This window comes from Streptomyces populi (genome assembly GCF_002911015.1).
Lineage (GTDB): Bacteria > Actinomycetota > Actinomycetes > Streptomycetales > Streptomycetaceae > Streptomyces > Streptomyces populi.
Genome location: NZ_KZ626916.1, coordinates 1 through 40461 on the forward strand (window position 1 = coordinate 1; position 40461 = coordinate 40461).

Below are 40461 nucleotides of genomic sequence, written 5' to 3' on the forward strand. Positions count from 1 at the left end.
GCCGGTACATCGATGCCCGTCGCCACCGACGCCCACATCCCTGTCCGACGGCGACGGGCTGATGCACCGGCACGGCCCCGCCCCACGACGCACCGGCACCGCACCCGCGAACCGCCAGAGGCGAGCACCCTCAGTCCGTGACCTCGATCTCGTACCGGTTCGTCTCGACACCCGCCGCCGTGACCACCTGCACCTCCACCCGCCCCGGCTCCACATCCACCGGCACCGGCACCGTCAGCACCGCGTCCGTGGGATTGCCGAACCCCCCGGACACCGGCACCAACGGCACGTGCACGTGCACCGCCCCTATCCGGACGACCATCCGCGACAGCCGGTCCGCGGTCTGCGCGCCGGGCGGCACGAACCCGGCACCCCGGATCTCGATGTCGTCCCCGGTGCGGATCGGCGCGTCCAGGTCGCCCGCCTCACGGGACCGGACCACGGAGAGGATCACCGGCCGCCCGCCCTCGGCGTACTTCCCGGCGAGATAGGTCGCGGCCGACACCAGCACCAGCAGGGCCAGTCCCCACGGAAGATCGGGCAACTGCGACGGCCGCCGCGCCAGCCGCACCGCCGCGAAGACCAGGGCGACCCCGCTGATCACGACGTACTGGATGTCGGCGAAGCTCCCCCGCCCGGCGTCGTCGGTCAGCAGGTCCGCGGCGCGCGGCCGGTGCGCGCGGACCTTCTGCAGCCGCTGCCCCAGCACCCTCAGCCCGACCACCCGCCGCACCAGCACCGCGACCCCGCAGACCACGGCGACGACGGTCACGACACCGGCGGCCCGGGCGAGTTCGAACCCGGCGACGATTTCGTCCCGGCGGCCGGGCGCCGAGGCCGCCGCCAGCTGTCCCACCAGCACGAGCACCGCGTACACCGTGAGCAGCACCCAGCCGGCGGCCACCGCGCGCGAGGTGGAGAGCCGGTTGTCCTCACCGATGACCGGCGCGAGAGCCCCGCCCCGCGCCCGGTGCAGCCAGGCCGCCCCGGTCAGGAGTCCGGCCGACACGACCGCGGCGAGCAGCCCCGCCGTCCGCGCCGCCGTCCAGCCGGCCCCGATCGCGGTGAGCGCCTGCACGAGCAGGAGGACGACGACGCCGGTCCAGACGGTGTACGCGGTGTAGCGCCACAGCCGGCCCAGCCACGCCTCGCCCTCCAGACGGCCCCGTTCGGCGACGGCGTCCGCGGCCTGGGTGAGTTCGTCGGACACCCACTGCCGGGACGCGGAGGCGGAGTGCGCGACACCGGCGGGCAGTCCCTGTCCGGACGCCAGCGCGTCGCGCTTGGCGAGGAACGCGGCGACAGCCCGCCGGTGCCCCGCACGCGCCCCGTGCGGGCAGTCCCCGCACGTACAGCCGCCCTCGTGCCCGCCCGGCTCCCCGCCGACGCCTCCGCCCGGCCCGCCACCCGGACCACCGCTCCGTCCGGTGACCACCCCGGCCCCCGGCACGGCACGGTGTCCCGCACCATGTCCCGCCCCCTGCACAGCCACGCCCGCTGCCGCCTTCCCGCGCCAGAAAAACTCCGTAAAAGTGGAATGTCACGAAAATCCGGCTGCCGCGCCCCCACGCGACGGCCCTCCTGTGACGACAGCGAATTGTGCCGTACGAAGCGCCGCGCGCACGCCCCAGGTCGGTCCGGCGCGGGGAGAACGGGCGCCCCCTCGCCGGCCCGGCCGACCTGATCCGCCGGACGGACAGGCTCTAGGGCCTGTCCGACCATTCCCGTCTGCCGGGCGACGGCCCGAATGGTCGGACAGGCCCTAGTCGAGGAGATCCGGTTCGCTGCGGGTGATGTCCCGCCACAGCGGCTGGTAGTTGATCCACGCCACCAGGTCTCCGCCGAGCTGTTCGCGCGTGGCGACCGCCTGCTTGTGGCCGATGAGGACGGGCCGGCCCGCGGCCTTCGCGGTGAGCTGGACCTGGCTGGACCGTTCCATGGACAGGAACCACCAGGCCGCCGCGTCCACCGAGTCCCCGACGGTCAGCAGCCCGTGGTTGCGCAGCACCAGCGCCTTGCGGCTGCCCAGCGCGGACGCGATCCTGCGCCCCTCCTCGGCGTCGACGGCGACTCCGGTGTAGGCGTCGTAGAGCGCGTGGTCTTCGTAGAACGCGCAGCTCTCCTGGGTGATCGGATCGAGCAGGTCGCCGAGGGCGGCGAGGGCGCGGCCGTGCACGGAGTGGCAGTGGGCGACGGCGACGACGTCGGGGCGGGCCGCGTGGACCTGGGAGTGCACGGTGAACGCCGCCTGGTTCACGTGGTAGCGGCCCTCGATCACCTGGCCGTCCCGGTTGGCCATGACCAGATCGCTCACGGTGACGTGCTTGAACGGCATGCCGAAGGGATTGACCCAGAAGCAGTCGCTGTACTCCGGGTCGCGTGCCGTGATGTGCCCGGAGACGCCGTCCTCGAAGCCGAGCCGTCCGAACAGCCGCAGCGCGCCGGCCAGCCGCTCCTTGCGGTGCCGTCGTTCGTCGTCCGTCGACTCGTGCATCGGCGGCATGGCGAAGCGGAGCTGGTCGGTGGGGCGGGGCAGCGGCGGAGTGGGCCCGTGCATCTGTCCTCCAGCACTGGCGTGTTCGGTACGAGCGGAAGTTACCCGGGGTCAGCGCAGGAGAACAGGGGTGTTCGGGGGGAGAAAAAATCAGGACGGACGAGGGACACAGGGAAAACTCGACAGAAGATGTCGGGTATGGGCGCCAGACTCGGGCCATGAACTGGGCAGCCCTCTCCACGGCCGAACCGGACCTGGCCGACACCGTCGAACAGCGCTTCGGCGCCTTCACCCACCACGTCCTCGCGACCCTCCGCAAGGACGGCTCGCCCCGCACCTCCGGCATCGAGGTGCGCTTCCTGGACGGCGAGCTGTGGCTCGGCATGATGCCGGGCTCCCTCAAGGCGCTCGACCTGCGCCGGGACCCGCGCTTCGCGCTCCAGGCGAACCCGGGGGCCGGTACGGACATGGGCGGCGGCGACGTGCGGATCAGCGGGCGGGCCGTCGAGGTGGGCGACGGAGTCCCCGCCAAGGCCGCGTACGTGAAAGAGGTGGAACCGCCGGAGCCGTTCCACCTCTTCCGCACCGAGCTGACGGAGGTCACACGGACCTACGTGGAGGACGACACGTATCTGGTCGTCCAGGTCTGGAAGCCCGGCGTGCCGGTGCGCACGCTCAAGCGGACCTGAGGCGGGAGCGCCGCCCCCGCCGGCGGGAGGACTACTCCCACTCGATGGTGCCCGGGGGCTTGCTCGTCACGTCGAGCACGACGCGGTTGACGTCGGCGACCTCGTTCGTGATGCGGGTCGAGATCTTCGCCAGCGTCTCGTACGGCAGCCGCGACCAGTCGGCCGTCATGGCGTCCTCGCTGGACACCGGACGGAGCACGATCGGGTGACCGTAGGTGCGGCCGTCGCCCTGGACGCCCACGCTGCGCACGTCGGCGAGCAGGACGACCGGGCACTGCCAGATCTCACGGTCGAGACCGGCGGCGGTGAGCTCCTCACGGGCGATCGCGTCGGCCTGGCGGAGCAGGTCCAGACGCTCCTTGGTCACCTCACCGACGATGCGGATGCCGAGGCCGGGACCGGGGAACGGCTGGCGCTGGACGATCTCCTCGGGCAGGCCGAGCTCCTGGCCGACCATCCGGACCTCGTCCTTGAACAGCTTGCGCAGCGGCTCGACGAGCTCGAACTCCAGGTCCTCCGGGAGACCGCCCACGTTGTGGTGGGACTTGATGTTCGCGGTGCCGGTGCCGCCGCCGGACTCGACCACGTCCGGGTAGAGCGTGCCCTGGACCAGGAACGCGACGTCCTCGCCCTCGGCGGCCTCGGCGATGATCTCCGCCTGGGCCTGCTCGAAGACGCGGATGAACTCGCGTCCGATGATCTTCCGCTTCTCCTCGGGGTCCGAGACGCCCTTGAGCGCGGTGAGGAAGCGCTCCTCCGCGTCCACGACCTTGAGCTGCACGCCGGTCGCGGCGACGAAGTCCTTCTCGACCTGCTCGGTCTCGCCCTGGCGCATCAGACCGTGGTCGACGTACACACAGGTGAGCTGGGAGCCGATGGCCTTCTGGACGAGGGCCGCGGCGACCGCCGAGTCCACTCCGCCGGACAGGCCGCAGATCGCGCGCTTGGTGCCGACCTGCTCGCGGATCAGGGCGACCTGCTCGTCGATGACGTTGCCGGTGGTCCAGGACGGGGTGAGACCCGCGCCGCGGTACAGGAAGTGCTCCAGGACCTGCTGGCCGTGCGTGGAGTGCATGACCTCGGGGTGGTACTGGACGCCGTAGAGCTTCTTCTCGTCGTTCTCGAAGGCGGCGACCGGGACGACGTCCGTGGAGGCCGTGACGGTGAAGCCCTCGGGGGCGGCGGAGCAGGCGTCGCCGTGCGACATCCACACGGGCTGCTCGTCCGGGGTGCCCTCGAACAGGGTGGAGCCGGACTTCGAGACGTGCAGCGGGGTGCGGCCGTACTCGCGGGCGCCGGTGTTGTCGACCGTGCCGCCGAGGGCCGTGGCCATCAGCTGGAAGCCGTAGCACATGCCGAAGACGGGGACGCCCGCCTCGAAGATCTCGCGGTCCAGGCGCGGAGCGCCCTCCGCGTAGACCGACGAGGGGCCGCCGGAGAGGATGATCGCGGCGGGGTTCTTGGCGAGCATCTCCTGGACCGGCATGGTGCTCGGCACGATCTCGCTGTAGACCCGGGCCTCACGGACGCGACGGGCGATGAGCTGGGCGTACTGCGCACCGAAGTCGACGACCAGGACGGTGTCGGGGGCGGCGGGGGACGCTTCTGGCACGGTCTGCCTTCCGGCGGTGAGCAAAAGGGTGTGTACGGCCGATTCTACCGGGGGCCGCGGCGGGCCCGGCCCCCGCGGGGTTTCCGGCCCCCGGTCTCACCATCCGAACCGGCTTGGCCGGCGCCGCCGCGGGCGTGCATACTGCCGTCATGCTCACGCAGACGACCTTCCTGTTTACCTATGGCAACCGGCCCACCGGCTGCCATGGTCGTGCTGCTTGAGCAACTGACAAGCGACTTCCCAGGCGCCCCGGGCCGACAAGGCCCGGGGCGCCTGCCGTTTCCGGGCCCTGCCGCCCCGGGGCACCCCTTCCAGCGAGGAGCCCCACCATGGCCGACGTACTCGACAAGACCGGCGCCCGCACCGACGAGGCCGCCGGTGTCATCGCCGGCGCCCGTGAGCGCATCGACGCCCTCGACGACCGGATCATCGGTCTCGTGCAAGAACGGATGGCCGTCTCGGCCGTGATCCAGGAGGCGCGGATCACCTCCGGCGGCCGCCGGGTGAACCTCTCCAGGGAGATGGAGGTCCTCGGCCACTACCGGGACGCGCTCGGCAAGCCGGGCACCGCGCTGGCGATGACGCTGCTCGAACTGTGCCGCGGCCGCATCTGAGCGGCGCACCCCCGCACCCCGGGCAGCCACGCCGTCGGCACCCCGCACCCCCGGCGCACCCGACGCACGCACGTACGCATTCCCTGTCACCCGTACGGCGCGCATCCCGGGCGGCGCGGGCTTCGTTTCTTCAGGTGTCCGTGTCAGCCAGGGGCGGGCCCGAAAGAACCACGCGTGGCTTCACTGGAGCGATGAGACGCACGGATCGTGCCGTGCGTCGTGGGACCTCGCTCCAGGCCGTGCGACCGGACGGCAGGGGACAGCAGCCCGGTCGCTGCAAGAGAACGGTCGGCCCCGGGGACGCCCGGGGCCGTCCGACGGAACTCGTCCGGGCCGTCGTCGCGGGCGCGCCCTCGTGTGCCGCCGTGTGCGAACCGGCGGCCGCTCCCGTCGACCGGCGGCGCTTCCCCCGACGCCGCTTCGAGGCACCGGCGCGCCCTGACGTCGGTGCTGCCGGGCGAAGGGCCCCGCGGACACGCGTCCCGCGGGGCCCTTCGCCGTACCCGGAACGCCTGCGCCAGGGTAAGGACGCCGTCAGGTGCGGGACAGCGTGCCGCAGTCTCCCGTGGGCGAGTCCCGAAGGTCACGGCTGCGGTCGTACGGGTCGGTGGTCGGGCCGGTCGGCGGCGCGCCGGTGGGTGCGGTCGAGTCGAACAGCGGGTGCAGGAAACCGTCGTGGACGTAGCAGGCGGAGTTGCCGATCTCCTGGTCGTAGCGACGGATCATCACCCTGCCCGGCGTGACCCGGAATTTCCTCGGGTTCAGGAAGTCGATGTCGAGAACACGGCGCACGATGGTGCGCGTCACCTCGTCCGTGTTCCCCTTCGCCGAGGAGACCGGGTAGACGAAGGTGTAGTCGGCGTGGATGGCGACGGCCCCGTCCTTGCCGGCCTCGAACGTGATCCGGCCGCGCGTCTTGACCACGTTCCCGACCAGGCGCACCTCGCGCGGGTCGAAGCGGCTGAACAGGGTGAGCGGGTCGTGCTTCTCGTCCGGCGCGCGCAGCTTGCGGTCGATGTCGTCGATCATGTGGGGCTGCTTGGGATCGAGGACGGCGATGGCCGCCGCGGGGCGCTCGCCGCGCAGGGTCGCCGGGTCGAGGTTGGCCCCGACGAGCAGGTTCTTGGTCCCGCGCAGCGCGGTGGCCACCTGTTCCTTCGTGAGGGAACCGACCGCGGTGGCCTTCGGGACGACGATCGCGTCGGTGCCGTCGCCCCAGCGCTCGGCGGGCGATCCGGCGAACGGCCGCTCCCTGGTGGGCTTCCGGGAGGCCTGGGCGGAGGGTGGCGTGGTCGGGGCGGCGGTCTCGGCAGGAAGTTCGGGACCGGCCGACGCGGGCCCGCCCGAGCCGTCGAAGAGGCCGCCGGGCAGCAGGGACGGCTTCATCGCGACGACGGCCACGGCGACGGCGAGCGGGATTCCGAGGACCGCCCACAGCTTGCGGCGCCGGGCGGCGCGCTCGTTCGCCTCACGCCGGGCGGGATTCGTCCGCCAGCCCTCGGGCTGCGCGGCCGACCGCGCCTCCTTCTTCCGGAAGCCCCGGCGGGCGGCCCGCTCGGCCTCCAACTCGTCCTGGAGGCGCAGCCGTTCCGTCACCATGCGCGCCCGGGCGGAGGGCTCCTTCGGCGCCGTGGAGCGGATGTCGCGTTCGCTGTCGCGCGCGAAGCGTTCCCACACATCGTCAGGAACCGTCGGCTCGTTGGTTTCCTCAGGCTGCTGATCAGACACGAGGACCATTTCTAAGCGTCTCGAACGGGCGTGCGCAAGCCACACCTCCGTGTGACCCAGCACACATAAGAATTATGTGAAGTACGGGACAACCATTCCCAGCCTTCGCCGGTCTCCTCTGCAGAACCAACGGCCACAACCGCGTTCACGCACGGGGGCCGCACACAAACGCCATAATCGCGCCGCGCATGCACGGCGCACTGGATATCCGAGGTCTTCATGAAGCTTCGCCGTGCCATGGCCACTGCGGCCGCGACGGCTGTCATAGCCCCGCTCGCGTTGCTGTCGGTCGCGCCGGCCGCGTTCGCGGAAGAAGAAAGCCCGTCCCCGAGTGCGAGCGTGTCCGAGTCCGCAACCGAGTCGGCCTCGCCGAGCCCGACCGAGTCGGCCCCCGAGCCGTCCGGCTCGGAGTCGGCTCCCGAGCCGAGCACCTCCGCCTCCGCCTCCACCTCCGCGTCCGCCCCGGCCCCGAGCGGCTCCGCCTCGGAGTCGGCGCCCGCGCCGAGCACCTCCGCGTCGGCGTCGGAGTCCCCCGACCCCGAGCCCTCCGAGTGCTCGGACTCCAAGGTCGACGTCTCCATCACGGGCCTGCCCGGCAAGATCGCGGCGGGCAGCGGCTGGCACAAGTTCTCCCTGAACGTCGCGAACAACTCCGAATCCACCCTGAGCGACCTCGGCTACTTCGCCGGCGCCTCCTCCGACGAGGCCGGCGAGAACCTCTTCGAGAGCAAGAAGGTCCAGCTCCAGGCGTACAACGAGGTCGACAAGGCCTGGGAGAACGTCGACGAGGACGGGGCCGCGGTCGGCTTCGTCGGCTACACCGACGAGCTCAAGCCCGGCTACGAGGTCGACATCCCGCTGCGCATCAACGTGCACTCCAACGCCCCGGTCGGCGCCGGCTTCTCCCTCGGCGCCAGCATCTACGGCGACGCCGACGCGGAGTGCTTCGGCTACGGCGAGGTCGCCTACAAGTTCCAGATCGTCAAGGCCGGCACGGACACCGACGGCACCAAGCCGCAGGAAGGCGGCAAGGTCCCGGTCTCGGACAAGCCCGCCGACAAGAGCAACACCCCGCAGGTCAACGGCAGCCTCGCCGAGACGGGCTCCAGCTCCGCCCTGCCGATGATCGGCCTCGCCGGCGGCATCGCCGTCGTCGCCGGCGCCGGTGCGCTGGTCGTCGTCCGTCGCCGCAAGTCCGGCGCGAGCGCGTAACACCGCGGCACCGCACGGCTGACGCGGACGTCGGCCCCGTACGAAGAGAAGGACCTGCGCTCGGAGGGGGGCGCAGGTCCTTCTTTTCGTCGTACCGGACTTCGCAGCACCGGACATCGCCGCAATGGGCTTCTCCGTACGGGACTTCGCCGCCCGGAGCGGATCCCGGGCTACGGCTTCGGCGGCACCGCGGGCATGCCCAGGAACGGCAGCCGCAGCGCGCCGAAGGCGTCCGCGGGGACGGCGGGGCTGTGCGGCTCCACCGCCTTCAGACGCTCGTACGAGGCTCCGGGCGCCGGACGCGGATCGGCCTCGCCCTTGTTGGGCCAGAACGACATGGCCCGTTCGGCCTGCGCGGTGATGGTGAGCGACGGGTTGACGCCGAGGTTCGCGGAGACGGCGGCGCCGTCGACGACGGAGATGCCCGGGTGGCCGTAGAGCCGGTGGTACGGGTCGATGACGCCCTCCTCGGCACCGGCGCCGATCGGACAGCCGCCGAGGAAGTGCGCGGTGAGCGGGGTGCCCATCAGCTCTCCGACGTTGCTGCCCGGGAAGCCGTTGATCTCCTCGGCGAGGGCGGAGGCGGCCCGTGAAGCGGCCTCGATCTGCTTGGGGTTGGGCGCGCCGTGCCCCTGCCGTGCCGTCAACAGCCCCTTGCCCGCGCCCTTGGGCTTGAGGTAGGTCGTCAGGGAGTTGTCGAGCGACTGCATCACCAGCCCGATGATGGTGCGTTCGGACCAGCGGCGGTTGGAGAGCGACCGGAGCACGAGCAGCGGGTGCCGGGCCGCGTTGACGAGCCACCCCGCCACCCTCGACGAGCCCTCCGCGTAGGGGACCTGGAGGATGGACATGCCGCCCATCGCGTTGGAGCCCTTGCCGTAGCGGACGGGTTCGATGTGGGTGTCCTCGTCCGGGTGGATCGAGGAGGTGATGGCCACCCCGCGGGTGAAGTCGGCCTTCGTGCCGTGCGCCTTGCGGTAGCGGCGGTCGTCGGTCTGCGCGCCCACCAGCGCCTCGGAGTTGGTGCGGGTCAGCTCGCCCAGCCGCTTCGACAGGTACGGCAGCTGACCGCCGGCCTTCATGCGGTGCAGCAGCGTCTGGGTGCCGTAGGTGCCGGCCGCGAGGACGACCCGGTGCGCGGTGAACGTCCGCCCCTCGCCCTTGCGCCGGTCGTCCGTCGGGAGGGTCTGGACGGCGTAGCCGCCGCGTGAGTCGTCGGTGACGGACACGACGGTCGTCATGGGGTGGACGACCGCGCCCGCCTTCTCGGCGAGGTGGAGGTAGTTCTCGTTGAGGGTGTTCTTGGCTCCGTGACGGCAGCCGGTCATGCACTCGCCGCACTCGGTGCAGGCCTTGCGCGAGGGCCCGACGCCCCCGAAGTACGGGTCGGCGACCTCCGCACCGGGCTTGGCGCCGGACGAGCCGTCCGCGTCCCGCCCGTCGCCGAAGAAGACGCCGACGGGCGCCATGTGGAAGGTGTCGCCCACGCCCATCCGTTCCGCGGCGGCCTTGAGGTGCACGTCCGACGGGGTCATGGTCGGGTTGAGCCGCACGCCCAGCATGCGCTTGGCCTGGTCGTAGTACGGCTTCAGCTCCTCCTCCCAGTCGGTGATGTCCTTCCACTGCGGGTCCTCGAAGAACGGCTTCGGCGGTACGTAGAGGGTGTTGGCGTAGTTGAGCGAACCGCCCCCCACGCCCGCCCCCGCGAGCACCATCACGTTGCCCAGCAGATGGATGCGCTGGATGCCGTACATGCCGAGCCGCGGCGCCCAGAGGTAGTTCTTGATGTCCCAGGAGTTCTTGGGGAGCGTGTCGCGGGTGAAGCGCCGGCCGGCTTCGAGGACGCCTACGCGGTACCCCTTCTCCGTCAGCCGCAGGGCGGTGACGGAACCGCCGAAGCCGGAGCCGACGACGACCACGTCGTAGTCGTACGTCTCCTCGTCCGGCTGTTCCTGGACAGAGCTCTCCTGTGACACGTGCCGCTCTCCTCGTCGAGACCGTTGAGAACCGTTGGTTGAGGACCGTTGTGGGATCCGTCGGGGACCGGCGGGCTACCGCAGCCGGAGCGCCTTCATGACCTTCAGGCTCCGGCTCATGAACGCCGCGTACTTCTCGTCGTCCATGCCGAGGGACGGCGCCATCGGCAGCAGCCTCTGGTGGGCGACGGTCTGCGCCTCGGTGTACTTGAGGATGCCCTCGGAGCCGTGTCGGCGGCCGAGGCCGGAGTCCTTCATGCCGCCCATCGGCGACTGGACGCTGCCGTACGCGGGCGCGTACCCCTCGTTGACGTTCACCGTGCCGGTCCGCAGCCGGGCCGCGAGCGCGCGACCGCGCCGGCCGTCCTTCGTCCAGACGGAGGAGTTGAGGCCGTACGCGGTGGAGTTGGCGCGCTCGACGACCTCGTCCTCGGTCTTGAAGCGATAGACGGAGACGACCGGCCCGAAGGTCTCCTCGGCGCAGACGGCCATCGGGGCCTCCACTCCGTCGAGGATGGTGGGCTCGTAGAAGTACGGGCCGACGTCGGGCCGGGCGACACCGCCGGCGACGACCCTGGCCCCCTTGGCGACGGCTTCCTCGACGTGCCGCGTCACGGTCTCCAGCTGGCGCTCCCCGACCAGCGAGCCCATGTCCGCCCCGTACGCGAGGGAGGTGCCGAGCCGCAGGGCCCTGGTCTTGGCGGCGAACCGCTCCGTGAAGGCGTCGGCTATCGACTCGTGGACGTACAGCCGCTCGATGGAGATGCAGAGCTGTCCGGCGGAGGAGAAGCAGGCGCGGACGGCACCGGCGGCCGCCTTCTCGAGGTCGGCGTCCTCCAGGACCACCATGGCGTTCTTGCCGCCGAGTTCGAGGGAGACGCCGACCAGACGGGCGGCCGCGCCCTGGGCGACCTCACGGCCGGTCCGGGTCGAGCCCGTGAAGGAGACGTAGTCGGCGTGCCGGACGACCTCGGGTCCGACGACCGGGCCGTCGCCGATGACGACCTGGAAGACCTCGGCGGGCAGTCCGGCCTCGATCAGCAGGTCGCGCGCCCACAGGGCGGTCAGGCAGGTCTCGGTGTCGGGCTTCATGACGACCGCGTTGCCCGCGACGAAGGCCGGCAGGGCGTCGCCGACCGACAGCTCCAGCGGGTAGTTCCAGGGCGCGATCTGCCCGACGACACCGCGCGGGTGCCGCAGTTCGGTGACCTTGGTGAGGGTGGGCATCGCACCCGCGTGGCGCTTGGGGCGCAGGTAGGAGGGGGCCTTGAGCCCGTAGTGCCGCGCGGCGACCAGGACGGCCTGGACCTCCTCGTGGGCGTGCAGCCGGGTCTTGCCGGTCTCCAGCTGGACGAGGTCCAGGACCTCGGCCTGACGGGCGAGCACGAGGTCGTGGAAGCGCAGCAGGACGGCGGCGCGGCGCCGGACCGGGGTGGCCGCCCAGGCACCCTGGGCGGCGCGGGCCCGCTCGAAGGCCTTCTCGACGTCCTCCGGGGTCGACTCGGGCACGTCGGCGAGCTTCTCGCCGGTGAACGGCGTGTGGTTGACGGTCCGCCCGGAACCGGCCACTCCCCTGGTGAGCTGCGCGACGAGCTCGGGGGTGACCACGTCGGCGGCGGTACGGGCGCCGGCCGGGGCGGGAGCGAGGGGGTTGGTGCCGAGGGCGACGGGGGTGGCGGCCGCTCCGGCGGCGGGCTCGTCCGCGTCGGCCGGATCCGCGGTGCCGGGCGTCTCGTCGACGGTGGCGGGCGTCTCTCCGGCACCCGCCGCACCGGTCGCGGTGTCCGTGGTGCCCGCGGCGTCCGTGGCGTCCGTGGCGTCCGTGGCGTCCGTGGTGGCGGACGTCGGGTCCGCGTCGGTCGCGGCGGCCACGCCGACCGCCGTGTCGGTGCCGGCCGCCTCGTCGGCGCCGGTGCTTTCCGTGGCCTGCTCCGCGGCCTGCGAGTCCGTCATGAGCCGCAGGGTATGCCTCCTCGCCCCCTTTGGGTACCCGTCGGTAATGGCCTTTCACGGAGTACTCACACACTGCCAGTGATCACTGGCAGTAAATGCGCTGATCAGGGCGTTGTCGGCGCGACGATCATCAATGAATCGTTTCTCCGGTGCCGCTCGGACCACCCGGCACGAGGGCCCGGGCCACGGGCCTCCGTCGTCTCCCGTGCGCGCGGCCCCTCCGTCACGAGACCCTGAACGTCACGAGACCCTGAACGTGTCCACCGCGACGTCGAAGTACTCCTTCGCCTCCGTCACCCGGCCCACCGGCGCGGAGACCCAGACGTCGTACATCCGGCCGCCCTCCTCCCAGCACAGGTCGTAGGTGTGCCGGGGACCCTCCGCCTTGCTGAAGCCGTTCCAGGTGAACTCCCAGAGGGCGGCGGTGTGTCCGTCGTGCACCGTCCGGGCGACCGCGCCGTCGCGGTAGCCGGGGTTGTTGGCCGGCCCGGAGGCGTCCGCGCGCCGCATCACGCCCAGCGGACCGCCCGGCGCGGGATCGGCCACCTTGATACCGATGCGGAAGGTGTCCCCCGACGACATGTAGAAGATCCGCTCCCCCTGCGGATCGCGGGTGAAGCCGTCGGGCACGGCGAGCGAGAAGCCGTTCGCGTCGGAGGCGATGCGGTAGCCCGAGGGCGCGGTGCGGGCGGACGGCGTCCGGCGGCCGGTCACCGTGACGGTGGGACCGGCCTCGGTGGGCGGGGTCGACCGCGGGCCGGACGCCGGGGATCCGGTAGAGGAGGTGGAGGAGGTGCCCGGGGTGCGGGGCGTGCCCGGCGCGCTCGACGAGGCGGGCCTGCCGTCCCCTCCGCCGCCCATCAGCAGCGCGGCCGCGGACACTCCCGCACCGGCCATCGCGGCGACCAGCGCGGCGGTCACGAGGAGGCTGCGCGTGGACTGCCGGGGCGGGGCGTCGGCCACGGCGCCGGAGCCCGGCGACGGCTCGGGCGCGGGCCTGCGCAGGGACACATGGGGGATGTCCCGCCGCGTCGGCGTGTACGGGACCAGCAGCCGCGGGGTGCGGCCGGTGTCCCGGAAGGCGCGCAGCATCCGCTCCGCCTCCGCCGCGTCGAGCCGCCGCTCCGGGTCGCGCTCCAGCAGCCCTCGTACGACGGGCAGGAGCGGTGCGGCCTGGGCCGGCGGACGGATCTCGTCGACGACGACCGCGTGCAGGATCCCGCCGAGCGAGTCGCGCCGGAAGGGCGACGCCCCGCTCAGCACCGTGCACAGCAGCGCGCCGAGCGACCACAGGTCGGACTCGGGGCCGGTCCGCGCCCCGGCCATCCGCTCGGGCGCGGTGTACTCGGGCGAGCCGACGAACGAGCCGGTCTCGGTGAGTGTCGTCGCGCCCGCGACCTGGGCGATCCCGAAGTCGGTGAGCACGATGCGGTCGGTGCCCGCCTCGACGAGGACGTTGGCGGGCTTGAGGTCGCGGTGCAGGACGCCCGCCTCGTGGGCGCGGCGCAGTGCGCCGAGCAGGTCGATGCCGATGCGGGCGGCCTCGCGCGCGTCGACCGGTCCGTTCTCGGAGATCCGTTCGGCGAGCGAGCCGCCGTCGATCAACTCCATGACGATGTAAGGGCGTTCGTCGTCCTCGACGACGTCGTGGACGACGATGATGTGCGGGTGGTGCAGTTGCGCGACGGCCCGCGCCTCACGCAGGGTGCGGTCGCGCTGGAGCCGGGACTCCTCGGCCGAGAGCGAGTCGTCGACGGCCAGCTCCTTCACCGCGACCTTGCGGCCGAGCAGTTGGTCGGTGGCACGCCAGACGACGCCCATGCCGCCCCGGCCGATTCTGGTCTCCAGCCGGTACCGGCCCGCGATCACGCGGGCGTTCTCCCCCTCGGTCCCCATGCGTCCCATCATGCCGCACCGGACGCACGCCCTCCGTGACGGTGACCGGCCAAGCACGCGGCCGCCCCGGGACGGCCGACGGCCCGCTCCGGGCGGCTCGGACCCGGATCAGTCTTCCTGGAAGCTCCGCAGGATCCGGTCGAACTGCTCCTTGGTGGCGGTCCATTCGTCGGCCGGCGAGGACTCGTAGACGGCGTACTCGGTGCCGTCGCTCTTCATGTACCCGACGTCGATCGCGTGGTAGGGACCCGGGAAGTAGTGCGGCGCGTCCTTGGCCAGGGCATCCCATGTGTACTCCCAGCGGGCACCCGGCTGGTCGCGGAAAAGCTCCTCCTTGAGGAGCAGTTGCCGGTAGTCCCGCAACCGCCCCGCGAGGTTCTCGTCCAGATCGCTCATGTGCTTGTACGAGGAGCTGAAGTCCGGATCGGTGTCGACGGCGACCCGTACGAGGTGCTTGCCCTTGTCGGGCGAGTAGTCGACCTGCCGGAGACCGTCCTTGTCGATGGAGACGGACCGCACCCACCCCTTGGGCAGGTAGATGCTGAAGCCCACCGGGTCGTCGTGCCGCTTCCAACCGGCGGGAACCGTCCCCGGGCCGCCCTTGCCGCTCGGCTTGGCGTCGCCGCTCCGGGGCGACGACGTGGAGGCGGAGCCGTCGGGGCTGCCCGTGCCGCCTGCGCCGAAGTGCTGCAACGCGATCGCGACGCCCCCGCCGATGACCGCCGCGAGGGCGACGACCAGGGCGAACATACGCAGGCGGTGCCGCTTCTGCGGCGCGGGCACGGGCTCGATCGTCATCGGCCGGTACGGCGTGGTGGCGGCCGTCTGCACACGGGTGCCGCCGGTTCCCGGTTCCGCGGTGTCGTACGCCGCCCGTACCGTCGGCGTGTACGACTGCGCCGCGCTCGACGCCCGCCCCTCCGCCGCCTCGGCGAGCATCTGCTCGGCCTGCTCCGCACCGGGCCGATCGGCCGGATCCTTGCGCAGCAGTGCGGCGAGGACGGGTCCCAGCACACCCGCGTTGACCGGTTCCGCGGGCTCCTCCTCGACGACGGCCTGCATGGTGCCGATGGGCGAGGTGCGGCGGAACGGCGACCTGCCCTCCACCGCCGTGTACAGCGTGGCGCCGAGCGCCCACAGGTCGGACGCCGGGCCCGGGTCGTGGCCGCGCACCCGCTCCGGAGCGAGGTAGTCGACCGAGCCGACGACCTCTCCGGTGCGGGTGATGGTGGTGTCGCCGTCGATCTGGGCGATGCCGAAGTCGGTGAGCAGCACCCGGCGGTCGCGGCCGAGCAGGACGTTGCCCGGCTTGATGTCGCGGTGCAGCACGCCCGCCGCGTGCGCGGCGCGCAGGGCCCGAAGCACCCACAGACCGATGCGCGCGGCCTCGCGCGGCTCGATACGGCCGTGCTCCTTCACCGCGTCGGCCAGCGACTCGCCCTCGACCAGCTCCATCACGATCCAGGGGCGGCCGTCGTGTTCGAGGACGTCGTGCACGGTGACGACGGCCGAGTGGTTGATGCGCGCGGCGGCGCGGGCCTCGGCACGGGTGCGGGCCAGCAGGACGCTCTGCTCGCTCTCGGCGACGTACAGCGCGGCGGTCAGCTCCTTGACCGCGACGGCACGGTGCAGCACCTCATCATGGGCGCGCCAAACCCGGCCCATGCCACCGCTGCCGATGGATTCGACAAGCCGGTAGCGGCCCGCGAGGAGCAGGCCCTGCATCTGATTCACATTTCCCCGCAATGGTCTTGACAGGGTCAGACTAAAGAGCGGTGCCCACCCAGGGAACAAGCGGGGTCGTACGGAGACCGCACTGTGACGGTTGTCGCTTCCTTGTACGGGAGGGAACCGTTCGATGTTCAGCAGCTCCCACCTGCCCGAACACGGCGAGTGACGGCAAGACGGTTGCTCAGCGGGTGACTTGGTACGTCGACGACGCCTGCTCGTACAGCCGCGTCACCTCGTCGCGCTCGGCGTCCGGGCCGCGCACCTGCACCACGTGGTAGTGCCCGGCGATCAGGATCGCGAGGTTGCGCACGTAGAGCGAGTGTCCGGCGGAGTCCTGCCAGGTGAACTGGCCCTCGGCCATCGCCTTGCCGCCCACGTCGATCCGCCGCATCCCGCTGGAGGTGGCCCAGGTCGAGTCCCGGAAGGGCTGGAGCTCCTTCTCGCTCTCCCGCTGGTAGGTCATCGGGTCGCCGCCGAACGTGGCGGTGCCGTCCCGGCCGGGTACGACGATGAGCTCGAAGTCGCCCTGGGAGTAGACGACCTGGCCGCTGCCGTTCCTCGGCGAGCGGGTCCAGCCGCTCGCCACCGCGACCTGGAACCCCTCGGGGTCCTTGCGCAGGGTGAACCCCTGGGCGACGCCGGAATCGGCGGTGGCGTGCGAGGAGGCCGAACCGGCCTCCGCCGAGGGGCTCTTGCCGGGATCCGGCGACGTCCGGTCGGAGGTGGGCGCGCTGCTCGCCGTCGGGTCGCCGCCGGACGGCGTGGCGGGGCCGGCCTGTCCGGCGTTGCCGGTCCGCCCCTCGTCGGTGCCGCTCCGGTCCGCCTTGGGCATGAAGACGACCGCGTACGCGACCGCCGCGGCCAGCAGGAGCAGGACCAGCAGGAGCAGGTTCCGGCCCAGCCGACGGGGCGGGGCGTCCCGTCTGGCCCGCTTGTGGCGGGCGTGCGGGCTCGTCGCGGGCAGCCCGGCGCGACGCCTGCGGACGAGTTCGCCCCGGCGCCGCACGATCGGCAGCCTGCTCGGGTCGACGGGCGGCACGGGCACGACGTGCGTCCCGGCCTCGGGCTCCGGCGCGGACCGCACCAGGGACCGCAGCCAGCCGCGCAGCTCCTCGAAGTCGATCCGCTCGGTGGGGTCCTGGCGCAGCAGCGACTCGACGACGGGCCGCAGCGGCCCGCACTCCTCGGCGAAGGCGGGCGGTTCCGCGCACACCAGCTGGACCAGCTCGGCGGTGTTCTCCTCCGGGTACGGGGCGTGCCCCTGTACGGCGCGGAAGAGCAGCGCGCCGAGCGCCCACAGGTCGGTCGCCGGGCCGATCGGTGCCGCCAGCTGCCAGTTCTCGTGCACCGGTCCGGCCTGCTCCGGCGCCCAGCGCTCGGTGACCGGCCCGACCACGGCCATCCGCGCCTGCCGGGCCCGCTCGGCCGCGAGCGCGGTGGCCGGGCCCCGGCGCGGCGGTGCCCCGGCGGCCGGCTCACCCCAACCCCCTCCGGCGCGCCCGGGACCGTGCGGGGCGGGGACGGGACTCTGCGGTGCGCCGGGCGCCCGGGTGTGGCCGGGGGCCGGGAGGACACCGGACGGGCGGGCGTGTCCGGAGTCCGTGAATCCGCCCGGAGGCACGGGCACCTGGGTGCCGCCGGACGCCTGGAACCCGCCGGTGGGCCGGCCGTCGTCCGCGGCCCGGTCGCCGCCGAGGGACCGTCCGGGGGCCGGAACGCCGGGACGGCTGCCGTGCTCCGTGCCGTAAGGGGACGCTCCGGGCACGGTCCCGGAGCGTCCGTACGCCGTGCCGCCCGGCGCGGGCCCGCCGTCCGGGCCCGGGGGGAGGGTGGGGTGCCCTTGGCCGTCGTCCCCGCCGAGGGCTCCGGCGGGCCGCGGCGGGGCTCCGTACCTGCTGGTGCCGCCGACTCCGTACGGGTCGGCTATCTGGCCCGGGGGCGCGCCGTGCGGATGCTGCTGCCCGCCCTGGCCCGGCAGTTGCGGCGGGGTGTGGGCCCGGTCCTGCGCGGAGTACGGGGAGGCGCCGTACCGGCCGTCCTGACCCGCCCGCTCGTCGGGCGCCGAGGGCCGGGGCGACGGAAGGGCGAGCGGGTCTCCCCGCCGCTCCCCCTGCACGCGGGCGGCGGCACGCGCTCCGGCGCGGTAGGCGGCGATGGCTCCGGCGCGCGCGGCGCGGATCTCGTCCCCGGCGTCCTCCGCGCGCCCGCCCGTCCCCGGCCCGCCGTCCGGACCGGGCGCTCCCGCCGGGCGGCCCGGACCCGCCGCACCGCCCGCTTCGAGCGCACGCGGTCCCCCACCCACCGCGGGTGCCCCGGGGACCGGCGTTCCCTGCCCCGCGCGGGCCTCGATCGCCGCCCGCCGGGCCGCTTCCGCGTCGGCTCCGCTCGTGGCCGCCACGGCGACACCGCGCGCGGCGCCGCCGGAACCAGGGCCGCCGGCGGGAGCCCGGCCGCCCGCGGCGCCCTGCCCGCCTCCGGCGCCCGGCGGAGCGCCCGCCCCGGCAGGACCGCCGTCACCGGGCTGTCCGGCGCGGGGGCCGAAGCCGTGACCGGTCGTGAAGTCGTCCTCGGGCGCCGGCACCGGGTCGTACCCGCACAGCGCCTCTTCGGCGGCCCCGGCCGCCAGTCCGGTGAGCAGGACGCGGCCGTCGTCGCAGACGAGCACCGTGCGCGCGGTGATGTTCCGGTGCACCCAGCCGTGCGCGTGCAGGACCCGCAGCGCGGTCAGGACGTCGGCGGCGACCTCCGCGGCGCGGTACGGGGTGAGCGGTTTCTCCGCGAGCAGTGCGGCCAGCGGCCTCGCGGGCACCGACTCGCTGACGATCCACAGCGACCCGCCCTCGGCGAACACGTCGAAGACCTGGTCGAGCCGGGGATGGTCGGGAATCCGCGCGGCGGCCTGCGCCGCGTCGATCGCGCGCAGCACCGCCGGTTCGACCGTCCGCCGGGTGGTGCGGGCCGACGCCCGCCGCACCCCGCCGTCCCGGGCCACGAACCCGTCGGGCAGTCCGTCCGCGTCGAGCACCTCGGCCTCGACGACCTCGGGCAACGGCACCTGGCGCACCAGGACTTCCTGCCCGCTGTAGGTGTCGAAGGCCCGGCTCTCGGCGAGTTCGTACTCGTCGGACGGCGGCAGGGGCAGGCGGTAGCGGTCGGCGAGTACCCGTCCCGCGTAGTCGTCCACGATGCTCCCCCAGCCGACCGGTTGGTCAATTCCGTTCGCCGTGCGTTCCGTTGTGGCTTCGTTCGGTCCGCAACCACTCACGATACGTGCCCGAGGCAACCCGCAGAGCGGGGATGCGAGATCTCGGGCATCGTTCGTCGCGGAACGTCACCTCGGCGAGCGGTACGTCACGGCTTCGGCTGGAACGTCTTGGTCAGCGTGGCCCACGTGCTCTTGCGCAGCGCGCTGTCCCACGCGGAGTCCTTGGCCGTGTACATCAGCGCGTAGCCCTGATGCGCGTTCACCACGAAACCACGGTCGATCGAGTGGAACTTCGTGCCGCCGTCCACGTAGGTGAACTCCCAGTCGGCCGTGTTCCAGCCGCGGTAGCTCACGCTCTCTATGTGGATCTTCTTGTACTGGGGGCGCACCATGCCGCGCTCCTGGTTGTTCCAGTCCGCGACCGGGTCGTCCTTGGGCGTCGACGTCCAGCCGACGAGGAGCTTCTGCCCGTCGGGGCCGGTGAACCGGGCTCCCGCGGCGTCCTGGGACTGGTACTTCCACCCCTTCGGCAGCCCGATCGAGAAGCCCTGGCTGCTCTTGTACGTCTTCACGGCCGTGGAACCCGAGTCCGAGCCCGACTCCTTGCCGTCCCCGCCCGAACCGTCGGACGCGCTCGCGTCCGTGTCCGTGTCCGACGAGGCGTCCGTGGAGTCGTCCGAACCGGAGTCGGAGCCCGACTTGCTGCCGCTGTCGGTGTGGGCGGAGTCGCTCCCGCTCTTGCCGCCGTCCTTGGTGTCGCCGCCGCTCTTGCCGCTGCCGGAGGTCGCTCCGGTGGAGGCGGTCGCCTTGGTGCCGCCGCTGCCGCCCTCGGCGCCGTTGTCGTCCCCGCCGCCGATGGTGATGGCCAGCACGGTGCCGACCACGGCCAGCGCCACGACGACCGCGAGGATCACCAGCGTCCGCAGCGGCACGACATCCGTCAGCGAGGCCTTCGGCGCCGGGCGTGCCGGGCGCTCGGGGGCCACCGGCCACCCGGACCCCGAGCCGCCGCGCTTGCCGCCCGCGCCTCCGGCGCCGGTGGCCGAGCCGGAGTTCCCGGGCTTGCCGTCGGGACCGCCCGCCTGTCCCGGGACGGACGCGTTCGCGGCGGTGGCCGGCCCGGAGGTGCCGCCGGCCCGGCCCGCGTCCGCGGCGGACCCCGGACCCGTCTGCGGGGAGGCCGTCTCGGCGGCCCCCTCGGCCCGGGAGGAGTTCGAGCCGCCGGCCGCCTTGGCACGGGACGCCGCCGCCGAGGTGGCGGCCCCGGCCACGGTCGCGGCCTTGCGCACCGAACGCAGGGCTCCGCGCAGCCGCTCCGAGGGCTCCTCGCCCTTCGGCAGCGGCGGCATGGCCACGACCTTCGTCGCGTCCTGCGGCTCCGGCGCGCTCCGCTCGGACTCCGTCTTGCGCAGCACCTCGTTGAGCATCGCCCGTGCGCCCGCGTCGTCGAGCCGCTGCTCGGGGTCCTTGACGAGCAGGCCGTAGATCACGTTCTCCAGCGGGCCCGCGTTCTTGGGCTGTTCGACCGGCTCGGTCATCACCGCGGTGAGCGTCGCGATCGCGGAGCCCTTGTCGTACGGCGGCACGCCTTCCACCGACGCGTACAGCAGACCGCCCAGCGACCACAGGTCGGCGGCGGGGCCGGGCTTGTGGCCGCGCGCCCGCTCCGGCGAGATGTAGGAGGGCGCGCCGACGAGCATGCCGGTCGAGGTGATGGACGGGTCGCCCTCCACCTGGGCGATGCCGAAGTCGGTGAGCACGACCCGGCCGTCGTCGCCGGAGATCAGCACGTTCGACGGCTTCACGTCACGGTGCAGGATGCCCTCGCGGTGCGCCGCCTGTAGCACGTCGAGGATGGCCAGGCCCACCTCGGCTGCGCGCCTCGGCGTGAGCACTCCGTCCTCGCGGATGGCCTCGGCGAGGGACTTGCCCTCGATGAGCTCCATCACGATCCACGGACGGTTGTCCTCGTCGACCACGTCGAAGACCGTCACGGCGCCGTTGTTGCGGATCCGCGCGATGGCCTTGGCCTCCCGCAGCGTGCGCGTGATCAGCCGGCGCTTCTCCTCCTCGTCGATGGCCGACGGGAACCGCAGCTCCTTCACGGCGACCGTACGGCCCAGGGTCTCGTCCTCGGCGCGCCACACCGTGCCCATGCCGCCGCGGCCGAGAACATCCCCCAGCCGGTACCGCCCGGCGAGGAGACGTTCGCTCTTGTCCTGACGGGATGCTCCCGCCCGCTCCGCCTCCGACATGCGTCCCCTCATGCAACCCGCCCTGACAGAGCCTCCATTGTCCCTCACCCGACAAGTGCCCAGTGCCCTGGGGGCCCCTGGAACCGCAACAACTCGGCCGGCGGGACGTCCGGAACCCGTCGGCGGACCGCCCGCGACCGCACCCCGCACGCGTCGGCCACCCCGCGACCAGGCCCCGGCAGGCTCGCCGCACCCGGTCCGAGGTCCGGCCTCCGCCATGGTCCCGGGCACAGAAACATGTCTCATGATGGGCCGCGACAAGGAAGGACCCGCGATGCCACGGCCCCGGACACCTCGGGCACTTCTGGCCATACCCATGCTCCTGACGCTGCTCGCCATGGTCCAGGGCGGCCTGCCGGGGCAGGTCCCGGTGGCCGCGCGGACACCCGTCGCCCGGGCCTCGAAGGCCGCGCTCACCCGCCTCGTGACCCGTGGCGGCGCCCCCGCCGCCGCCCTGCTGGCCGACGACGGGTCCGGATCACATTTCGCGAGCACCGGAATCGGAATGGCTCGTTCCGACCATTTCCGCGCCGGGAGCATCACCAAGTCGTTCATCGCGACGGTCGTCCTGCAACTCGCCGCCGAACACCGGCTGTCCCTGTCCGACTCCGTCGACGCTCATCTGCCCGGCCTGGTGCGCGGCGCGGGCAACGACGGCCGCCGCATCACGCTGCGCTCCCTGCTCCACCACACCAGCGGTCTCTACGACTTCACCCGGACGACCCGGGGCACCGTCCCCGTGACCCCTCCTCAGGCCCTGCGCATCGCACTCACCCATCCCCCCGTCGCCCGTGGCCGCTACGCCTACTCGAACACCAATTACGTAGTGCTCGGCATGATCGTCGAACAGGTCACCGGCCACTCGTACGCCACCGAGGCCGAGCGGCGCATCATCACCCCCCTCGGTCTGACCGGCACTTCGTTCCCGGGCAACCGCACGTCGCTGCCCGCACCGCACGGCCGCGCGTACGCCGCCGACGGCTCCGACGTCACCGAGCTCGACCCGCGCGTGGCCGGCGCAGCGGGTGAGCTGGTGAGCACGCTGGCCGATCTGAACCGCTTCTACGCGGTCCTGCTCGGCGGCGGACTGCTGCCCTCGCACCGGTTGCGCGAGATGCTCGACACCCGCGCCGCACACGGCTCGTACGGCATGGGGCTGTACCCGGTGAAGCTGCCGTGCGGGACCACGGTGTGGGGACACAACGGCCGCATCTCCGGCAGCTACGTGCGCAGCGCAGCCACCGTCGACGGCCGTCATGTCCTCACCTTCCGGGTGAACACGGACGGGATCACGGACCCGGCGCTCGAACCCGCCCTGCTCGCCGCCGAATTCTGTCCCCGCACCCCGTAGAACGGCCGGGCCCCGGGCCAGGATCCCGGCTCACCACACCCGTTCGGGTGATACGGGCGGGGAGCGGCGGTCAGAACTGCACGATGTCCGGCGCCCCCAGCCGGGCCGCGTCCGCCGTCAGGTCGTCCGGCTGGCGCTGGGACTCCCGCTCGGCCTCGACCCGCTTCTCGTAGTGCTCCACCTCGCGCTCGATCTGGTCCTTGTCCCAGCCGAGGACCGGCGCCACCAGTTCGGCGGCCTCGCGGGCACTGCGGGTGCCCCGGTCGAAGGTCTCGATGGAGATCCGGGTGCGCCGGGTCAGGATGTCGTCCAGGTGCCGGGCGCCCTCGTGCGAGGCGGCGTAGACGATCTCGGCGCGGAGGTAGTCCTCGGCGGCCGGCAGGGGCCGGCCGAGGGAGGGGTCCGCCGCGATGAGGTCGAGGAGCTCCTCGGCGAGCGCCCCGTACCGGTTCAGCAGGTGCTCCACCCGTGCCACGTGGATGCCGGTGCGCGCCGCGATCCGCGCCCGCGCGTTCCACAGCGCGCGGTACCCCTCGGCGCCCAGCAGCGGGACGTCCTCGGTGACGCATTCGGCGACGCGCTGGTCCAGGCCGTGCACCGCCTCGTCCACCGCGTCCTTGGCCATCACCCGGTAGGTCGTGTACTTGCCGCCGGCCACGACCACGAGGCCGGGCACCGGATGCGCCACGGTGTGCTCGCGCGACAGCTTGCTGGTGGCGTCCGACTCCCCGGCCAGCAGCGGGCGCAGCCCCGCGTACACCCCCTCGACGTCGTCGCGGGAGAGCGGTACGGAGAGCACCGAGTTCACGTGCTCCAGGAGGTAGTCGATGTCCGCGCTGGACGCCGCCGGGTGGGCCTTGTCGAGGTCCCAGTCGGTGTCGGTGGTGCCGATGATCCAGTGGCGGCCCCACGGGATCACGAACAGCACGGACTTCTCGGTGCGCAGGATCAGCCCCGTCGAGGAGTTGATCCGGTCCTTCGGCACGACCAGGTGGATGCCCTTGGACGCGCGGACGTGGAACTGGCCCCGCTCCCCGACCATGGCCTGGGTGTCGTCGGTCCACACGCCCGTGGCGTTGACGATCTGCCGGGCGCGGACCGCGTACTCGGCGCCGCCCTCGACGTCGCGCACCTTGGCCCCGACCACCCGCTCGCCCTCGCGCAAGAACCCGGTGACCCGGGCGCGGTTGGCGACCTTCGCCCCGTACGAGGCGGCCGTGCGCACCAGGGTCGCCACGTAACGGGCGTCGTCCATCTGGGCGTCGTAGTACTGAAGGGCGCCGATCAGCGCGTCCTTCTTCAAGGCCGGTGCCACGCGCAGGGCGTGGCGGCGGCTCAGATGGCGGTGGGTGGGCAGGCCCCGGCCGTGGCCGCGGGCCATCGACATGGCGTCGTACAGCGCGACACCGGATCCCGCGTACAGCCGCTCCCAGCCCTTGCGCTGGAGGGGGTAGAGGAACGGGACGGGCTTCACCAGGTGCGGCGCGAGCCGCTCCAGGAGCAGGCCGCGTTCCTTCAGCGCCTCGCGGACGAGCGCGAAGTCGAGCATCTCCAGATAGCGCAGGCCGCCGTGGATCAGCTTGCTGGATCTGCTCGACGTGCCCGACGCCCAGTCACGCGCCTCGACCAGGCCGGTGGACAGACCTCGCGTCACGGCGTCCAGCGCGGTGCCCGCGCCGACCACTCCCGCGCCCACGACCAGCACGTCCAGCTCACGCTCGGCCATTCCCGCCAGTGACTCGGCACGCTCGGCCGGCCCCAGTGTCGCTGTCCTCACCGCTGCCTCCCGCTGTAGGTCGCTCCGGCCGCACCTGTCCGGCGGCGCCCGGCTCGCATCCTCCTGCCCCAAAGTCTGACCGTCTCTCCTCTCATCGGCCACTGTCCGTCCGCAGCCTGTGGACAACTCTCGGCGACGCGCGAGGAATCTTGATCAATCAATCCCATAAATCGGTCATATTTACTCCTAGTCTGACATTGCTCTCGCCCATCCTGTCCACAGGGCTTGCGCATCTGTCCCGCATCGGTTACTGGGAAGGACGGCCCACTCCATGCCCGCAGACCTCGCCGTCATCGGACTCGGTCACCTCGGCCTGCCCCTGGCCCAGGCCGCCGTCGCCGCCGGCATCTCCACCCTCGGCTACAGAACAGGACCTGAGGGCGGCTCCCTCAGCCCCGCGGAACTGCGCCGGATGCTCTCGAGGGGCTTCCGGCCCGCCACGAACCCGGCCGAGCTGGGCCGCGTACGCACCGCCGTCATCTGCGCGCCGACCCCACGGGGCGCGGACGGCGCCCTGGACCTCGGCCAGGTGGAGTCGGCGGCCCGCATCCTGGCCGCCCGGCTGCGCCCGCACACCACGGTGATCCTGGAGTCGCCCGTGCACCCCGGCACCACCGAGGGCTTCCTGCGCCCGCTCCTCGAAAGCGGTTCCGGACTGCGCGCGGGGCGCGATTTCCACCTCGCCTACTCGCCCAGCCGGGTCGACCCCGGCAACCGCGACTTCACCCCCGCCGGAACACCGAAGGTCATCGGCGGCCTCACCCCCGCGTGCACCGAGTCGGCCGCCGCCTTCTACGGACGGCTCACCGACAAGGTCGTACGCGCGCGCGGCCCCCGCGAGGCGGAGACCGTGCAGGTCCTGGAGACCAATTTCCGGCACGTCAACATCGCGCTCGTCAACGAGATGTCCGTGCTCTGCCACGATCTGGGCGTCGACCTGTGGGACGTCATCCGCTGCGCGGAGACCAAGCCGTTCGGGTTCCAGGCGTTCCGGCCCGGCCCGGGAGTCGGCGGGCACGGGATCGCCCAGGACCTCGGCGGCCCCTCCGGGCGTCCCCTGCGGATGGTCGAACTCGCCCGGCAGGTCAACGACCACATGCCCCGGTACGTCATCCAGCGCGCCGCCGCGCTGCTCAACGAGCACGGGAAGTCCGCCCGTGCCGCACGGGTGCTCCTCCTCGGCGTCACCTACAAGGCGGACATCGCCGACCAGCAGGGCGCCCCCGCCCACGAGATCGCCGTACGGCTCATGGAACTCGGCGCCTCCGTCAGCTATCACGACCCGTACGTGCCCGCCTGGAGCGTCCTCGGCCGGCCCGTGCCGCGCGCGGACTCCCTCTACGAGGCCGCGGCCGAGGCCGACCTGACGATCCTGCTCCAGCAGCACCGCACCTACGACCTGCAAGGGCTGTCCGTGAAGGCCCAGCTCCTCCTGGACACCCGGGGAGCGACACCGACGGGGGCGGCACACCGGCTCTGAGCCTTCTTCGCGAGGCACCCCGCACATGACCCACAAGACCGAAACGGTCCACCGGTTGAACCGGTGAACCGTTTCGTCGGGCAAGTGAACTACCTGGCCGAGTGCTCGTAGCGGTAGCCGACCGCCTTGAGGGCGGTTCCCTTGCCCACGCTCCGGCCAGTGATCTTGCTGTACACGTTGAAGGAGTACTTCTTGTAGAGCGGGTACGCGTTCAAGGTCCCGAACTTGCCCCTGGGGACGTTCCAGCTGCCCGCCATGCTCTTCGTGCGCGATTTCGTGACGTCGAAGCCGACGGCCCCGGACACGGCGCCGGCGGCCACCGTGATCGTCGCGCTCTCCGAGTTGCTCACGGTTTCTATGGCCGTCAGCGTGAGCGTCATCGGGCCCCGTCCCTGCACCACGGCAATGGAGTGCTTGCCCCGCACCAGCCCGTGGTACTTGACGTGGTCGATGCCGCAGAAGGCCGGGTTGAAGTCCAGCCTCACGCTCCGGCACGGCGTCCGCGAGGCGGCACTGGCCTCACCGCTCATACCCAGGCTGCCGGCGAGCACGGCAAGGGCGGCGACTGCGGCTCGCGCGCCTCGGGACATGGAAAGGCCGGTTGATCGCAACGGAGTTCCCCTCGTTCTGCTGTCGGTCGAACAGCAGAACGAGACTATCGATGTCGGGAACACGCCATACAACCCAATCGAGTTATCTGATCAACATTTGAGCCTTGTCGACGCGAGATCCCAGATCCGACGAGACTCGGACATCAGGAACCGAACTCACGAGGAGGGCCCCACCGAGACGGTGGGGCCCTCCTCACGTACGGATGTGGGTGCCGGTGAAGCCGCGGGGGCTACCTCTTGTGCTGGGAGTCCGCGACCGTCACCTCGACGCGCTGGAACTCCTTGAGCTCGCTGTAGCCGGTGGTGGCCATGGCGCGGCGGAGGGCGCCGAAGATGTTCATCGAGCCGTCCGGGATGTGCGACGGGCCGGTGAGGATCTCCTCGAGGGTGCCGACGGTGCCGAGGTCGACCTTCTTGCCGCGCGGCAGCTCCTCGTTCACCGCCTCCATGCCCCAGTGGTGGCCGCGGCCGGGCGCGTCGGTGGCGCGCGCGAGCGGGGAGCCCATCATCACGGAGTCGGCGCCGCAGGCGATGGCCTTGGGGAGGTCGCCGGACCAGCCCACGCCGCCGTCGGCGATGACGTGCACGTACCGGCCGCCGGACTCGTCCATGTAGTCACGGCGGGCCGCGGCGACGTCCGCGACGGCGGTGGCCATCGGGACCTGGATGCCCAGCACGTTGCGCGTGGTGTGCGCGGCGCCGCCGCCGAAGCCGACCAGGACACCGGCCGCGCCGGTGCGCATCAGGTGCAGGGCCGCGGTGTAGGTGGCGCAGCCGCCGACGATCACCGGGACGTCGAGCTCGTAGATGAACTGCTTCAGGTTCAGCGGTTCGGCGGCACCGGAGACGTGCTCGGCCGACACCGTCGTACCGCGGATGACGAAGATGTCCACGCCCGCGTCGACGACGGCCTTGGAGAACTGCGCCGTGCGCTGCGGGGAGAGGGCGGCGGCGGTGACGACCCCGGAGTCGCGCACCTCCTTGATGCGCTGCCCGATCAGCTCCTCCTTGATGGGAGCCGCGTAGATCTCCTGGAGGCGGCGGGTCGCGGTCTCCGCGTCCAGTCCGACGATCTCGTCGAGCAGCGGCTGCGGGTCGTCGTACCGCGTCCAGAGGCCTTCCAGGTTCAGGACGCCCAGGCCGCCCAGCTCACCGATGCGGATCGCGGTGGCCGGGGAGACGACCGAGTCCATGGGGGCGGCCAGGAAGGGCAGCTCGAAGCGGTACGCGTCGATCTGCCAGGCGATCGAGACCTCCTTCGGGTCCCGCGTACGGCGGCTCGGGACGACGGCGATGTCGTCGAAGGCGTACGCCCGGCGGCCGCGCTTGCCGCGCCCGATCTCGATCTCAGTCACGTTGTGGCCTTTCCCTCTTCGCTTCTGCGTCTCCCAGTATCCCCGACGCCCACGACGAGGGCGGCCCCGGAACCTCCGGGACCGCCCTCGTGGCGGGCTTCCACGCGTGCGTGCAAGCCCGTTCAGGTGTACGGGTGACTACTTCAGGCGGCTGTAGTTCGGCGCCTCGACCGTCATCTGGATGTCGTGCGGGTGGCTCTCCTTGAGGCCCGCCGAGGTGATGCGCACGAACCGGCCGTTCTCCTGGAGCTCGGGCACGGTGCGGCCGCCGACGTAGAACATCGACTGGCGCAGACCGCCGACCAGCTGGTGGACGACCGCGGCGAGCGGGCCGCGGTAGGGCACCTGGCCCTCGATGCCCTCGGGGACGAGCTTCTCGTCGGAGGCGACGCCCTCCTGGAAGTAGCGGTCCTTGGAGAAGGAGCGCTGCTCTCCGCGGGACTGCATGGCGCCCAGGGAGCCCATGCCGCGGTACGACTTGAACTGCTTGCCGTTGATGAAGAGCAGCTCGCCCGGGGACTCCTCGCAGCCCGCGAGCAGCGAGCCGAGCATCACCGTGTCGGCGCCCGCGACCAGGGCCTTGGCGATGTCTCCGGAGTACTGGAGGCCACCGTCGCCGATGACCGGCACACCGGCCGCCTTGGCGGCGAGCGACGCCTCGTAGATGGCGGTGACCTGCGGGACGCCGATGCCGGCGACGACGCGGGTGGTGCAGATGGAGCCGGGGCCTACGCCGACCTTGATGCCGTCGACGCCCGCGTCGATCAGCGCCTGCGCGCCGTCACGGGTGGCGATGTTGCCGCCGATGACGTCGACGCCCGAGGAGTTCGACTTGATCTTGGCGACCATGTCGCCGACCAGCCGGGAGTGGCCGTGCGCGGTGTCGACGACGATGAAGTCGACGCCCGCCTCGATCAGCGCCTGGGCCCGCTCGAAGGCGTCACCCGCGACACCGACGGCCGCGCCGACCAGCAGGCGGCCCTCGGCGTCCTTGGCGGCGTTCGGGTACTTCTCGGCCTTGACGAAGTCCTTGACCGTGATGAGGCCCTTGAGGACGCCCGCGTCGTCGACCAGCGGAAGCTTCTCGATCTTGTGACGGCGCAGGAGCTGCATCGCGTCGTGGCCGGAGATGCCGACCTTGCCCGTGACCAGCGGCATCGGCGTCATGACGTCGCGCACCTGCTGCGAGCGGTCGGTCTCGAAGGCCATGTCGCGGTTGGTGACGATGCCGAGCAGCTTGCCGCCGCCGTCGGTGACCGGCACACCGGAGATGCGGAACTTGGCGCAGATCGCGTCGGCCTCGACGAGCGTGGCGTCCGGGCGCACGGTGATCGGGTCGGTGACCATGCCGGACTCGGAGCGCTTCACCAGGTCGACCTGGTTGGCCTGGTCCTCGATGGACAGGTTGCGGTGCAGAACGCCGACGCCGCCCTGACGGGCCATCGCGATCGCCATGCGCGATTCGGTGACCTTGTCCATGGCGGCGGAGAGCAGCGGGATGTTGACCCGGACGTTCTTCGAGATGTACGAGGCGGTGTCGATCTGGTCGGGCGCCATGTCCGACGCGCCCGGCAGCAGCAGCACGTCGTCGTAGGTCAGCCCGAGTGTCGCGAATTTGGCGGGCACTCCGTCGACGTTGGCAGTCATGACACCTTCCCCAAATGGCCTTGATCGGTGCGGATGTCCATGCTAACGGGAAGCATGGCTCTCTCATTCCACGGTTGAGGGTGGGCTTCGGCTTCGTATGTTCGTACGGGATGACGGTCGTTCCCGTTCAGACCCACGCCCGGAGGAAGGTCCGGAGCCCGGCCGGACCGCCCTGACGGGCCTTCGCCGACGGGCACCCGCCGCCATGACAAGGGGCGGCACCCCCTCACCACGGACCGGTCCGGCACCGTCGGGGCCCGCCACCTTTTGCCCGCAATTTGCGGAAGAGAAGGACTCCGGCGCCCCGGCATCCGACAGGACAGCCTTTGCCAGGTGTGACCGAAACCACCGGAACGTGTCATTCCATCCAGGGTGCGACCGGCTCGGCACGACCGGACCGCCCCGGTCACGTCACCGCGACCGGACCCGGACTCCTACTGTTCCGCCAGCGCCCGCAGCCGGCTGAGCGCCCGGTGCTGGGCCACCCGGACGGCACCCGGCGACATTCCCAGCATCTGGCCCGTCTCCTCGGCCGTGAGGCCCACCGCGATCCGCAGCAGGAGCAGCTCGCGCTGGTTCTCCGGCAGGTTGGCCATGAGCTTCTTGGCCCATTCGGCATCGCTGCTGAGCAGCGCCCGCTCCTCGGGGCCGAGGGAGTCGTCGGGCCGCTCCGGCATCTCGTCGGACGGGACGACCGTGGACCCCGGGTGACGCATGGCGGCACGCTGGAGGTCGGCGACCTTGTGCGCGGCGATCGCGAAGACAAACGCCTCGAAGGGGCGCCCGGTGTCCTTGTAGCGCGGCAGCGCGAGGAGCACCGCGACACAGACCTCCTGCGCGAGGTCCTCCACGAAGTGCCGCGCGTCCCCCGGAAGCCGGGACAGACGGGCACGGCAGTAACGCAGCGCGAGCGGATGTACGTGGGCGAGCAGGTCGTGCGTGGCCTGTTCGTCACCGTCGACCGCGCGAAGGACGAGCGCACCGATCGCCGTCGTCTCGTCTTCACGCATCGGTCCATGGTGCCTTGGCGTCGTCCTGTCCGTGGCACCGCGTCCATAGTTGTGCACCGAAGCGTTATGAGCAGGTGCGCCGGAACTCATCTCCTGCGCCCTCCCCTTCCGCTCGACCGACTTGTCCCCAAGGAACTCCACACCTCAAGGATGCGGCATCCGCCGGGAAACGGGGATCGGACACCGAAGCGGCTCTCCCCGAGGGCCCGGCCCCGCCCGCCGTCCGGCGGGCGGGTGCTCCTACCGTCATACCCGCGAGGCGGCCCACCTAGCGGACCAGGCCCCACCGGAATCCGAGCGCGACCGCGTGCGCCCGGTCCGAGGCACCGAGCTTCTTGAAGAGCCGCCGGGCATGGGTCTTGACCGTGTCCTCGGAGAGGAACAGCTCACGGCCGATCTCCGCGTTCGAGCGCCCGTGGCTCATTCCCTCGAGGACCTGGATCTCACGCGCGGTGAGCGTGGGCGCGGCGCCCATCTCGGCCGAACGCAGTCTGCGCGGGGCGAGCCGCCAGGTCGGGTCGGCGAGCGCCTGGGTCACGGTGGCGCGCAGTTCCGCCCGCGAGGCGTCCTTGTGCAGATAGCCGCGGGCGCCGGCGGCGACGGCGAGCGCCACCCCGTCCAGGTCCTCGGCGACGGTGAGCATGATGATGCGCGCACCGGGGTCGGCGGACAGCAGCCGCCTGACCGTCTCCACGCCGCCCAGTCCGGGCATACGTACGTCCATCAGAATCAAATCCGAACGGTCGGCCCCCCAGCGGCGGAGGACTTCCTCGCCGTTGGCCGCCGTCGTCACGCGCTCGACACCGGGCACGGTCGCGACCGCGCGGCGGAGCGCCTCTCGGGCAAGCGGGGAGTCGTCGCAGACGAGGACGGATGTCATGACCGTCCTCCGCAGCTGATGCGCGTCACCTTGAGCCTCCAGGCTGTTACGAATCGTCACCTGTGCGGTCGACACTCGCAGGCGGATATGACCGCCTACCCGAGCGCTTGTTCCTTCAACCGCCTCAGCCATCTCAACGATGGTCACTCGAAAGAGTTACGGGGCAGTCGGCCGTCATCGGCACTGTACGTGAGGGCACGGACACGGTGCAGACATGCGCGCCGACCCTCAACTTTTCATCACAACCCGTGCCCCATTTAGCCTGTTTTCTTCCCATTCGCCGGTGTCTGAGGCTAGATTCGCAATGAGTCATATTTTCATCTCCTTAGATCGTAGATGTACGGTCGGTGGGCACAGAGCAGCCCAGAACGGCAACAAGGGGACACGCAATGGCAGATTTCTCCCGCCTTCCCGGTCCGAACGCGGACCTCTGGGACTGGCAGCTCCTCGCGGCCTGCCGAGGGGTCGACAGCTCGCTCTTCTTCCACCCGGAGGGCGAGCGTGGTGCGGCACGGAGCGCTCGTGAGAACTCGGCCAAAGAGGTCTGCATGAGATGCCCGGTCCGCGCGGAGTGCGCGGCACACGCGCTGGCGGTGCGCGAACCGTACGGCGTGTGGGGCGGACTGACCGAGGACGAGCGCGAAGAGCTCATGGGACGGGCACGCAACCGACTGGTCTCGGCGGCGGCCCCTGGAAACACTTCCGCCTCGAACAGCTGAAGGAACGTTTCTGTTCTGAAAGTACGTACTGATTCACCCGACTGCCCGGCCCCCTCGCGGGCAGGGCGCTAGCGGGCCGCCGCCCGTGCCAGCCGGTCCAGCGTCGCGGCCACCGCCGGCACCCCGGCGAGATCCGGGAGGGTGAGGGCGACGATCTCGCGGCGCACCGCGGGTTCCACCGTCACGGTCCGCGCCCCCTTCGGACGTACGGACTCGATCGCCAGCTCCGGCAGGACGGCGACGCCGAGTCCCGCGCCCACGAGCCCGATCACCGCCGGATAGTCGTCGGTGGCGAAGTCGATGCGGGGCTCGAAACCGGCACCGCGGCAGACCTCGACGAGCTGGCCCCGGCAGCGCGGACAGCCCGCGATCCACGACTCGCCCGCGAACTCGCCGATCGCGACGGACTCCGCGCGCGCGAGCGGATGCCCCTCGGGCACCAGGCCGACCAGACGGTCCGTCAGCAGGGGCCGTACGACGAGGTCGTCCCACTCCTCGACACCCGGAGCGCTCTCGTAGCGGAAGGCGAGCGCGATGTCGCAGTCGCCGTCCCGGAGCTTCTCGACGGACTCGGGCGGCTCGGCCTCCTCCAGGGAGACGCGCGTGCCGGGGTGGGCCGCGCGCAGCGAGGCCAGGGCCATGGGCACGAGGGTGGAGCTGCCGCTGGGGAAGGAGACCAGGCGGACGCGGCCCGCGCGCAGACCGGCGATCGCGGCGACCTCCTCCTCCGCGGCGGTGAGGCCGGACAGGATGCTCGCCGCGTGCTTGACCAGGGCCTCGCCCGCCTGTGTCAGACGCATCTCGCGCCCCGTCCTGACCAGCAGCGGGGTGCCCACGGACGACTCCAGGGCCTTCATCTGCTGGCTCACGGCGGGCTGGGTGCAGCCCAGTTCGCGTCCCGCCGCCGAGAAGGACCCGGTGGTGGCGACGGCGCGCAGGACGCGGAGATGACGAGCCTCGATCACCTTCCGAGCATAAGCGTGTCTTGGGTTCGGCGCCCGATATCGCGTCGACGCTTTGGCCCGTATCGCCTAGCTTGATGCCATGAGGCTTCTGTCACTGAACCTGGGCCGGGCACAGGCCGTCGAGTACACGGACCAGCCGGAGGGCCTGACCGGCATCGACAAGCGGCCGGTCGACGGGCCGGTCCGCGTGACGGCGCCGGGCCCCAAGGGGACCGGGGGGAGCGGGCTCGCCGGGGACGCGGTCTGCGACCTGCGGCATCACGGCGGTGACGACCAGGCGGTGTACGCGGTCGCGCGCGAGGACCTCGACGACTGGGAGCGCGAGCTCGGCCGGGCGCTGCCGAACGGCGTGTTCGGCGAGAACCTCACGACGCTGGGGCTCGACGTGTCCGGCGCGCTGATCGGTGAACGCTGGCGGGTGGGTTCCGACCTCGTCCTGGAGGTCACCTGCGGACGCATCCCGTGCCGCACCTTCCAGGAGCACCTCGGCGAGAAGCGCTGGGTGAAGCGGTTCACGCACCAGGGTGCGCCGGGCGCGTACCTGCGGGTGATCGAGCCCGGCGAGATCCGCGCCGGGGACCCGGTCGAGATCGTGCACCGGCCCGGCCACGACGTCACCGTCGCCCTCGCCTTCCGTGCCTCGACGACCGAACGCAAACTGCTGCCGCGGCTGTTGGCGGCGGGCGGGGCACTGCACCCGGAGGCGCTGGCGGAGGCACGGGAGTACGTGGCGAAGTACGGCACATAGGGGCGGCCCGAGCGCCGCGTCCGGGAACCTCCGCGGTGGTCGGAGGTGCGCCCGTGGAGTGCCCGTGCCCATGACGCCTCCGGGGAGTACGTGCCCTCGGGGCGGAGGCGAAGGGCGTGCGGAGCACGGCCGGGGGGCCGGGCGCCCTGGCGAAGAGGCGTGCAGCACGGCCGGGCGCCCCGGCGAGGAGGCGTGACGCACGGCCGGACGGCAGGGCGCGAGACACCTGGAACACGGCCGGACGGCGAGGCACGAGAGCACCTGGAGCACAGCGGAAGAGAGGGGCGCGCCGGGCGGTGGAGCGCGCCGGTTCCGGGGTGCGAGGGTGTGCGGAGCGAGGTCGGGCGCCGGGCGGCGGGGGATCCTGCCGGTCACTACCCTTGCGCCATGACAACGGCTCTGATTACGGGATCGACCGCGGGGATCGGTGCCGCCTTCGCACGGCGGCTGGCGGCGGACGGGCACGACCTCGTGCTGGTGGCGCGGGACACGAAGCGGCTGCGGGAGCAGGCGACCGAGCTGCACGACCGGCACGGCGTCGAGGCGGAGGTGCTCACGGCGGACCTGGCGACGGACGAGGGCATCGAGGCGGTCGCCGCCCGTCTGTCCGACCGCAAGAACCCGGTCGACCTGCTGGTCAACAACGCCGGCTTCGGCAACAAGGGCCGCTATCTGGACGTGTCGATGGCGGACGAGCTGAAGATGCTCAAGGTGCACTGCGAGGCGGTGCTCCGGCTGACGTCGGCGGCGACCGAGGCGATGCGGGAGCGGGGCCGGGGCGGTGTCGTCAACGTGGCCTCGGTGGCCGCGTTCGTGCCGCGGGGTACGTACGGGGCCTCGAAGGCGTGGGTCGTGCAGTTCACGCAGGGCGCGGCGAAGGACCTCGCGGGCAGCGGGGTGCGGCTGATGGCGCTGGCTCCCGGCTTCGTGCGCACCGAGTTCCACGAGCGGGCCGGCATGGGTACGGACAACATCCCGAACTGGATGTGGCTGGACGCCGACAAGCTGGTCGCGTCGGCGCTCGCCGACCTGGCGCGCGGGAAGACCCTGTCCATCCCGGATCCGCGCTACAAGGCGCTGATGGGCGTGGTGAAGGTGACGCCGAACGCGCTGCTGGGCGGGATCTCGTCGAGGACCGGGCGGAAGTACGGGCCGCAGTGAACCGGGCCTTCCCCCGGAGCGGGCGCTCGCGATGATCGTGCGGTGGGTGGTGCCGGTCCTCCGGTGGGAGGATTGAAGGGGATTCGACCGGACCAGGGGCCGGAGGCGACGCCATGACTTTCGTACAGCTGATCGACTGCAAGACGAGTCGGTTCGACGAGATGAACCAGCTGATGGACACATGGGTCGAGAAGACCCAGGGGCGACGGACCGCGACGCACAGCGTCATCGGCAAGGACCGCTCCGACGCCAACCACTTCGTGGAGATCGTGGAGTTCCCGTCGTACGAGGAGGCGATGAAGAACTCGAACATGCCGGAGACCGAGAAGATCTTCCAGGAGATGGTGGCGCTCTGCGACGAGATGCCGACGTTCACGGATCTGGAAGTGGTGCGCGACGACCAGCTCAACGCGGAGAACGTCCGCAGGCTCTTCGCGGCGATGGGCGCCCCGGGTGAGCTGGCGCCGCTCGACGGACTCATGGCGGAGAGCTATCACGACCACGATCCCGCCAACGAGCAGGACACCATCGGACGCGACGCGATCCGGCGCGAGATGGAGATGTGGCGCGGCGGCTTCGACTTCACGTTCACCATCGACGACCAGATCACCGAGGGCGACCGCGTCTGCACGCGGTGGACCTGGAACGGTACGCACACGGGCGACTTCAGGGGTATCCCGGCGTCCGGGAAGCAGATCTCCATGACCGGCACGACCATCTTCCGGTGCGGGGAGGACGGAAAGATCGTCGAGGGCTGGTGGGAGTACGACCGGCTGGGCCTGATGGCGGATCTCGGCGCGCTGGACGCGATGGGCGGCTGAGCCATCGGCTTCCGTGGACCCGCGAGGGGCGGAGCCTCCGGTCCCGGACACCGGGACCGGAGGCTTTTCCAGGCGTCCGGCTCGCGTCCGTGACCATGGCGACCGCAACGCGCCTCACCCCGGCACCGCGAGCGGGTGATTCGGGTACGGGCACGAGAGGGGCGGCCGGTCGCCTCGCGCGTTCACCTGCCACCGGGCTCTCGGCATCACCGCCGGCCTGACCACCGGAAGCAACGTGTGCCCGGCCGGGCCGCCGAGCCGTGCGTCGGCCGACAGGTCGGGCACGCCCGCCGGACAGCACTTCGCCCCGCCGTGGGAACGGCGGGGCGAAGCTACGCGGGCCGGTTCGGTGCCGGGTCCCCGGACGGGGACCCGGCACCGGCTCCGGTGTGCGTCAGTGGGAGTGGCCGTGACCGCCGTGGCCGGCGTCGGCCTCTTCCTCGGCCGGCTTCTCGACGACCAGGGTCTCGGTCGTGAGGAGCAGGGAGGCGATGGAGGCGGCGTTCTCCAGGGCGGAGCGGGTGACCTTCACCGGGTCGATGACGCCGGCCTTGACCAGGTCGCCGTACTCGCCGGTGGCGGCGTTGAAGCCCTGGCCCTTGTCGAGGTCGGCGACCTTGGAGGTGATGACGTAGCCCTCCAGGCCGGCGTTCTCGGCGATCCAGCGCAGCGGCTCGACGGCGGCGCGGCGGACGACCGCGACACCCGTGGCCTCGTCGCCGGTCTTGTCGAGGTTGCCCTCGAGGACCTTGACGGCGTGGACGAGCGCGGAGCCACCACCGGAGACGATGCCCTCCTCGACCGCGGCGCGGGTCGCGGAGATGGCGTCCTCCAGACGGTGCTTCTTCTCCTTCAGCTCCACCTCGGTGGCGGCGCCGACCTTGATCACGCACACGCCGCCGGCCAGCTTCGCGAGGCGCTCCTGGAGCTTCTCGCGGTCCCAGTCGGAGTCCGTGTTCTCGATCTCGGCCTTGATCTGGTTGACGCGGCCGACGACCTCGTCCGCGCTGCCGGCACCGTCGACGATGGTGGTGTCGTCCTTGGTGATGGTCACGCGGCGGGCGCTGCCGAGCACGTCCAGGCCGACCTGGTCGAGCTTGAGGCCGACCTCCTCGGCGATGACCTGACCACCGGTGAGGGTGGCGATGTCGCCGAGCATGGCCTTGCGGCGGTCACCGAAGCCGGGGGCCTTCACGGCGACGGCGTTGAACGTGCCGCGGATCTTGTTCACGACCAGGGTCGACAGGGCCTCGCCCTCGACGTCCTCGGCGATGATCAGCAGCGGCTTGGAGGCGTTCGACTGGATGACCTTCTCCAGCAGCGGCAGCAGGTCCTGGATGGAGCTGATCTTGCCCTGGTGGATGAGGATGTACGGGTCGTCGAGGACGGCCTCCATACGCTCCTGGTCGGACACCATGTACGGGGACAGGTAGCCCTTGTCGAAGGCCATGCCCTCGGTGAAGTCGAGCTCCAGGCCGAAGGTGTTGGACTCCTCGACGGTGATGACACCGTCCTTGCCGACCTTGTCCATCGCCTCGGCGATGAGCTCGCCGACCTGCGGGTCCTGGGCGGACAGACCGGCGACGGCGGCGATGTCGGACTTCTCGTCGATCGGGCGCGCGGTGGCGAGGAGCTCGTCGGAGACCGCCTTGACGGCCGCGTCGATGCCCTTCTTCAGCAGCGCCGGGGAGGCACCCGCGGCGACGTTGCGCAGGCCCTCGCGCACGAGCGCCTGGGCGAGCACGGTGGCGGTGGTCGTACCGTCACCCGCGATGTCGTTGGTCTTGGTCGCCACCTCCTTCACCAGCTGGGCACCGAGGTTCTCGAACGGGTCCTCGACCTCGACCTCACGGGCGATGGTCACACCGTCGTTGGTGATGGTGGGAGCGCCGAACTTCTTGTCGATGACGACGTTGCGGCCCTTGGGGCCGATCGTCACCTTCACCGTGTCGGCAAGCTTGTTGACGCCGCGCTCAAGGGCGCGACGGGCGTCCTCGTCGAACTTCAGGATCTTCGCCATGGGAGCGGTTCAGCCCTCTCGGAAAATGATGGAGAAACGAACTGCGCCCCCGGCGCCCGGCTGTTGATGGTCGCGGGGGCCAGGGGCGCAGTTCACTGCAATGCTTGGTGCGGGGTCGTCCGGGGGAAGGCCCCGAACTCCCTTACCAGGTGAATTACTTCTCGATGATCGCGAGCACGTCGCGAGCCGAGAGGACGAGGTACTCCTCGCCGTTGTACTTCACCTCGGTGCCGCCGTACTTGCTGTAGAGAACGATGTCGCCGACGGCGACGTCGAGCTCGACACGCTTGCCGTCCTCGATGCGGCCCGGACCAACGGCCAGGACGACGCCCTCCTGGGGCTTCTCCTTCGCCGTGTCGGGAATGACCAGGCCGGAGGCCGTGGTCTGCTCGGCGTCGAGCGGCTGGACCACGATGCGGTCCTCGAGCGGCTTGATGGCAACCTTGGAGCTGGCGGTCGTCACGATCCGACCTCCCCCTTCGGAGATCTCACGGGGTTAACTGTCTGAGGTGGCGACCAGGTCGATCCGTCGTCGCGGGTGCCGGACCTGCCCGTCGCTGTTGGCACTCTCCAGGGGGGAGTGCCAGACCTGAGACTATGACTGCGATTAGCACTCGGTCAAGCGGAGTGCCAAAGGCGTCCGGCGTGGCGTGGGCCGGAAGGCCCGGAACCGCACCGAACGGGCGCATCCAGAAGACCGTTCCCCGCCCGGCGTCCCTAGAGGTAGTCCTCCAGCCGCGCCACGGTGAAGCCCTCGCGCTGGATCCTCCGGAGCAGCCGGAGCGTCGCCTCCGTCGGACCGGGTCCGCCCGGGCCGGAGAGGACGTCACCCGGACGGAGCCGGTGCGCGTCGGCCGCCCTGCCGAGGACGAGCGCGGCGACTCCGCAGTCGGCGGCGGCGCGCAGGGTGGTCTCGTCGTACCTGCCGTACGGGGGCCGCAGCAGCCGGGGCCGGACGCCGAAGCGCCGGGCGAGCTTGTCCTGTTGTCCGCAGATCTCGGCGCGCTGGCCGGCGTAGGGCAGACCGCGCAGGACGGCGTGGTCGAGGGTGTGGTTCTGGACGCTCGCGCCGACCGCGCGCAGCCGGGCGAGGTGCCCGTACCCGGGACCGGCGACCCGGTCCGTGAGGAACACGCTGACCGGCAGGCGCAGTTCACGGACCATGTCGGCGAACCGCGGATCGCGCTCCGCCCCGTCGTCGTACGTCAGGAAGACCACCTTGTCGCGGGTGCGCACCTGGTCGACGACGGGCGGCAGTTCCGTGTCGGCGGTGCGCGCGCCGGCCCGGGCGGGGGCTTCCGGCGCCGACGCGAGCGGGCTGGCGAGACCCCAGCGGCGGTACGCCGACTCCGTCGGGTGCACCCGCTGGGCCGCCTTCTTGCCGAGGCGTTCGATGGGGTCGACGGACTGCGCGCAGCCGCTGAGCAGGACCGCCACGAGCAGCCCGGCGGCCGGCACCCTCGCCCTCGCCCTCGCCCGCGCCCGCGCCCTCGCCCGCGCGGAGAACCCTCCGGGCGCCCTCACAGGTAGTCCTCCAGGCGTGCGACCGCGTACCCCTCGGCGGTGACCGTCCTCAGGAAGCGGCGGACCACGTCGGGCATGGTTCCCTTCCACTGGCCGCGGCCCTGGAAGTGGGTGAGGACGATGTCGCCGGGGTGCAGCTCCCGGTCCTCCTCGCGGTACTCCCAGTGGTCGGGGAAGACCTCCTCGTTCCAGAGGGGCGCGTACCTGATGCCGCAGGACTTGGCGGCGCGCAGGGTGTCCTGGTCGTAGTTGCCGTACGGCGGGCGGAAGACGGCCGGACGTCTGCCGAACTGCTTCTCCATCACGTCCTGCATGCCGCAGATCTCGCGCTTCTGCCGCGCGTAGGACAGCGCGGGCAGGTAGGGGTGGTGCAGCGTGTGGTTGTCGAGGGTGACGCCGCGGTCGCGCATCCTCCGGAAGTACCCGTAGTCGTCCTCGACGAGGAAGTCACTGAGGAAGGCGGTGTACGGGATCTTCAGGTCGCTCATCATCCGCAGGAACGCGGGGTCCTTCTCGGCGCCGTCGTCGACGGTGAGGAAGACGACCTTGTCCTCGGTGGGGACGGTCGTGAAGACCGGCGGCAGCCCCAGTTCCTTCTGGCCGTCGACCTCGAACCCCTCGCGGGCCTGGACGACCGGCTTCCTGGCGGGCGGCGCCGGGGGCGTCAGCGGCACCTCGGCCAGTCCCCAGTGCCGTGCGACGGCGGCGCGCCGGGCCTGCGCCAGACGGAGCCGGGAGGCGTACGCGGCGAGGGCGCGGGCGGGGGCCGCCTGCGGTCCGGCCCGCAGGACGGGGGCCGCTCCGGTGCCGTCGGCTCCGGGGGCGGGGGCCGCGCCGGTCCCGGCGCAGCCGGAGGCGAGGAGGACGAGGGCGAGCACGCCGACCCCCCGACGCACACCAGCCCCGTTTGCGCCGGTTTTATCATTTTGTCGTACGGGTCGCATGGAGCCGGATCCTCCCAGCTCACCGGCCTCGCGAGGGCCCCGACACCGCAGCCGGAAGCACACCGTCCACCGACTGGCCCACA

General features: G+C 71.8%; 30 protein-coding genes. 9 read left to right on the forward strand and 21 right to left on the reverse strand.

Annotated features, from left to right (window positions below):
- Positions 1-130: 130 nt before the first annotated feature.
- Together CW362_RS29985 and CW362_RS29990 are read right to left on the reverse strand one after the other, a co-directional pair.
- Positions 131-1435, reverse strand: a complete 1305-nt coding sequence (locus CW362_RS29985) for a hypothetical protein (protein WP_103552747.1) — start codon at positions 1433-1435, stop codon at positions 131-133.
- Between the two features lie 327 nt (positions 1436-1762).
- Entirely contained in the window at positions 1763-2557 is a 795-nt protein-coding gene (locus CW362_RS29990) for a class II aldolase/adducin family protein (RefSeq protein ID WP_103552748.1), read from the reverse strand.
- A gap of 155 nt (positions 2558-2712) precedes the next feature.
- On the opposite strand from CW362_RS29990, the gene CW362_RS29995 reads away from it, so the two are divergent.
- Positions 2713-3183, forward strand: coding sequence for a pyridoxamine 5'-phosphate oxidase family protein (locus CW362_RS29995; protein ID WP_103552749.1), 471 nt, complete (start codon positions 2713-2715; stop codon positions 3181-3183).
- A 31-nt stretch (positions 3184-3214) separates the two neighbouring features.
- Here CW362_RS29995 and guaA read toward each other — a convergent pair whose 3' ends face one another.
- Complete coding sequence (gene guaA, locus CW362_RS30000) at positions 3215-4795, reverse strand: glutamine-hydrolyzing GMP synthase (protein ID WP_103552750.1); 1581 nt, start codon at positions 4793-4795, stop codon at positions 3215-3217.
- 329 nt (positions 4796-5124) lie between these two features.
- Here guaA and CW362_RS30005 point away from each other — a divergent pair, with 329 nt between their 5' ends.
- The gene (locus CW362_RS30005) at positions 5125-5409 is read left to right on the forward strand and encodes a chorismate mutase (RefSeq protein WP_103552751.1); all 285 of its coding nucleotides are present in this window, start codon (positions 5125-5127) and stop codon (positions 5407-5409) included.
- 534 nt (positions 5410-5943) lie between these two features.
- On the opposite strand, the gene CW362_RS30010 is transcribed toward CW362_RS30005, so the two are convergent.
- On the reverse strand, positions 5944-7146 hold the full coding sequence (locus CW362_RS30010) for a hypothetical protein (RefSeq protein ID WP_167455642.1): 1203 nt from the start codon (positions 7144-7146) through the stop codon (positions 5944-5946).
- Between the two features lie 330 nt (positions 7147-7476).
- Between CW362_RS30010 and CW362_RS30015 the strand changes: the two genes are divergently transcribed.
- Positions 7477-8349: an LAETG motif-containing sortase-dependent surface protein gene (locus CW362_RS30015; RefSeq protein ID WP_338069086.1), complete on the forward strand. Its 873-nt coding sequence runs from the start codon at positions 7477-7479 to the stop codon at positions 8347-8349.
- 170 nt (positions 8350-8519) lie between these two features.
- Here the strand turns inward: CW362_RS30015 and CW362_RS30020 are convergent, their stop codons facing one another.
- From CW362_RS30020 to CW362_RS30045, 6 genes are all read right to left on the reverse strand, one after another.
- Positions 8520-10325, reverse strand: a complete 1806-nt coding sequence (locus tag CW362_RS30020) for a GMC family oxidoreductase (protein WP_103552753.1) — start codon at positions 10323-10325, stop codon at positions 8520-8522.
- Positions 10326-10400: 75 nt separating this feature from the next.
- The gene (locus tag CW362_RS30025; protein WP_240658109.1) at positions 10401-12278 is read right to left on the reverse strand and encodes a succinic semialdehyde dehydrogenase; all 1878 of its coding nucleotides are present in this window, start codon (positions 12276-12278) and stop codon (positions 10401-10403) included.
- A gap of 240 nt (positions 12279-12518) precedes the next feature.
- Entirely contained in the window at positions 12519-14174 is a 1656-nt protein-coding gene (locus tag CW362_RS30030; protein ID WP_103552754.1) for a serine/threonine-protein kinase, read from the reverse strand.
- Positions 14175-14282: 108 nt separating this feature from the next.
- Positions 14283-15899 (reverse strand): serine/threonine-protein kinase, encoded by a 1617-nt coding sequence (locus tag CW362_RS30035; protein WP_103552755.1) that lies wholly within the window; start codon positions 15897-15899, stop codon positions 14283-14285.
- Between the two features lie 187 nt (positions 15900-16086).
- On the reverse strand, positions 16087-19089 hold the full coding sequence (locus CW362_RS30040) for a protein kinase (RefSeq protein WP_103552756.1): 3003 nt from the start codon (positions 19087-19089) through the stop codon (positions 16087-16089).
- Between the two features lie 167 nt (positions 19090-19256).
- Entirely contained in the window at positions 19257-21365 is a 2109-nt protein-coding gene (locus CW362_RS30045; protein WP_103552757.1) for a serine/threonine-protein kinase, read from the reverse strand.
- Positions 21366-21681: 316 nt separating this feature from the next.
- On the opposite strand from CW362_RS30045, the gene CW362_RS30050 reads away from it, so the two are divergent.
- Positions 21682-22716: a serine hydrolase domain-containing protein gene (locus tag CW362_RS30050; protein WP_420856885.1), complete on the forward strand. Its 1035-nt coding sequence runs from the start codon at positions 21682-21684 to the stop codon at positions 22714-22716.
- A 70-nt stretch (positions 22717-22786) separates the two neighbouring features.
- On the opposite strand, the gene CW362_RS30055 is transcribed toward CW362_RS30050, so the two are convergent.
- On the reverse strand, positions 22787-24493 hold the full coding sequence (locus tag CW362_RS30055; RefSeq protein WP_103552759.1) for a glycerol-3-phosphate dehydrogenase/oxidase: 1707 nt from the start codon (positions 24491-24493) through the stop codon (positions 22787-22789).
- Positions 24494-24764: 271 nt separating this feature from the next.
- Between CW362_RS30055 and CW362_RS30060 the strand changes: the two genes are divergently transcribed.
- Positions 24765-25973, forward strand: a complete 1209-nt coding sequence (locus CW362_RS30060) for a nucleotide sugar dehydrogenase (RefSeq protein ID WP_103552760.1) — start codon at positions 24765-24767, stop codon at positions 25971-25973.
- An 89-nt stretch (positions 25974-26062) separates the two neighbouring features.
- On the opposite strand, the gene CW362_RS30065 is transcribed toward CW362_RS30060, so the two are convergent.
- From CW362_RS30065 to CW362_RS30085, 5 genes are all read right to left on the reverse strand, one after another.
- A complete protein-coding gene (locus CW362_RS30065; protein ID WP_103552761.1) occupies positions 26063-26458 on the reverse strand; it encodes a hypothetical protein in 396 nt (131 codons plus the stop codon).
- 356 nt (positions 26459-26814) lie between these two features.
- A complete protein-coding gene (locus CW362_RS30070; protein WP_103552762.1) occupies positions 26815-27939 on the reverse strand; it encodes a GuaB3 family IMP dehydrogenase-related protein in 1125 nt (374 codons plus the stop codon).
- A 138-nt stretch (positions 27940-28077) separates the two neighbouring features.
- Positions 28078-29586 (reverse strand): IMP dehydrogenase, encoded by a 1509-nt coding sequence (gene guaB, locus CW362_RS30075; RefSeq protein ID WP_103552763.1) that lies wholly within the window; start codon positions 29584-29586, stop codon positions 28078-28080.
- A gap of 434 nt (positions 29587-30020) precedes the next feature.
- A complete protein-coding gene (locus CW362_RS30080; RefSeq protein WP_103552764.1) occupies positions 30021-30596 on the reverse strand; it encodes a sigma-70 family RNA polymerase sigma factor in 576 nt (191 codons plus the stop codon).
- A gap of 268 nt (positions 30597-30864) precedes the next feature.
- Positions 30865-31476: a response regulator transcription factor gene (locus CW362_RS30085; protein WP_003948568.1), complete on the reverse strand. Its 612-nt coding sequence runs from the start codon at positions 31474-31476 to the stop codon at positions 30865-30867.
- A gap of 389 nt (positions 31477-31865) precedes the next feature.
- Between CW362_RS30085 and CW362_RS30090 the strand changes: the two genes are divergently transcribed.
- Positions 31866-32195, forward strand: a complete 330-nt coding sequence (locus CW362_RS30090) for a WhiB family transcriptional regulator (protein WP_103552765.1) — start codon at positions 31866-31868, stop codon at positions 32193-32195.
- Positions 32196-32263: 68 nt separating this feature from the next.
- Here CW362_RS30090 and CW362_RS30095 read toward each other — a convergent pair whose 3' ends face one another.
- Positions 32264-33160 carry a LysR family transcriptional regulator gene (locus tag CW362_RS30095; RefSeq protein ID WP_103552766.1) on the reverse strand — a complete coding sequence of 299 codons (897 nt, stop codon included), beginning with the start codon at positions 33158-33160 and terminating at the stop codon, positions 32264-32266.
- 79 nt (positions 33161-33239) lie between these two features.
- Between CW362_RS30095 and CW362_RS30100 the strand changes: the two genes are divergently transcribed.
- From CW362_RS30100 to CW362_RS30110, 3 genes are all read left to right on the forward strand, one after another.
- Positions 33240-33908, forward strand: a complete 669-nt coding sequence (locus CW362_RS30100) for an MOSC domain-containing protein (protein WP_103552767.1) — start codon at positions 33240-33242, stop codon at positions 33906-33908.
- A 387-nt stretch (positions 33909-34295) separates the two neighbouring features.
- The gene (locus CW362_RS30105) at positions 34296-35069 is read left to right on the forward strand and encodes an SDR family NAD(P)-dependent oxidoreductase (protein WP_103552768.1); all 774 of its coding nucleotides are present in this window, start codon (positions 34296-34298) and stop codon (positions 35067-35069) included.
- A gap of 113 nt (positions 35070-35182) precedes the next feature.
- Positions 35183-35890, forward strand: coding sequence for an ester cyclase (locus CW362_RS30110; RefSeq protein WP_103552769.1), 708 nt, complete (start codon positions 35183-35185; stop codon positions 35888-35890).
- A 394-nt stretch (positions 35891-36284) separates the two neighbouring features.
- On the opposite strand, the gene groL is transcribed toward CW362_RS30110, so the two are convergent.
- The 4 genes from groL to CW362_RS30130 form a co-directional block, all read right to left on the reverse strand.
- Positions 36285-37910 carry a chaperonin GroEL gene (gene groL / locus CW362_RS30115; RefSeq protein ID WP_103552770.1) on the reverse strand — a complete coding sequence of 542 codons (1626 nt, stop codon included), beginning with the start codon at positions 37908-37910 and terminating at the stop codon, positions 36285-36287.
- Between the two features lie 154 nt (positions 37911-38064).
- Complete coding sequence (gene groES / locus CW362_RS30120) at positions 38065-38373, reverse strand: co-chaperone GroES (protein WP_037626893.1); 309 nt, start codon at positions 38371-38373, stop codon at positions 38065-38067.
- Between the two features lie 254 nt (positions 38374-38627).
- Positions 38628-39368, reverse strand: coding sequence for a polysaccharide deacetylase family protein (locus CW362_RS30125; RefSeq protein WP_206301089.1), 741 nt, complete (start codon positions 39366-39368; stop codon positions 38628-38630).
- Positions 39369-39430: 62 nt separating this feature from the next.
- Positions 39431-40378 (reverse strand): polysaccharide deacetylase family protein, encoded by a 948-nt coding sequence (locus tag CW362_RS30130; RefSeq protein ID WP_103552772.1) that lies wholly within the window; start codon positions 40376-40378, stop codon positions 39431-39433.
- Positions 40379-40461: the final 83 nt, after the last annotated feature.

Excerpts from the sequence above, each read along its gene's own strand:
- CW362_RS29990 (WP_103552748.1), bottom strand. The coding sequence starts at position 2,557 with ATGCACGGGCCCACTCCGCCGCTGCCCCGCCCCACCGACCAGCTCCGC.
- CW362_RS29995 (WP_103552749.1), top strand. The coding sequence starts at position 2,713 with ATGAACTGGGCAGCCCTCTCCACGGCCGAACCGGACCTGGCCGACACC.
- CW362_RS30005 (WP_103552751.1), top strand. The coding sequence starts at position 5,125 with ATGGCCGACGTACTCGACAAGACCGGCGCCCGCACCGACGAGGCCGCC.
- CW362_RS30010 (WP_167455642.1), bottom strand. The coding sequence starts at position 7,146 with ATGGTCCTCGTGTCTGATCAGCAGCCTGAGGAAACCAACGAGCCGACG.
- CW362_RS30025 (WP_240658109.1), bottom strand. The coding sequence starts at position 12,278 with ATGACGGACTCGCAGGCCGCGGAGCAGGCCACGGAAAGCACCGGCGCC.
- CW362_RS30030 (WP_103552754.1), bottom strand. The coding sequence starts at position 14,174 with ATGGGGACCGAGGGGGAGAACGCCCGCGTGATCGCGGGCCGGTACCGG.
- CW362_RS30035 (WP_103552755.1), bottom strand. The coding sequence starts at position 15,899 with ATGCAGGGCCTGCTCCTCGCGGGCCGCTACCGGCTTGTCGAATCCATC.
- CW362_RS30045 (WP_103552757.1), bottom strand. The coding sequence starts at position 21,365 with ATGTCGGAGGCGGAGCGGGCGGGAGCATCCCGTCAGGACAAGAGCGAA.
- CW362_RS30050 (WP_420856885.1), top strand. The coding sequence starts at position 21,682 with ATGCTCCTGACGCTGCTCGCCATGGTCCAGGGCGGCCTGCCGGGGCAG.
- CW362_RS30060 (WP_103552760.1), top strand. The coding sequence starts at position 24,765 with ATGCCCGCAGACCTCGCCGTCATCGGACTCGGTCACCTCGGCCTGCCC.
- guaB (WP_103552763.1), bottom strand. The coding sequence starts at position 29,586 with ATGACTGCCAACGTCGACGGAGTGCCCGCCAAATTCGCGACACTCGGG.
- CW362_RS30080 (WP_103552764.1), bottom strand. The coding sequence starts at position 30,596 with ATGCGTGAAGACGAGACGACGGCGATCGGTGCGCTCGTCCTTCGCGCG.
- CW362_RS30085 (WP_003948568.1), bottom strand. The coding sequence starts at position 31,476 with ATGACATCCGTCCTCGTCTGCGACGACTCCCCGCTTGCCCGAGAGGCG.
- CW362_RS30090 (WP_103552765.1), top strand. The coding sequence starts at position 31,866 with ATGGCAGATTTCTCCCGCCTTCCCGGTCCGAACGCGGACCTCTGGGAC.
- CW362_RS30100 (WP_103552767.1), top strand. The coding sequence starts at position 33,240 with ATGAGGCTTCTGTCACTGAACCTGGGCCGGGCACAGGCCGTCGAGTAC.
- CW362_RS30105 (WP_103552768.1), top strand. The coding sequence starts at position 34,296 with ATGACAACGGCTCTGATTACGGGATCGACCGCGGGGATCGGTGCCGCC.
- CW362_RS30110 (WP_103552769.1), top strand. The coding sequence starts at position 35,183 with ATGACTTTCGTACAGCTGATCGACTGCAAGACGAGTCGGTTCGACGAG.
- groL (WP_103552770.1), bottom strand. The coding sequence starts at position 37,910 with ATGGCGAAGATCCTGAAGTTCGACGAGGACGCCCGTCGCGCCCTTGAG.
- CW362_RS30130 (WP_103552772.1), bottom strand. The coding sequence starts at position 40,378 with ATGCGACCCGTACGACAAAATGATAAAACCGGCGCAAACGGGGCTGGT.